42 protein-coding genes and 6 pseudogenes are annotated in these 48,528 nt (G+C 68.1%); 31 read left to right on the top strand and 17 right to left on the bottom strand.

The window, feature by feature from the left end; genetic code table 11:
• Positions 1-281 (bottom strand): twin-arginine translocation signal domain-containing protein (locus tag ACWD5O_RS30985; RefSeq protein ID WP_450087512.1); only part of this gene is annotated, 281 nt, incomplete at its 3' end.
• A 526-nt stretch (positions 282-807) separates the two neighbouring features.
• On the opposite strand from ACWD5O_RS30985, the gene ACWD5O_RS30980 reads away from it, so the two are divergent.
• The 4 genes from ACWD5O_RS30980 to ACWD5O_RS30965 all read left to right on the top strand — a co-directional run bounded on the left by ACWD5O_RS30980 (position 808) and on the right by ACWD5O_RS30965 (position 4,362).
• The gene (locus tag ACWD5O_RS30980) at positions 808-2,169 is read left to right on the top strand and encodes a cytochrome P450 family protein (RefSeq protein ID WP_450087511.1); all 1,362 of its coding nucleotides are present in this window, start codon (positions 808-810) and stop codon (positions 2,167-2,169) included.
• Between the two features lie 99 nt (positions 2,170-2,268).
• Positions 2,269-2,577: a hypothetical protein gene (locus ACWD5O_RS30975; protein ID WP_449940775.1), complete on the top strand. Its 309-nt coding sequence runs from the start codon at positions 2,269-2,271 to the stop codon at positions 2,575-2,577.
• Between the two features lie 71 nt (positions 2,578-2,648).
• A complete protein-coding gene (locus ACWD5O_RS30970; RefSeq protein WP_450087510.1) occupies positions 2,649-4,013 on the top strand; it encodes an NAD(P)/FAD-dependent oxidoreductase in 1,365 nt (454 codons plus the stop codon).
• Positions 3,997-4,362 (top strand): sigma-70 family RNA polymerase sigma factor family protein, encoded by a 366-nt coding sequence (locus tag ACWD5O_RS30965; protein ID WP_354968374.1) that lies wholly within the window; start codon positions 3,997-3,999, stop codon positions 4,360-4,362. Before ACWD5O_RS30970 ends, ACWD5O_RS30965 begins: the two co-directional genes overlap by 17 nt.
• Here ACWD5O_RS30965 and ACWD5O_RS30960 read toward each other — a convergent pair.
• Positions 4,325-4,900: a hypothetical protein gene (locus ACWD5O_RS30960; protein ID WP_450087509.1), complete on the bottom strand. Its 576-nt coding sequence runs from the start codon at positions 4,898-4,900 to the stop codon at positions 4,325-4,327. The genes ACWD5O_RS30965 and ACWD5O_RS30960 overlap by 38 nt on opposite strands.
• 887 nt (positions 4,901-5,787) lie before the next feature.
• Between ACWD5O_RS30960 and ACWD5O_RS30955 the strand changes: the two genes are divergently transcribed.
• On the top strand, positions 5,788-6,222 hold the full coding sequence (locus tag ACWD5O_RS30955) for a ChaB family protein (RefSeq protein ID WP_354968372.1): 435 nt from the start codon (positions 5,788-5,790) through the stop codon (positions 6,220-6,222).
• Between the two features lie 17 nt (positions 6,223-6,239).
• Here the strand turns inward: ACWD5O_RS30955 and ACWD5O_RS30950 are convergent, their stop codons facing one another.
• Positions 6,240-6,437, bottom strand: a complete 198-nt coding sequence (locus ACWD5O_RS30950) for a hypothetical protein (RefSeq protein ID WP_354968371.1) — start codon at positions 6,435-6,437, stop codon at positions 6,240-6,242.
• A gap of 401 nt (positions 6,438-6,838) precedes the next feature.
• Here ACWD5O_RS30950 and ACWD5O_RS30945 point away from each other — a divergent pair, with 401 nt between their 5' ends.
• Both ACWD5O_RS30945 and msrA read left to right on the top strand, forming a co-directional pair.
• Positions 6,839-7,519, top strand: a complete 681-nt coding sequence (locus ACWD5O_RS30945) for a DUF1223 domain-containing protein (protein ID WP_387330556.1) — start codon at positions 6,839-6,841, stop codon at positions 7,517-7,519.
• A 36-nt stretch (positions 7,520-7,555) separates the two neighbouring features.
• Entirely contained in the window at positions 7,556-8,074 is a 519-nt protein-coding gene (gene msrA, locus ACWD5O_RS30940; protein ID WP_450006670.1) for a peptide-methionine (S)-S-oxide reductase MsrA, read from the top strand.
• A 22-nt stretch (positions 8,075-8,096) separates the two neighbouring features.
• Here msrA and ACWD5O_RS30935 read toward each other — a convergent pair whose 3' ends face one another.
• Positions 8,097-8,327, bottom strand: a complete 231-nt coding sequence (locus ACWD5O_RS30935; RefSeq protein ID WP_354968369.1) for a hypothetical protein — start codon at positions 8,325-8,327, stop codon at positions 8,097-8,099.
• A 42-nt stretch (positions 8,328-8,369) separates the two neighbouring features.
• Positions 8,370-9,134 (bottom strand): DUF427 domain-containing protein, encoded by a 765-nt coding sequence (locus tag ACWD5O_RS30930; protein WP_450087508.1) that lies wholly within the window; start codon positions 9,132-9,134, stop codon positions 8,370-8,372.
• Positions 9,135-9,894: 760 nt separating this feature from the next.
• Here ACWD5O_RS30930 and ACWD5O_RS30925 point away from each other — a divergent pair.
• The 4 genes from ACWD5O_RS30925 to ACWD5O_RS30910 all read left to right on the top strand — a co-directional run bounded on the left by ACWD5O_RS30925 (position 9,895) and on the right by ACWD5O_RS30910 (position 11,419).
• Positions 9,895-10,362: a hypothetical protein gene (locus ACWD5O_RS30925; protein WP_450087514.1), complete on the top strand. Its 468-nt coding sequence runs from the start codon at positions 9,895-9,897 to the stop codon at positions 10,360-10,362.
• Positions 10,325-10,435 (top strand): DUF6745 domain-containing protein, encoded by a 111-nt coding sequence (locus tag ACWD5O_RS30920; protein WP_354968383.1) that lies wholly within the window; start codon positions 10,325-10,327, stop codon positions 10,433-10,435. The genes ACWD5O_RS30925 and ACWD5O_RS30920 overlap by 38 nt, the downstream gene beginning before the upstream one ends.
• Positions 10,436-10,798: 363 nt before the next feature.
• Entirely contained in the window at positions 10,799-11,059 is a 261-nt protein-coding gene (locus ACWD5O_RS30915) for a hypothetical protein (RefSeq protein WP_450087507.1), read from the top strand.
• A gap of 102 nt (positions 11,060-11,161) precedes the next feature.
• A complete protein-coding gene (locus ACWD5O_RS30910; protein ID WP_450087506.1) occupies positions 11,162-11,419 on the top strand; it encodes a hypothetical protein in 258 nt (85 codons plus the stop codon).
• A 52-nt stretch (positions 11,420-11,471) separates the two neighbouring features.
• Here the strand turns inward: ACWD5O_RS30910 and ACWD5O_RS30905 are convergent, their stop codons facing one another.
• Complete coding sequence (locus tag ACWD5O_RS30905) at positions 11,472-12,143, bottom strand: GmrSD restriction endonuclease domain-containing protein (protein ID WP_450087505.1); 672 nt, start codon at positions 12,141-12,143, stop codon at positions 11,472-11,474.
• Positions 12,144-12,422: 279 nt separating this feature from the next.
• Here ACWD5O_RS30905 and ACWD5O_RS30900 point away from each other — a divergent pair, with 279 nt between their 5' ends.
• The 3 genes and pseudogenes from ACWD5O_RS30900 to ACWD5O_RS30890 all read left to right on the top strand — a co-directional run bounded on the left by ACWD5O_RS30900 (position 12,423) and on the right by ACWD5O_RS30890 (position 16,439).
• Positions 12,423-13,433, top strand: a complete 1,011-nt coding sequence (locus ACWD5O_RS30900; RefSeq protein ID WP_450087504.1) for an ATP-dependent DNA ligase — start codon at positions 12,423-12,425, stop codon at positions 13,431-13,433.
• 119 nt (positions 13,434-13,552) lie between these two features.
• A pseudogene (locus ACWD5O_RS30895) lies at positions 13,553-13,874 on the top strand (hypothetical protein); the annotation flags it as partial.
• A gap of 123 nt (positions 13,875-13,997) precedes the next feature.
• Positions 13,998-16,439 carry a low temperature requirement protein A gene (locus ACWD5O_RS30890; protein ID WP_354968363.1) on the top strand — a complete coding sequence of 814 codons (2,442 nt, stop codon included), beginning with the start codon at positions 13,998-14,000 and terminating at the stop codon, positions 16,437-16,439.
• A gap of 134 nt (positions 16,440-16,573) precedes the next feature.
• Here ACWD5O_RS30890 and ACWD5O_RS30885 read toward each other — a convergent pair whose 3' ends face one another.
• The 8 genes and pseudogenes from ACWD5O_RS30885 to ACWD5O_RS30850 form a co-directional block, all read right to left on the bottom strand.
• Entirely contained in the window at positions 16,574-16,846 is a 273-nt protein-coding gene (locus ACWD5O_RS30885) for a GlsB/YeaQ/YmgE family stress response membrane protein (protein ID WP_354968362.1), read from the bottom strand.
• Between the two features lie 107 nt (positions 16,847-16,953).
• A pseudogene (locus ACWD5O_RS30880) lies at positions 16,954-17,106 on the bottom strand (kinase); the annotation flags it as partial.
• Between the two features lie 13 nt (positions 17,107-17,119).
• A complete protein-coding gene (locus ACWD5O_RS30875; RefSeq protein WP_450087503.1) occupies positions 17,120-17,782 on the bottom strand; it encodes a pentapeptide repeat-containing protein in 663 nt (220 codons plus the stop codon).
• Positions 17,783-17,853: 71 nt separating this feature from the next.
• On the bottom strand, positions 17,854-18,036 hold the full coding sequence (amcA, locus tag ACWD5O_RS30870; RefSeq protein ID WP_450087502.1) for a multiple cyclophane-containing RiPP AmcA: 183 nt from the start codon (positions 18,034-18,036) through the stop codon (positions 17,854-17,856).
• Positions 18,033-18,701: pseudogene (locus tag ACWD5O_RS30865) on the bottom strand (cyclophane-forming radical SAM peptide maturase AmcB); the annotation flags it as partial. The pseudogene ACWD5O_RS30865 and the gene amcA, both read right to left, overlap by 4 nt.
• A gap of 72 nt (positions 18,702-18,773) precedes the next feature.
• A pseudogene (locus tag ACWD5O_RS30860) lies at positions 18,774-19,665 on the bottom strand (IS3 family transposase).
• 97 nt (positions 19,666-19,762) lie between these two features.
• Complete coding sequence (locus ACWD5O_RS30855; RefSeq protein ID WP_354968733.1) at positions 19,763-20,077, bottom strand: YciI family protein; 315 nt, start codon at positions 20,075-20,077, stop codon at positions 19,763-19,765.
• A 1,058-nt stretch (positions 20,078-21,135) separates the two neighbouring features.
• Positions 21,136-21,255: pseudogene (locus tag ACWD5O_RS30850) on the bottom strand (transposase family protein); the annotation flags it as partial.
• A 284-nt stretch (positions 21,256-21,539) separates the two neighbouring features.
• On the opposite strand from ACWD5O_RS30850, the gene ACWD5O_RS30845 reads away from it, so the two are divergent.
• The 5 genes and pseudogenes from ACWD5O_RS30845 to ACWD5O_RS30825 all read left to right on the top strand — a co-directional run bounded on the left by ACWD5O_RS30845 (position 21,540) and on the right by ACWD5O_RS30825 (position 25,603).
• On the top strand, positions 21,540-22,553 hold the full coding sequence (locus ACWD5O_RS30845; RefSeq protein WP_354968732.1) for an ArsR/SmtB family transcription factor: 1,014 nt from the start codon (positions 21,540-21,542) through the stop codon (positions 22,551-22,553).
• A 43-nt stretch (positions 22,554-22,596) separates the two neighbouring features.
• Positions 22,597-24,030 carry an epoxide hydrolase family protein gene (locus ACWD5O_RS30840; protein WP_387330922.1) on the top strand — a complete coding sequence of 478 codons (1,434 nt, stop codon included), beginning with the start codon at positions 22,597-22,599 and terminating at the stop codon, positions 24,028-24,030.
• Between the two features lie 161 nt (positions 24,031-24,191).
• Positions 24,192-24,518 (top strand): annotated as a pseudogene (locus ACWD5O_RS30835) (transposase family protein); the annotation flags it as partial.
• A 213-nt stretch (positions 24,519-24,731) separates the two neighbouring features.
• On the top strand, positions 24,732-25,211 hold the full coding sequence (locus ACWD5O_RS30830; RefSeq protein ID WP_354968737.1) for an integrase core domain-containing protein: 480 nt from the start codon (positions 24,732-24,734) through the stop codon (positions 25,209-25,211).
• 41 nt (positions 25,212-25,252) lie between these two features.
• Positions 25,253-25,603, top strand: coding sequence for a DDE-type integrase/transposase/recombinase (locus ACWD5O_RS30825; RefSeq protein ID WP_450087501.1), 351 nt, complete (start codon positions 25,253-25,255; stop codon positions 25,601-25,603).
• Positions 25,604-25,670: 67 nt separating this feature from the next.
• On the opposite strand, the gene ACWD5O_RS30820 is transcribed toward ACWD5O_RS30825, so the two are convergent.
• On the bottom strand, positions 25,671-26,363 hold the full coding sequence (locus ACWD5O_RS30820; protein WP_354968729.1) for a winged helix-turn-helix transcriptional regulator: 693 nt from the start codon (positions 26,361-26,363) through the stop codon (positions 25,671-25,673).
• Positions 26,364-26,479: 116 nt separating this feature from the next.
• Between ACWD5O_RS30820 and ACWD5O_RS30815 the strand changes: the two genes are divergently transcribed.
• Positions 26,480-26,842, top strand: coding sequence for a DsrE family protein (locus ACWD5O_RS30815; RefSeq protein ID WP_354968728.1), 363 nt, complete (start codon positions 26,480-26,482; stop codon positions 26,840-26,842).
• 230 nt (positions 26,843-27,072) lie between these two features.
• Here the strand turns inward: ACWD5O_RS30815 and ACWD5O_RS30810 are convergent, their stop codons facing one another.
• Positions 27,073-27,762, bottom strand: coding sequence for an IS6 family transposase (locus ACWD5O_RS30810; RefSeq protein WP_354968736.1), 690 nt, complete (start codon positions 27,760-27,762; stop codon positions 27,073-27,075).
• A 287-nt stretch (positions 27,763-28,049) separates the two neighbouring features.
• Between ACWD5O_RS30810 and ACWD5O_RS30805 the strand changes: the two genes are divergently transcribed.
• The 11 genes from ACWD5O_RS30805 to ACWD5O_RS30755 all read left to right on the top strand — a co-directional run bounded on the left by ACWD5O_RS30805 (position 28,050) and on the right by ACWD5O_RS30755 (position 45,520).
• Positions 28,050-29,072 carry a LacI family DNA-binding transcriptional regulator gene (locus ACWD5O_RS30805; RefSeq protein WP_450087500.1) on the top strand — a complete coding sequence of 341 codons (1,023 nt, stop codon included), beginning with the start codon at positions 28,050-28,052 and terminating at the stop codon, positions 29,070-29,072.
• A gap of 167 nt (positions 29,073-29,239) precedes the next feature.
• Positions 29,240-31,360 carry a glycoside hydrolase family 36 protein gene (locus ACWD5O_RS30800; RefSeq protein WP_450087499.1) on the top strand — a complete coding sequence of 707 codons (2,121 nt, stop codon included), beginning with the start codon at positions 29,240-29,242 and terminating at the stop codon, positions 31,358-31,360.
• Between the two features lie 27 nt (positions 31,361-31,387).
• Positions 31,388-32,749, top strand: coding sequence for an ABC transporter substrate-binding protein (locus ACWD5O_RS30795; RefSeq protein ID WP_450087498.1), 1,362 nt, complete (start codon positions 31,388-31,390; stop codon positions 32,747-32,749).
• A 61-nt stretch (positions 32,750-32,810) separates the two neighbouring features.
• Positions 32,811-33,755, top strand: coding sequence for a carbohydrate ABC transporter permease (locus ACWD5O_RS30790; RefSeq protein WP_450087497.1), 945 nt, complete (start codon positions 32,811-32,813; stop codon positions 33,753-33,755).
• A complete protein-coding gene (locus ACWD5O_RS30785) occupies positions 33,752-34,633 on the top strand; it encodes a carbohydrate ABC transporter permease (RefSeq protein ID WP_450087496.1) in 882 nt (293 codons plus the stop codon). The genes ACWD5O_RS30790 and ACWD5O_RS30785 overlap by 4 nt, the downstream gene beginning before the upstream one ends.
• Positions 34,634-34,814: 181 nt before the next feature.
• Complete coding sequence (locus ACWD5O_RS30780; RefSeq protein WP_450087495.1) at positions 34,815-37,937, top strand: hypothetical protein; 3,123 nt, start codon at positions 34,815-34,817, stop codon at positions 37,935-37,937.
• A 583-nt stretch (positions 37,938-38,520) separates the two neighbouring features.
• A complete protein-coding gene (locus ACWD5O_RS30775; RefSeq protein ID WP_450087494.1) occupies positions 38,521-39,135 on the top strand; it encodes an SDR family NAD(P)-dependent oxidoreductase in 615 nt (204 codons plus the stop codon).
• 83 nt (positions 39,136-39,218) lie between these two features.
• Complete coding sequence (locus ACWD5O_RS30770) at positions 39,219-40,316, top strand: integrase core domain-containing protein (protein ID WP_450087493.1); 1,098 nt, start codon at positions 39,219-39,221, stop codon at positions 40,314-40,316.
• A gap of 81 nt (positions 40,317-40,397) precedes the next feature.
• Positions 40,398-42,548 carry a type IV secretory system conjugative DNA transfer family protein gene (locus ACWD5O_RS30765; protein WP_450087492.1) on the top strand — a complete coding sequence of 717 codons (2,151 nt, stop codon included), beginning with the start codon at positions 40,398-40,400 and terminating at the stop codon, positions 42,546-42,548.
• 364 nt (positions 42,549-42,912) lie between these two features.
• Entirely contained in the window at positions 42,913-43,755 is an 843-nt protein-coding gene (locus ACWD5O_RS30760) for a replication-relaxation family protein (RefSeq protein WP_450087513.1), read from the top strand.
• Positions 43,756-44,311: 556 nt separating this feature from the next.
• Positions 44,312-45,520, top strand: a complete 1,209-nt coding sequence (locus ACWD5O_RS30755; RefSeq protein ID WP_450087491.1) for a low temperature requirement protein A — start codon at positions 44,312-44,314, stop codon at positions 45,518-45,520.
• A 192-nt stretch (positions 45,521-45,712) separates the two neighbouring features.
• On the opposite strand, the gene ACWD5O_RS30750 is transcribed toward ACWD5O_RS30755, so the two are convergent.
• Positions 45,713-47,770, bottom strand: a complete 2,058-nt coding sequence (locus ACWD5O_RS30750) for an amylo-alpha-1,6-glucosidase (protein WP_450087490.1) — start codon at positions 47,768-47,770, stop codon at positions 45,713-45,715.
• Positions 47,771-48,528: the final 758 nt, after the last annotated feature.

Raw genomic sequence — 48,528 nt, 5'->3', positions numbered from 1 at the left:
TGCCGGAGCCAGGCCTTCATGCGGTCGCGCTTCTCCTGGAGCAGTCCGTCGCCCAGCTTCACCTCCCGCAGCTGGAACGGCCTGACCGGGGCGGTAGCGCCGGGGCCGAGATCGGCCGGGGTCGCGGCGAGCGCGCTCAGGCCTGCTGCCGCCTCGACGGCTGGTGCCGCCTCGGCGGCTGTCGCTGGCAACGCGCCTGCGGTGGCCGCCGCGGCCACACCGATGGCTGATGCCTGAAGAACTTTGCGCCGACTGATGGGGCGCTTGTCGGGTTGGGTCACTTGGAATCGTCCTCACATGTCGGTCGGTACTGACCGCTCGGCCAGCCTCTTGCTCGCGGTCGATCCGCTTGATGGATTGGCCTCGGCCGGGGTGGTCAGCTGTCATGCCGGACGGAGGTAGCGATGACCGAGCGAATGATGGGCCCGGATGACAGCGGTCGGCCAGTAGCGGGCGGGATGCCGCTGGGCGTGTTGGGGTAGTCGCTCAGGGAGTTGTCGACGGTTGGCCCCCGTGGCGGTCCGTCTCGTGTGCAGGTGTCATGCGTGCGGCGCGAGCCCGGCGACTGCAAGGAGGGACGCCGCGGTGCTCGGCGCGTTCCGCCCTCCAAGCCGTGACAAGGCTCGTCGATGGGTTGGCGCTATCTCATCGAAGCTCCTCCACAAACCGTTGTGCTGGCCCACAGACGCCGGTGCCCGCGGCGGCCCACGGAAGGCGCTGAGTCAGCGGCGGGGGGCCTTGATCACCAACCAATGTGAGCGCTAACTCTAAGGTCGACAGTGCCGTCGGGCAAGCAAAAACTCTCGATTGACACGTGCCGGAAACATCTTTATGTTAGCGCTCAACAGGCCTGGCTGGTCGGCCGTCAGCCGTCCGCTCCGAAGCCAGACACACGACGTGGTGACCAAACGTGCGCCATCCGACAGGATGCGCAAGGCGACCGGAGCACACAGTGCACTTCCCGCTGATGGAGGCGACGTGGCCACCGAGTTCGGCGTCTCGGAGTTGTGGGATCCGGTGGTGCGCCGTGACCCGCACAGGTTCTACGACCGGGTGCGAGCCACTGGCAAGCCGGTCCTTCAGATCGATCCCGCAGGCAACCGGTTCTGGATGATCGCCGGACATGCCGATGTGCTGGAAGGGCTGCGTCACCCGGCGATCGGACACGAGGTTCACCGGCGTTGCCCCGGCGGTAGGCAACCCGCCCGGCACGAACTGTCGGAGGTAGCGAGGATCGAGGCCCGCCAGCTCATCAGCCTTGATCCGCCCGACCACACCCGCCTGCGAGGGCTGGTCAGCGGCGGCTTCACGGCACGGGCAGTGGCCCGGTTGGAGCCGTGGATCAGCCAACTCGCCGACCGGCTGGTCGCGCGGGCGCGCCAGCAGGGACGGATCGACGGGATCGCCGACCTTGCCGACCCGGTGCCGGTCAACGTCATCGCCGAGCTGGTCGGCATTCCGGAACCGGACCGGCCACAGTTCCGCGCCTGGTCGGCGGCGATCGTGTCGGCCAGCATCGACAGCTCGGCCGCCACGCTGGCATTCGCGGCATACCTCGACGAGCTGGCGGCCCGGCGGCGGGCCGTCCCCGCCGATGACCTGATATCGCAACTGGTGGCCCACGAGGAACAGGGCGACCGACTCGACCGGGACGAACTGGTGGCGCTGGTGCAGCTGCTGCTCATCGCCGGCCAGGAGACAACCGTCGACCTGATCAGCAACGGCATTCGACTCCTGCTCACCCATCCCGACCAATGGCAGGCACTGCGGGACGATCCGCTGCTGGCGGCAGCGGTGGTCGAGGAGACACTCCGGTTCCGGGGCCCGGTCGAGATCGTGCCACCGCGATTTGCCCTCGAGGACGTCGAGATAGCTGGTGGGCGGATCCCTGCGTTCGACCGCGTGGGACTGTCGTTGTGGGGAGCCAACCGTGACCCCACAGTGTTCGACCGGCCGCACGTGTTCGACATCCACCGCACCGACGTTCGCAAGCACATCGCCTTCGGGCACGGGATCCACTTCTGCCTCGGCGCCCACCTGGCCCGGCTGGAGAGCCGGATCATGTTCGAACGAATCGCGCAACAGCTTCCTAACCTGCGTCTCGCGGTCGATCCCGCTGTTCTTGACGGCTTTCGTCTACATCACGACGGACTGCCGCTGCAGGTTTGAAGCGGGACGCTCGGTCACGCCGTCCCGCGCACACCAGCGAACACCACCGCACAACGGGAGCTGCTGACCACGTTCATCGCGGCCGCCCGCTCGGGCGACATGACAGCGCTGGAGCGGCTCTTCGCGGGGAACGTGACCAGCCTGTCCGACGGCAACGGCGCGTTGGGCGTCGCCCGCCGGCCGCTGGTGGGAGTGGTGCGCGTGGCCAAGTTCCTGAACGCGATCACCTGGTTCTGGGACGGCCTCGACGTGGGGTGGGCGAACACGAACGGCCAGACCTCCGCCGTGCTGCGGCGCGACGGCACCTTGGCCGCCGTGCTCACGGTCAGCGCCTCGACCGAGGGCCTCGATCACGTACTGTGGATGATGAACCCCGAGGAGACCGCAGCGGTGTCCGGACTGGCCTGATCCGCCGACGTCACAAACCAGCGCGCTACCTGGTCATATAGGTGTCGACTGCGAGAGAAACAGAGGACACCGTGCGAACGATTCTGGTGGCCGGCGGCGGCTACGCCGGCTTCTACACGGCCTGGAAGCTGGAGAAGAAGCTTCGGCGGGACGAGGCACGGGTCGTCGTGGTCGATCCGCGCCCGTACATGACGTATCAGCCGTTTCTCCCCGAGGTGCTGGCCGGATCGGTCGAGGCGCGACACGCCGCGGTGTCGCTGCGCCGGCACCTACGCCGGGCCACGCTCATTTCGGGTACGGTCGTCGCGGTCGACCATGCACACCGGACGGCTACTGTGCAGCCGGCCGAGGGTCCGGAGTTCGCGCTCGGCTACGACATCATCGTCGTCACCGCCGGCGCGGTGACCCGCAAGCTGGCCATTCCCGGCGTAGCGGAGCAGGCGATCGGCATGAAGCACGTCGAGGAAGCGGTGGCGATCCGGGATCGGCTGCTGACCGCCTTCGACCGGGCCTCGACGCTCGAGCCGGGGCCGCTGCGCCGGCGGCTGCTCACCGTGACGTTCGTGGGCGGTGGGTTCTCCGGCGTCGAGGGCTTCGGTGAGCTGCTGTCCCTGGCGACATCGCTGATGCGGGCGTACCCCGAGCTGAACCCTGCCGAGCTGCAGTTCCACCTGGTGGAGGCCCGGGACCGGATCCTTCCCGAGGTCTCCGACGGACCCGGGCAATGGGTAGTGCGGTCGCTGGAGAAGCGCGGCGCACGCATACACCTCAATGCCCAATTGATCTCCGCGCGCGACGGTCACGTGGTGCTGTCGACCGGAGAGGAGTTCGACTCCGATCTGATCGTGTGGACCGTCGGCAACGCCGCCAATCCGATGGTGCGCAGCCACACCGATCTGCCCATCGACGGGCGCGGGATGCTGATCGTACGAGCCGACCTGCGGGTCGGCACCGAGAGCGAACCGGTGCCGGACGCCTGGGGTGCCGGCGACGACGCGGCGATTCCGGACCTTGCCGTGAGCCGGCCCGGCGACGTGACGGTGCCGAACGCCCAGCACGCCGTGCGGCAGGGAAAGCTTCTGGCGAGGAACATCGTGGCCACCCTCCGCGGGCGAAAGCCGAAGCAGTACGTGCATCACAGCCTCGGCACCGTCGCCACGCTGGGCCTCGGTCGGGGCATCTTCCAGTACCGGGGCATCGTTATCAAGGGGCTGCCGGCCTGGCTGATGCACCGGGGGTACCACGTCCTCGCCGTACCGAGCTGGGAACGGAAGACCCGGGTGCTGGCGGTTTGGCTGACCGCCGTGGTGTTCGGCCGCGACATCGTCTCGCTGGCCTCGGTGCAGGATCCCCGCCGCGCGTTCGTCACCGGCGACGACCCGGTGGAGCCACCCGCGCACCCGCCTATCCGGTCCCAGCATGTTCAATCGGCATGACGATGTCGTGCGCAGGTTCGCCGAGGCCTGCCGGCTAGGAGACATCGCCGCGCTCGGGGCGGCCCTGGACGCTGACGCGATCGCGGTGTGCGACGGCGGCGGGCTGCTGCCCGCCGCAATGAGCCCCATTCACGGCGCGGAAGACGTTGCCCAGATGGCCGCGGTCCTGCTGTCCGGGCAACCGGACGCCGAGCTGACCATCGAGGCCGTCAACGGCCGTGCCGGGCTGGCCCTGCGCCGCTCCGGCCAGGCTATCGCGGTGGTCGGCATCAAGACGGCCGACGCCAGGGTCGCCGTCCTCTGGATTGTGCTCAACCCGGCCAAGCTGAGCGGCTGGCACCGCCGTTGATCGTGGTCAGGGTCGCACCGTGCAGGGCCTTCCCGTACGTCGGGTAGGAGCCGGTGACGACTAGGAGTTGCCCGGCGGCAAGGATGATCGCCACGGTGACCACGGCGAGCCAGGCCAGCCGGTCGGGCAGCAGCCGGCCCGCCGATCGGGAGCCGCGGACGGCGGCGGCGACCACGCCGGTGCCGGGCGCGGCCCGCAGCGCGTTGGCGGCGCGGGCGAACCGCAGGAAGGGTACGGCGAGGAAGATCGCCTGCCACCAGTTGCGCTTCCAGAACTCGCGGGCGCGGCGGCGGGCCAGCCAGGCACGCAGCGCGAACTCGGCGACGAAGGCCGCCCACAGCGCCCAGCTGGCGGCGGTCAGCACGCCGGTGAGTGGCTGGTCGCGGGTGACGGCTTGGCCGAGCACCAGCAGCAAGAACAGGATGCCGAGTACGCCCATCGGCTTGTCCAGCCGACGGGCGAGACCGTTGAGCCGGTCGTCCTCCTTCTCCTGCCGTGCCAGGCGCGCCCCCTCCTCGCGAGGCGCTTGGTCGGTCATGGTTCTGCCCCGGGGGTCACGCCGGTCCGAGTGCTTCGGATCGACTCGGCATGTGCAACCGGTACCCGCTGCCGTCCCCGTCATACCGCCGTGTCCGGCGGTGTGTGTCGGTGCCTTCGGGTAGGGATCGGGGAACCATGAGAGAGGATTCCCTGATGCCGAGCACCAGATGCTGATGCGGTAGATGTACCCGAAGTCGATCAACATGGACCGCGCGAAGCTGGCGGCGGCGATCGACGCCCTCAACGACTGCGCCCAGGCCTGCACCGCGTGCGCGGACGCCTGCCTCTCAGCGAGGACATGGTCGCCGAGCTGACCAAATGCGTACGGACGAACCTGGACTGCGCACCCGTCAGGGTGCCGGCACCGCTCGTGCGCTTACCGCTTGGTCTCGTGCTTGGCCATCTGGGGCCGCTCGCCCTTGCCGACCTTGCGCAGCGCGTCGCGCAGCTGCTCCTCAGTCATCTTGGAGTTGCCCTCGATGCCCGCGTCGTGGGCCTGCTGGCGAAGATCGTGCAGCCGTTCCCGGTCACTATGTCGGCCTCCCCGTGTGTGCGATGGCGCGGGCGGCTCCGCGCGCCACTGGTCCCCCGTCGCCTTCCCGGCGACGGGGGGCGCAAACGGCGTCAGCTAGCACCTCGTCCCGGGAGCTTGCCGGCGTCGCGGGTGATGACGCTGAAGTGGCCCTCGGACTCCATCCGGACCTCCTTGACGTCGTCCAGACGCTCGACGCCCTGCTCGGGCCGCCGCCTTTCGATCGGGTGTTTCCCTCTACACGAGGCGGGCATGCACCTTGTTGCCCACCTGGGGAGGGCATGAGTTCCTGCGGGGCGGCTGCCGCGCCGGGCGTTCCGTTCCGCCGGCATCACCAGGAGAGAGGCGTTGTCATGCCCGACAAGCACGAGCAGGCCGAGCAGATGCGCGACGACGTGCCGTCGACCATCGCCCGCTCCGACGACAAGGCGGTACGGACCTACAAGAAGACGCTTGAGTCGGCGGAGGAGTCCTACGGCGACGGCGAGCGCGCCCACCGCACCGCGTTCGCCTCCCTGAAGCACACCCATGAAAAGGTCGGGGACCACTGGGAGCCCAAGGAGCACAAGGGCCCATCGGACCCGCAGGCCGAGCAGGGGACGCCAGAGTCGGCGCGTGGACGGCGGGACACCGCCCAGGGGGTCGACGCGAACGCCAGCAAGGAACACCTCGACGACGTCGCACACCGGGTCGGCATCGACGACCCGGAGAACCTGAACAAGGGCGACGAGGTCGGCGCGATCGAGAAGGCCAACGCCCGGGCCACCGCGCGGGCCCGGAAGCGGTAGCGCCGAAAGATGCCGGATCAGGTGACGGTGGTTGCGGCACGGGCGACGAGCTCGGCGAAGACCGACGGGTCGTCAACGTCCACGACGGGGAAGCCGGCACCGGGCTCGCCTTCCCAGTGCATCGTGATGCCCGGGTTGTGAACCTGGTGTCCGCCGGCGAAGAACAGGTGGGGACTGCCCCGCACGTCGTCGCGGTGCCGCTGGTAGTCCCGCATCATCGTGCCCCGGGCCTGCCCGGTGTCGAGGGCGTCGGCGAGGCGACTGCTGTCGACGCTGCGGCAGCGTCGGCGATGTCAAGAATCTCGTGGCGGAGGGAGATGCACCGGCTGTCGCGGAAGAACGCCATCCGTAGCGCGAGATCGATCTCCATGACGATGCTGCCGAGGGCGACGTCCGCTTTGACCGATGAGCGCGGCGGCCACACGTGAGAACGGTGCCGCTTTTTAAGAGTTTGAGGAGGGTCTTGATCCTCGTGCCTCCGCATGGTGGTCGCCGGAACGGGAAGGTCAGGGCCGCCAGCGGGACTGACCGAGGAGGATGCGCCATGACGGACACACGGGGCACCGGGTCTGGTAGCGCCGGGCCGCCGGGCCGCGGCGGCTTCGCAGTCGTGGAGATGTTCACCTCCCAGGGCTGCAACAGTTGCCCTCCGGCCGAGGACGTGTTGTCCGAGATCGACCGCGACGCCCGGGATCGGGGCGAGCCTGTCTACGCGCTCGGGTTCCACGTCGACTACTGGGACCACCTGGGCTGGGCCGACCCGTTCGGCGCCGAGGCGCACACCCTGCGTCAGGAGGCGTACGCGCGGGCGCTCGGCTCCCGGGGGCTGTACACCCCCCAGATGATCGTCAACGGCGTCGTTGAGTTCGTCGGATCCGACCGCCGGCAGGCTTCGTCTGCGATCAGCTCCGCCCTTTCGGAGGCGGCGGATACCACGCCGCTCGCGCTGTCCTTGCAGGATGCTCCCGAGGGCACGAGCGATGGACGCCGGGTCGTGGTGGAGTACCAGGCCGGGCGACTGCCACAGCCGGCGGCGTTCAACGTGGCGGTCGTGGAACGTGGCTTGGAGAACGAGGTACCCCGAGGCGAGAACGCCGGGCGGCGGCTTCGGCAGGACGGCGTGGTGCGCGCCTTCACGTCGATTCCAATGAACGTGGAGCGCGGGCGGGTCGACCTCGAGATGCCGCCAACTCTCGATCCTCGAAAGGCCTCGGTGGTCGGCTATGTCCAGAACGACGGCGACAAGGCCATTGTCGGGGCTGCGTCCGTCGATGTGGCGGCGCGACGACGGAGGTGACCTTGCTTTCGAGAGCCCGGATGGGAGGGCGAAGCGATGGCTGACACGACTGAGATGGCGGTTCTGGCCGGCGGTTGTTTTTGGGGGATGCAGGACCTTATCCGGAAACGCCCTGGCGTGCTCGCCACCAGGGTGGGATATACGGGCGGGGATGTGCCGAACGCGACGTACTACAACCATGGTTCCCATGCCGAGGCGATCGAGATCGCCTTCGACCCTGCCGAGGTGTCCTACCGGGACATCCTTGAGTTCTTCTTCCAGGTTCACGACCCGACCACGAAGGATCGCCAGGGCAACGACGTGGGAGTCAGCTACCGGTCAGCCATCTTCTACAAGGACGACCAGCAGCGGCAGGTCGCGGAGGACACGATTGCCGACGTCGACGCGTCGGGCCTGTGGCCGGGCAAGGTGGTCACCGAAGTTAGTCCTGCCGGCCCGTTTTGGGAGGCCGAGCCGGAACACCAGGACTACCTGGAGCGGAACCCCGGCGGATACACCTGCCACTTCGTTCGGCCGGACTGGAAGCTGCCCCGCCGAGGGGGGAACGCCGCGTAGTGGCCCCGGTCGTGCGGCCGGCTTACTCCCAGGTACCAGGAGCGATGTACGTATCGGTCTTCCTCAAGTAGGGCACGGCTCGCGTCCACTCGCTGAGGATCTTGGCGAACTCGTCATCGTCAGTAGCCCAGACCACGCCCGGCTCGACGGGGCTGGAGTCCCAGAGCGACTCGACCGCCACCAAGCTGAGCTGCTCGCGGACGTCGACGTTGAGACCGCTACTACCGACCCGCACGAGGGGGTCAATTTTCACCCGTCGCGTCGCCTGGGGTTCAAGTTCAGCCGCCGTTGACGATCAGGAGAAGTGCGTCTTCGGCCGGGTGAATCGCTCCCCGTCGATGATCAGGTCGACCTTCTCGTTGTAGAAGGCGATCAGCCCGGCGATCGGCAGGAGCGCGCTTGTGGGGAAGCTGTACGACCAGGCCAGGTCCGGGTGGACCGTGCCGTCGACGCGCACGGACCAGTAGCGGCTGGTCCGGCCCTTGTACGGGCAGGAGGTCGTCGTCTCTGACGGCACGAGGTGCCCGAAGGCCACCTCGGTCCGGTTGAGGTAGTAGCGGGTCGGCAGACCGGTCTCGAAGACCAGCACCGGCGACGCCGATTCGGCCAGTACGACCCCGTCGAGTTCCACCCGTACGCGTCGGGTGGACCGCATTGCGTCCACCCGGGCATACGGATTCCGGGGGTGCACGAAGACCTCCTCGTCCTCCTCGAACCAGCTGTCCATGGCGGCCCACTCGAACCGGACGGTGTCGGCCAACCCGGGCAGCGCGTCGTCTCCGTACCACCGAGCGGACGAAGGACGAGTCGTCTCGCCGACCCGCAGCCCATGCACCCGCCCGGTCCCACACCGGACCCGCTCCGTGCGGTGCTCGTCGACCAGGAGGCTCCGGTTCACGTCGGCGGCCGGGATGTAGTACTGGGGGTAGAAGGGCCTCTCCCACACGTACTGCGCCCGCTTGGTGTCCAGCACCAGTTCGCCGGCGAGGTAGGCGCGGATCCGGCGGGGCACCGGCTCAACGCCGTCGTCCGGGCCGATCGCCTTCGGATAGTCCGGCACCCTGTCCTCCAGTTCAGCAACAGCCCGGTTCGGGGGGGTATTGGCTCAACGATCGGGAGGGCTTGGGTGTCTCGCCGATTCGGTGAGGCGCCAACCTGCACGAGTTCGTACAGCGTCAGCGTCTACCCATATGGCAACGCTCGGCCGGAGGCTCACGGTCAGCGTTCACGGCCTGGGCTATCGACGCAATGCCGCTCGGGTGCCCGGGTCGTGTCCGGCTGAGTCGAATGAGCCTTCATGATGAGAGTGCGGCCTACACCTCATCGTCCTAGCCGTGGGACAGGCGCGGAGACGCACCTACAAAGGTGGCCTGGGGTTACTCCGATCGGTTCGATGGTGGTGCGGAATCGATCGACGCTCCACTTGGGGAGTTGGGCAAGTCGCGGCTACGCCGGTGGGCGAGAGCCTCGGCGGGTGGGGCGCCGGCCTGTTGGAGGTTCAGCGGCGCTGGCGACGATGGCAGCCAGGGCGGCGGCGGAAAGCGCAGGTGCTTGCCGAGGAAGATGCAGGGGTTTTGGCGGCCGGCGCGCCGGCGCAGCCACGATTCCGGGATCCGCAGCCGGCGGTGACCAGGACTCCCCGGGCGGCGGCGAGTGCCGCCCGGTCCGGTGAACCCGATGGCACCGCGTGGCGGCCCCCACCCTGCCGGCACCACCATCCGCACATCGGGCACGCTCGCGCCCACAGTCCGCTGCGCTTCATCGGCCACCCGACCTTCTTCGAGTGGGAGGGGTAGTACGGCGAGCAGCGCTATGACGGCATGGATGAGCGCTATGACCTGATGGAGCATGCCTACCGATGCCCGCCCGTTCTGCCGTCCGAGCGATCGGCGCTGCAGCCGGTGCTCGGCGCCGTTTATCAGACGTACCAGCACGCCCTGAGCCCGATGCGGGCGGCGCTCGACCGCTCGATCACCGCCCGCTACGCGATCCAGCTGGCGTGGTGCTGGGACGACGACCACGGAGTCGTCCGCCAAGACGACGAGGCCCGCGCTGTCGTCCGCTACAGCACGCCCAACCTCGACGATCGATTCTCCGACGCCGCCTCGTGCTACTACCCCGACCTCATCGTCCTTGCCGCGATCGACACCTATCGCACCGCCCTCGGGGCCGCCCCCGATCCCGCCTGGCAAGGGATGCCGCGATGTCGCGCTCACTTCCGGACCCTGGTGGCCCTTCCCAAACACCGCTCTGATGAGCGAACGACCATACCTGCTCAAACTCGATGACCGGGGCCGCCTGCACGCCGACGACGGACCAGCCATCCAATGGCCCGACGGTCACCAAAGTGCGGGCGCGTAAAGGGACCCTCACCGGCACACCACGCCGCGAATCGGCACCAACGGACGCATGACCCAGAAACCCGCCATGATCGTTCCTTCATCCACGAGCACCTGAGTTATCCACAGATGACGCCGCGACGCTTGATGCCGCCAGCCGCGCCCTGCTGAAGTAACCCGGAGGGACGACGCCACGTCCCATCGATCCGTTGAAGGGCTAGAGAGCAGCCATGACCAGGGGCGGGCACGGCCGAACGCGCCGCACGGATACGCCGGCGCCACTCGATTACCTCGCCGCCGTCACTGGCCTCGTCGGCGCGGCGGCCGCTGTCATCGCGGCAGTCGCCGGGCTGCTGGCGGCCGCTGGGCCGATGGTGAAGCACTGATGCCCGCGGTGGAGGCCTGGCTGCTCGGCGGGCCCGCCGATGGCCGCATCACCCCCATCGAGGTCGACGAGGACGGGTCCCTTCCGCAGGCCATTCTCCTGCTGCAGGCCGGCGCCTACCTCGGCGCACGTGAGCATCCCAGTCCGCCTGTGCAGCACCGCTATCTCCGTTGCGACCGCGAGGGCCAGGGGGACCCGCCGACATTCCGGTACGACGGGCCCCTCCCCACGGCCAGTGACCTCATCGAGGGCGGGCAATAAGGTGAAGGGCGGCCTTCGAACGCCTACCGCCGCACGAAGGCTCAGCTTGGCGAACTCGCCACCCCACACCCACCGATGATCGAACACTTGTACGATGCGCTGGTGGAGGACGTGGCGGGACGCTGGTGGAACGGCATCTGGGGGCGCTTGGGCCGCCGGGATGTGTGGCTGACCCGTGAGGTCCGGTGGAAGGTCGTCGCTCGCGCTGGCGACAGCGAGAACGGTCGGGTGCTGCGCTGGGAGTTCGACACGGAGGCGGATGCTCTGGCGATGGTCAAGCGCCTCCTGGCCGTCGACGCGGGCGGCCAGTGGCGCAAGCAGGCTGGCGACGGCGCACCGTCTTCGCCACAGCAGGCATAGTCCGGCCGGCGGGGCGTCCCGCAGAGGACGCCCCGGCGGTCGAGGGGCTGTGTCAGGAGCTGCAGGTGTTGAGCATGCTCTGCAGGGCTGACTTCTCCGATGACTGCAGGGTGAGGCTCCAGTTGTATTTCACGGTGATCCACATCTTGCTGTAGGTGCACCGGTATGACGACAGGGACGGCTGCCAGGTGGAGGGGTCCTGGTCGCCCTTGGACTGGTTGACGTTGTCCGTCACCGCGATCAGTTGCGGGCGGGTGAGGTCGTTGGCGAAGCTCTGCCGGCGGCTGGTCGTCCAGGAGTTGGCGCCGGAGCGCCACGCCTCCGCGAGGGGCACGACGTGGTCGATGTCGACGTCGGAGGCGGCTGTCCAGGTTGCGCCGTCGTAGGGGCTGTTCCAGCGGCCGGAGGTGGCCGCGCAGGAGCTATTGACGACGACGGAGGTGCCGTCGCGCTTGAGGACCTGCTCGCGGGTGTTGCAGCTGCCACTGATGGTGATCCAGTGCGGGAACAGGTCCCGTGAGTAGCCGCTGGTGGAGCCCTGCGCTGCCACGGTCAGGGCGTTGAGCTGCGACTGGGCCGTGGCCTTCGACGGGATCCCGGGAGGTGTGGCCGACGCGGGTTGCGCGCTGACGCCGGCCAGACCGGCGCCGGCGAGGGTGGCGAGGACGACTGCGGCGGCGTGGCGCGTGACGCGAAAACGGGCTGAGACTTGGGTTACACGCATGGGGGCCTCCTGGGCGCTGGGTGGACGGCAACCGTCTCTGACGATCATGTCCATCGAAAGGCATGTTTGGAAAGGGGTGAGGAAGCGGCGACAAAACTTCGAAGCACTTCACTGGCGTGCGGACACGAGCTGGGGGGACCCAGCGGGACCTCGTCCGCCTTTCATTCCGCATACCGCCATCGACCGTTCGGCATCTTCCAGCGCCACCCCCGTACGCCCCTCAACCATGAGAGAGGAGGTGGGCGAAATTCGAGTTCGATGTCGTCGGTCGGTCCTGCGGTGACTCCGGCCCGCCGGCGTGTCGGCACCACCGAGGGGCTGCGTCCGCCGCTCACGCCGATGCTGGCGAATGCCGTCGACGCTGTCCCTGAGGCATCGGATCTGGCCTACGAGCCGAAGTGGGACGGCTGGCGGGCGCTGGCCTTCCGCCGGCCCGACGGCGTGTACCTGCAGTCCAGAGCCGGCCGGGACGTCACCACCTACTTTCCCGACATCACCCGAGCTGTCACCGAAGCCGTCGAGCCGGGTGCCGTCCTCGACGGCGAACTGGTGGTGTGGGAAGGCGAACGAACCAACTTCGCCCACCTGCAGCGACGAGTCACCGCCGGCGGCCAGCTTCCGGACATCGCCCGACGCCACCCCGCGCACTATGTCGTCTTCGACCTGCTCAGCGCCCCACCGGGCCGACCACTATTGGACCGGCCCCTGCACGAGCGACGTGCCCTGCTCACACAGCTACTCGCCGACGCACCCGCCCAACTCACCCTGTCACCACAGACCACCGACCTCGACCAGGCCGCCGAATGGTTGACCACCTGGACAGCCGCGGGCATCGAGGGCGTCGTGATCAAACGCCTCGACGGGCGCTACGAGCCGGGCCGCCGTGGCTGGCAGAAAGTCCGGGCCTACCGCACCACCGAAGCGATCATCGGCGGCGTCACCCCCAGCACCGACAACCCCGAGACCCTCCTGCTCGGCCGCTGCGACCAGCACGGACGACTGCGCTACACCGGCCGCACCAACCCCCTACGACCGGCACAACGCGCCGAACTGGCCGCCCTGCTCACGCCCCTCGACCCGACGGGGGCACACCCCTGGCCGCAACCCCTCCCCGCCGCGTGGACCGGACAACTCGACCGACCCCAACCACTCCCCTACAGGCCCGTTACACCCACCATCGTCGCGGAAATAGACGTCGACACCGCCTACGAACACCACCGGTGGCGACACCACGTCCGCTACCTACGCCCCCGACTCGATCTCACCGCCGCCGACGTACCGCCCGGCTGATTGCCAGCTTTGACGGTGCCCGCACCCCGTCCGGGGCGGGACGTCAGCTGTAGCAGTCGGACCCTCCCAAGCCTGGCGTGTCTGATGATCGCGGCGCTCCGCTCGGTCATCTGACCGGGGTTGTGATGCCGGTGCTGATGGGCAAAACGCCGCACCGGCCGCGCCCTCGGCTCGGCCACCGTGATTGGCGACTCCTCCCAAACCCTGCTGTGCACGTACCTGTCGGCGATCGTGCTCGTCCGCCTCGTCCTCAACGCCTGGCTCGACTGGTCCTGGGCGAACCCGGTCGGATCATCGCGGGGATCGCGATCCGAAGGCTGTGAGGCGTGGCGCGGTGAGCAGTGCGCGGACTGCGTCGTACTTGCCGGCAGCGGCGAGGCCGACGGCAGCTGCGGGTGCGAGGCGGGCTGCACTGACGCGTGTTGCGAAGGGGGACGGTGACGCGATGCCGCATGACTGACGGCTCTATCTTGTCTGAAGGGGTGCGCGGTCAGGACCTACTGGAACATCCTGTGGCTCATCGATTTATGTGCCCCTGATGTCAATCGTTGACACAGTAGTCGGGTGGGTGGCGGCGATGGGGAAGTGGCGTCGCGCGGCGCATTCCCGTCGGCTGGGCGGATCAAGGCCGCGACGCATGGCGGGGTGACGCGCCCGGAGCTCTTTCTGGATCTGGTATTCGTCTACGCCTTCATCAACGTCACCCAGCTCATGTCGGAACGCCCAGCTCTGGACGCGCTGCTTCAGGGAGGGTTGGTGGTGCTGCTGCTCTGGCGCAGTTGGATCGGCTACGCCTGGGTGGGAAACCTGGTGAGGCTTGACCGGGGCAGCCTGCCGGTCACCATATTCGCGGCGGCCACCGCGATTTTGCTCGCCGCCGTCGCCATCCCGGAGGTCTTCGTTGACCAGCCGGGCGGGCTATCCGGACCCCTCGTTTTCGTCGTCGGCTTCTTGGCGGCTCGCGTCGGGTCCCTATTGATCATCTCTCGCGAGCAACGAGGCTCGGCAAAGTCGTCCGCTCCAGCCAGGCGCGCGTGGCTCCCGCTGGCCGGCAGCGCCCCACTGCTGCTGTGCGCGGTCCTGCTGCCCCACCACCTACCACCGGGCCGGAATGCGGAAGCGCTTCAACTTCTGCTCTTCGCGGTCGCGATCGTCATCGACTACGCGGGCCTGCGCGCGCCAGGTACCGGTAGTTGGCAGCTGACATCGGTGCGACACTGGGCGGAGCGACACAACCTGATCATGCTCATCGCCTTAGGCGAGACGATCATCTCGATCGGCACGAGTCGCGGCCTCACCGGCAACCATCCGATCACCTGGTCCGTGCTCGGCGGGTCGGTGCTCGGTCTTGTCGTCGTGGCGTTCCTGTGGTGGGCCTACTTCGACATCGCAGCACCCAGCGGTGAGCAGGTATTGCAGTCCACCTCACATCACGCGCGGTCCCGCCTCGCCCGCGACGCCTACTCACTTTTGCACCTGCCGATGATCGGTGGGCTCATCCTGGTCGCGTTCGGGCTCAAGAAGGCGCTGAGCGCAGGCCCGGTCGGCCACCTCGAACGGTGGGATGTGACCGACCTGGCATCTCTTTACGGTGGTGTGGTCCTGTACCTACTAGGGCTGGTGGCGTTCGAATGGCGCATCGTCCGACGGGTCGGCCGCGGTCCGGTACTCGGCCTTGTCCTCGTCGCGCTGCTGGTCGCGCCTGCCCGTCACCTGACAGCTCCGGGATCCCTCGCGCTCCTCGCCGGCGCCCTAGTCTGCGTGGTGCTCGCCCATGTGACGCTGCTGCGACGGCGCCACCGCCAACTACACCGCGCTATCGCGGTAACGGCCGGTCAGGAGGTCGATGCCACCCCGGAGGAACTATTCCTGGATCTGGTCTTCGTGTATGCGTTCATCCAAGTCACCGTGCTGATGACCCGGCACCCTTCGATGATCGGAGTGCTTCAGGGACTAGCTGTCCTGGCGCTGCTGTGGTGGTCCTGGGTCAACTACACCTGGTTCACCACGACGATCCGCAGCGCGGGAAACCTGCTGCGGCTGGTCGTCCTCGCCGCCGTGGCCCTAATCCTGATGCTGGGTATCGCCACGCCACAGACGTTCAGCTATGTATCCGCAGGGCTGCCCGGGCCGCTGATCGTCGTCACCTCGTATGCGGCGGTGCGCCTCCTGCATCTGGTGTCGTTCTGGCTGGCGGTCCGGCGCGACACCACCCTTCGCGCCCCCGTTGTCAGGGCGGCCGGACCGACCGGGGTGGGAATAGTCCTGCTGCTCTGCGCGGTGGTGCCCGCCCAGGCCACTGGTGATCCGCTCACCCCGTTCACCACATTCTGCTGGGCCGCCGCCATTCTCATTGACGTGGGCGGCGGCTACCTCATCCGATCCCGAAACTGGTGGTTGCATTCCGTCAGTCGATGGATGGGTCGCTACAACCTGATAATCCTCATCGCGCTCGGCCAAGCGGTCATCTCCACCGGAACAGCCATCGGCGATCCGCCCATCTCGATTGGCAGCCTCGGCGCCGTCGCACTCACCGCCGGACTGCTCTTCGCGTTGTGGTGGACCTACGTGGGCACCGACGTCGTCATCGGCCAACGATTCGCCGAACTCGCCACCAGCCGCCAACGCGGCGCCCTGGCCCGAGATGCCTACGCGTACCTTCACCTGTTCCTCGTCGTCGGCCTCGTGCTGGTCGCCTTCGGGCTGCGCACGACCTTGCCGCATCCGACGCAGCATTCAGGTGCCGCGGTGATGATGGGGCAGGCCACACTGGTGTGCGGAATCATTGTCTACCTACTCGCCGATCACCTCATATGGCGACGCGCCCGCCGCCCAGTGGGTCGCCGGCGGGCACTGAGTCTGGTAGTCGCCGCGCTGTCGCCGGTGACGATACTAATGCCAATATTGTGGGCGTTGGTCGCGCTCACATTGGCGCTGCTCGCCGCTCACGTGCTCGGGCGTTCGGCCACCCCGCCACTGGACACGGTACTCAGCGACAGGCCATGACGTGGCATGTGAGACAGGCCCTGTCCCTGTTGCCCTGGTCGTCCCCCCGCGCACGGTGCGAACGCGGCTGGCGGTACGCGCACACCATGGTGCCGACCCTCCCCAGCGGACGAGCCGGCGCGGTGATGTGAAGGTCAGCGGACGCGCCGACGGCCGTAGGCGCCAGCGGCGATCGCGACGCCGATGGCGGCGAAGGCGACCTGGAGGTTCAGCTCGATCCAGTCGATACCGCAGGTGTCGTCGACGCAGAGGACTCCGGCGACGAGGGTGCCCAGGATCGCGGTGACCACGCCGATGAGCAAAGTCAGCCAGATCGGGATGTTCTGCATGCCCGGTACGACCAGCCGGCCCAGCGCGCAGATGAAAGGACCGGTGATGATGGCCCTGAAGAAGCCCGTGGCTTCCACGAGGGTCGTGTCTCCAGAGGGGTCGTCGTCGGCCCGATCATTGCCCAGCCCACGTGGAGCAAAACCTTCGGAGGTCTGCAGCGCGCTCCGACAGAGGCACGGGCGGCGCGCCGCTGGTAGTCCTGCCCGACCAGCGCACAGCCCCGACCATGTCGACGTCGCACCACACGGGCGATGCTGCTCTTACCCGAGCCTGAGTTGCCTCGAATGCAGACGAGAATCGTTTCCGGGATGCCGGTCGGGACGGCGTCAGCGGCCATGCTGCCCCTGAAGTCAGTCGTTGCGTACGGTCAGGCCCAAGGCGGCGACGGCCAACTCGGTGAGGTCAGGAAGCTGACCCTCGGCGAGGGTGACGCCGGACAGGTTGTCGAGTGGCGTCTTGAGCCCGCGGAGCCGGCTGCCTCGCAGGTCGGCGCCGTCGAGGTGGCAGGAGCCCAGCTCCAGACCGGCGAGGTCGCAGGATCGCAGCGCGATTCCCGGCAGACGGCAGGTGGACCAGGTGCCGTGGGTGAGGGTGCAATCGGTGAAGGCGACCGAGCCGACGGCGGTGACGCGCTGGAAGGTGGCGTAGTCGAAGCGGCAGCCGTCGAACAGAATGTCCTTGAGGCGTACGTCGGTGAGCCTGGCACCGGTGAACCGTGAGCCGATGATGGCGCACCGTTCGATGGTTACGCCGGTCAGGGCCGCGCCGGAGAAGTCGGTGCGGGTGATTTCGCAGCCGTAGAGGCTCCCTGCTTCCCAGGTGCTCTCGCTGAGGTCGCCACCGGTGATCAAGCTGCTGCGGATGCGGTGATCCTCCAGCTGCACACCGCGCCACGACGCGCCCTCGACGAAAGCCTCGGTGAGGCCATCGGCCAAGTCAGTCACGCGGTCGAGGTCCTCCGGGTCAAGGTCCGGTAGCAGGATCTTCACGTCGCCGACTGTCGTGGTGCGCATGTGTCCTCAACCTGTGTGGGCGCGGGGTGGGCACGCCACCCCGCGCATCCGGTCGTTCTCTCCTACAGCGGTTACTTCTTCTTGTTCCAGTTGTCCCAGCCGGGCCGGCTGTCGAATTTGCCCTTGTTGGCCCACGCAGGGCGGTTGTCGAACTTCGCTGCGTCGATCGACGCTACCGATCGCTCCGGGTCGACGCCGAGGCGGGCGAGCTGTTCCGGTGCGGCGTTGACGAGGGTGGCCAGTGCGCTGGTCATGGTCCTCCTTCAGGGGTGAGGTGGTCCGCAGTGGCGCGGACGAGGGCTTGTCGGGTGGTGCGGCAATAGGTGGTCTCGCGGGCGGTGAACGTCGCGTGCTCGAAGTAGCGGTTCCCGGCTTGGGCGCCACGGCAGAAGTCGTAGAAGGTGCAGTGGTCGGCGCAGCCGTTGAGGGCAGTGACGAATTCGGTGACGTAGCGCAGGTCGCCGGCGCGAGCGATCATGGCGGTGATCGGCTGACGGAGCACGTTGCCGGTGATGAAGTCGCCGTAGCGTGGCTCGGTGATGCCGAGCAGCTCCGGTGACAGCAGCACCACCTGGCCGACCCAGGAGACGGTGGGGATCGGCTCGTATGGGGCGTGATCGACCCGCCCGGCACGGGTGGCGGCGAGGTAGTCGGCCAGCCGGTCCAGGTCACGGATCCGTAAGGGGCTGCCGTTGACACGGCGTTGAACGAGGCGGAGCCAGAACCGGTACGCGGACACCTCGGTCACCGGGGCACGGTCGGCGCCTTCCTGTTCCTCGATGTTGAAGCCCACCGACTGACAGCCCGGCAGGTCAGTGAAGAAATCGACGAGAGTGTCGGCGTGCCCGATGGTCTCCGGCGTGACGACACAGATCACCGAATACTGCAGACCGGCCTCGGCCAAGGTCCGCGCAGCCCGGGCCACCATCACGGCCTGTGACACGAAGCTCGCGCAGTACCGGGCTGAACCGCCCCGGGTCTGGTGGAGTCCTCAGACTGTGACCAGTTCCGGCTGGTCGGGCTGGTGGTGAGCGTAGAACATCGATTCGTGTTCGGCGGGCGGGCGGTGTCCGATCGCGGAGTGCAGGCGGTGGTGGTTGTACCAGTCGACCCATTCGGCGGTGGCCAGCTCGACCTGGGCGAGGCTGCGCCAAGGCCGTCGCGGTTTCAGCGGTTCGGCGCCGCGGCGGTGAAGTCCCGAGCGACCAGGTCGCTGGCGCGTTCGTGACCGGGATCGGTGATCGTGGTACGGATCTTCTTCCCGCGTACGACCCCGCGCAAGCCCGCGTCGCGCATCAGCCGCTCGACGGTGCACCGGGCCACGTCAACGCCATCGCGGCGCAGCTGCCGCCATACCTTGCGGGCGCCGTAGACGCCGTAGTTGTCCGCGTGCACCCGGCGGATCCGCTCGAGCAGCCGTGCGTCGTCAACGGCCCGCGCCGACGGCGGTATCGCCTTGGCCTTGTAGTACGTGGAGGCCGCGATCTTCGTCCCATGCCCGGTCAGGGCACGGCAGATCGGCTCGACTCCGCCGAAGCGGGCCTTGTGCTCGTCGATGAAACTCACGAGCGTGTGTGTGGCCGGTCGAGCTCGGCCGCGAAGAAAGCCGACGCGGCCTTCAAGATCTCATTCGCCCGGCGCAGCTCGGCGTTCTCCCGCTTCAACCGGCGCAGCTCCGCCGACTCATCGCTGGTGACCCCGGCGCGCCGCCCGGCGTCGACCTCGGCCTGGCGCACCCACTTACGCAGCGTCTCGGCCGACCCGATCCCCAGCTTGGAGGCGATCGACCCGATCGCCTCCCACTCGGTTGCGTAGTCGCCCCGGTGCTCCAGCACCAGACGCACCGCCCGCTCCCGCAGGTCTCTCGGGTACTGCTTCGGCATGGTCAGATCCTCTCAAGCAAAGAGGTCTCTACCAGCCCCGGGGCGGTTCAGCCTCGCCCACGCGGTCGGCGTTTACGGGGCCGTGCGCGGTTCACGGCTACGAACCGATGTTCGACCGGTCAGCCCTGGTATGGCGGCCGTCCAGGCGGATCGTCCACGGGTCGATCCTGTCGATCCGCAGGTGGGTGCCGCTCCACGGATCCCGGCCGAGTACCGCCCGGACGGCCTCCTCGGACTCCGCCTCCATAGCCAGCACCACGCGTACGTCGTCGAGCGGACCGCCCAGAACGACGATCCCTTCGTCGACTAGCAGGTCCATGTACGACGCGTGCGCGAGCCAGCCGGTCTGTTCTTCCATCGGCCTCGCAAGATCCCAATGCGGGCCGGCGTGCGACAGGCGAACGAGATACATGGCCTCGTCCTACCACGCGGTCCCACACTTTTGTTGTCAGCTGGTCAGCGCAGCGGCCCGTCTGGCGCCACCACTCGCGGCAGTTGAGCATGTTCGAGCCTCGACCATCGACAGTAATTACGCGACCACCCCCACCCGGAGACTGCCACGATGATCAGCAAGCGCCGACTGCTCTGGGCCGGCATGCCAGCATCCGCAGGTGCGGCCGTCGAGGAGTTGATTGGTGCTCACGTCATCCGGGCCCAGAGCTGCCCTGGCGGCTTCTCGCCCGGATTCGCGTCCCGGCCTGACCCTGAGCAACGGGCGCCGCGTCTTTGTCAAGGCAATGAACGCCCAGAGGTGGCCCCTGGAGGCCGGCACATACCGGACTGAAGCCCTGGTGGCCGCGGCTCTGCCGGCGCAGGTCCCCGCGCCCCGGTTCCTCAAAACCCTCGATGACGGCCACTGGACGGTCCTCGCGTTCGAGGACATCGACGGTACGACGCCCTCGCAGCCGTAGGACCGCGCCAGCCTCGACCGCCTTGCCGCCGCCGTGGTGCAGCTGACCTAAGCGACGACACCCTCGCCCATCGCGGCGACCATCCACGACTCGGCGGATGGGCTGACCTCGCCCACAACCAGGATGCGCGACACGTCTGTCGGAGCACTCGGCGGCTGATCCGTCCCGGCGAACCATCTCGGCCCCGGGATGCTCTCGCAACCACGCGGCCAGGGTGGCGGCCCTGCAGCCGGGCAGTACGTCGACCCGGCGGTGGGTGACCGCATCGATTAGCAGGGTCGCGTAACGGTGCCCGCGCCGTAGCGCGAAGTCGTCCACGCTCAGCACCGCCGGAACCGGCTCCGAGGGGATCGGCAGTGCCATCAGCAACCGCAGCACCGTGGTGCGCGAGACGCTGACCCCCAACCGGGACAGCACCGCCTCGCCAGCGCGACCAGCCAGCACTACCGCGATGTCCGCGATCAACGCGGTCAACTGCCGGGTACGCCGCGACGCCATCTCGGGCCACTGTTCCCGGAAGGTCCGCCGCGGGCAGCCGTGGGTCTGACATACGCCGCACGCGCAGTTCGACGATCACGCCGCGGCCTGCGATCGGGAAATCGGCCAACCGCCGCAGATGGTAAGCGTGCACCCGCCGTGCTGGCTGCCCGCACTCCGGGCAGGCCGCCGCTTCCGCCATCGTCCGGGCCTGGATGCACACCACCTGACCCTGATCAACTACCTGATCAACCACTATGGAGGATAGGTCGGGACACACCGTCTTGATCAGGTCCGATACACACCGGCCCCATCCTACAGTATCACGACCCACCAACCCAAACCACCACGCCACGCTTCTTCGTGCCAGAGCCGAAAATTTGACACTCCCGACCATCGGGCCGGGGAGGGGCCCGTGGGCGGGTGTCGGCCTGACGCCGAGGGTCAAGGGCGAAGGTTCAGCGTCCGCGAACCTAGGATGGCGGGGTGATCCGGCTCCGGATGGGTCTGGCTGATGTGGCGAGGATGCGGTTTGCGTTCTCGCCTCTCGCCGAGGTGATTGAGAGCCTGTACCAGTTGTCGTCGGGGCGGGTGTCGCCGCTGCACCAGGGCTGGTTGGAGGCGACGCGGGACGGCCTGCGTGGTCTGGACATGGGGCTGCTGGGCGCGGTTGTGCCTGCGAGCGCGTACGTGGCGGATTTCCTGTTCGTGGCGGCCACCGACGCCGGCACCATCGACGACCAGCTGCGGTTGGTTGCCGAGTCGCCCGTGGCGGGAATCCGTGCCGACCTGGCGGCGGTGTGGGGTCGGGAGCCGATGCCCGCGCCGGCGCGGACGTTGGCTGCCGAAGGGGCGGCTGGTGCTCGGCGGTTAGCCGACGCGCTGTGGCGGTACTGGTCGGTGGCGATCGAGCCGCATTGGCGGGAGCTACGCGCGGTGCTGGAGGATGACGTCGCGTATCGGGCTGGCCGGCTGACCGGCGGTGGTGTCGATGCGCTGTTGTCGAGCTTGCACCCGGAGGTCAGCGTGCGGGGTGAGATCCTGCGGATCGACAAGCCCCGGCACTCGGTGGACCATGACCTGGCCGGTGACGGGCTCGTGCTGGTGCCGTCGGTGTTCGCGTGGCCGAACCTGATGGTGGACAAGGGCCCCGATCGACCCGCGAGCCTCATCTATGCCTGCCGAGGAGTCGGCACGTTGTGGGGAGGCGACTCCCGAGACGCCGACTACGCCGACGACGCGCTGGGTGCGCTGCTGGGTCACAGCCGCGCGGCGATCCTCAGCTGTCTGGCGCTGCCGAAGTCGACCACCGACCTCGCCCGTGAGCTCGGTCAAAGCGCGCCGTCGGTCAGCTTCCACCTGTCGGTGCTGCGCCGCAATGGCTTGGTGACGTCGTGGCGTTCCGGGCGCCGGGTGTTGTACCGGCACACGCCGCTGGCCAGCGGACTGCTCGGGGCTAGTGGTTCGGGGTTCGAGCGGGGCTGTCCGGATCCCGCGTGAGGTACCGACGGCGACGCTGGATTCCAGCGCCATCGAATCGTTGGTGACCTCCCAGGAGGCCTGCGACGGTGAGCGGACGCACGCATTCGACGCGCTACGGTGCCCGGTTGAATCGCAACCGGGCGTTCATCACGACCACCACCGCAAGCGTCGATTGTCGTCGATCATTCGGACCAGGAAGGCAGGAATCGTGCGGAACGAAGACACTTGTGGCCTGACTCGTCGCGGGGCCTTGCGGGCGGCCGTCACGGTCGGCGCCGTCGCAGGCCCGCTTGGGTTGGCGGTAACAAGGACATCGCCGGCGTTTGCCGAGCCCGGGGTGACGTTGCCGGCGGCCACAACGGACGTGACACCGTTCCGGCTGTCGGTGTCGGACGCCACGCTGCGCGATCTGCAGCGGCGGTTGGCGGCGGCCCGGTTGCCGGAGCGGGAAACCGTTCCCGACGGGTCCCAGGGCGTGCCGCTGGAGCGGGTACGCGACCTGGTCGAGCACTGGCGGACGCGGTATGACTGGCGTCAGGTCGAGGCGCGGCTGAACGGGTTCGGCCAGTTCCGCACCCAGATCGACGGGATGGGAATCCATTTTCTGCACGTACGTTCCCGGCACGCCAACGCCGTACCGGTGGTGTTGACCCATGGCTGGCCGGGTTCGGTGGTGGAGTTCCTCGACGTGATCGGGCCGTTGACCGATCCCACGGCGTTCGGCGGGAGCGCCGCGGACGCGTTCCATGTCGTGGTGCCGTCCCTACCGGGCTTCGGATTCTCCGACAAGCCGGCCACGTCCGGGTGGAACATCCAGCGCATCGCGGGAGCCTGGGCGGAGCTCATGTCCCGTCTCGGCTACCGTCGCTGGCTCGCTCAGGGCGGCGACCTGGGCGGCTCCGTGACGCACGAACTCGCCAAGCTCGGGCCCGCCGGACTCGCCGGGATCCACCTCAACTTCTTCCCCGTATTCCAGCCCCCGGTCAGCGACCCGCCCACGGCGCAGGAGCAGGAGGCGCTGGACAAGCTGCAGCGGTTCTTCAACGACGGCGCCGGCTTCATCTACGAGCAGTCCACGCGCCCCCAGACACTGGGGTATGCGTTGACCGACTCCCCGGTGGGGCAGGCGGCGTGGATCTACGAGAAGTTCATGGAGTGGACCGACAGCGACGGCAATCCCGAACGGGTCCTCGGCGTCGACCGGATGCTCGACGACATCATGCTGTACTGGCTGCCCGGCACCGCGGCCTCCTCGGCGCGAATCTATTGGGAGGACGCGCGGGCCGCTGGCACAGCCGACGACTTCAAGGTCCCGGTCGGATTCACGGTCTTTCCCCGCGAGATCATCCCAACTCCGAGAATCTGGGCCGAACGCGTCTACAAGTCCAAGCTCATCTACTTCAACACGGTCCCCCGTGGTGGCCATTTCGCCGCGTTTGAACAACCAGAAATTCTTACCGAGGAGCTGCGGAGGTTCGCTCGCTTGGTCCGTTGACCCTGTGCCGTGCCATAACTGGTCGCACGGGTTGTGAACTGCGGTTTTGTGGCTCTTCGCACCGATGTGTGGGCGGGTTGACCTGCTGAAACGCGCGCACGCCGTTCCCGGTCTAGGGTTTCGGGTCTCTGAGGTCCGAAGTCTGAAGATCGGGAAACGGCGTGCGTCCTGCAAGTCTATGGCAGGGTCTCCTCGGGGTGGGTAAGACCACCGTGGTAGAGCGGGTTGAGCAGGAGGAACACCTCGACGAGGACGGTGCCGAGGTGATGCTGGTCGTGGTGCACGCCAGGCCGTCGAAGGGGGCACGGCGTCGCTGCGGGCGGTGCGGGCGCCGCTGCGTCGGCTATGACGCCGGCCGGGGACGTCGGCGATGGCGGGCGCTGGATCTGGGTCCGGTGCGGGCGGTGATCGAGGCCGACGCGCCGCGGGTGGCCTGCCCCGAGCACGGCATCGTGGTCGCGGCGGTGCCGTGGGCGCGCCACGACGCCCGGCGCATCCAAGGCGAACTCGTCGGGCTCGGCCACCGCGTCGGCGCCGGCACCATCCGCCGCATCCTCGCCCGATCGAGGACCGGCCCTGCCCCGCGTGAGGTCGACACGAGTTGGCGGACGTTCCTGCGCGCTCAGGCGGCCGGGCTGCTGGCGACCGACTTCTTCCACGTCGACACCGTCACGCTGCGACGGCTGTACGTCGTGTTCGTCATGGAGGTTACGACCCGACGGATCCACATCCTCGGCGTCACCGCCCACCCGAGCGCAGCGTGGACCACCCAGCAAGCCCGCAACCTGGTGATGGACCTCGGGGACCGTGTGACACGGTTCCGGTTTCTGATCCACGACCGCGACGCGAAGTTCACCGCGTCTTTCGACGCCGTGTTCGCCGCCGAAGACATCGACGTGGTGAAGACCCCGCCACGCACGCCAAGGGCGAACGCGTTCGCGGAACGCTTCGTGCGCAGCGTCAGAGCGGAGTGCACCGACCGGGTATTGATCTACAACGAACAGCACGCCCGTACCGTGCTACGCGACTATGAGGACCACTTCGACCGGCACCGGCCGCACCAGAGCCTGGATCAGCATCCACCCGACTACGACCCCGGCGTGGTCATCGCGATCGACAAGCCGATCCGGCGACGCCGCGTCCTGGGCGGCGTGATCAACGAGTATCGCCGGGCCGCTTGATCCACCAGGCAAATCCCCAGCCCACAGCCTGAAACACAGTTTTGGCGCGGTACAGGTTCTTCCAACGGGCGCTGCGGGCGCTGAAGGTGACGCCCACCGAGGTGGTCACCGACGCCGCCCCGGTCTACCCCGCCGTCCTCGACGACCTCATCCCCTCAGCCTGGCACCACGTCGAGCGGCACGCCAACAATCCGAGTGAGCCCGACCACAGCCAACTGAAGCACCGGCTGAGACCGATGCGCGGGTTACGAACCGAGCAGACCGCACAAGTGATCATCGCCGGCCACGCCTTCATGCAGAACTTACGACGCGGCCACTACGAACTCACCGTCGAGGTCCCGCGAGCGAAGCGGGTCGCTGCCGCGTTTACCGAGCTGGCCCGCGTGATCTGACCGCAGACCCGAAACGGGCTTGGCATCTCCCTCGATTCCGTAACGCAACAGCACCCATCCGAGCACCTCACCGGGGCAATGGGACCGCCGCCCGCTCGACGGCGGCGAAGGGGCTGACATTGAGCCACCCCTGCAGCGCGCGGCAGGCCGCGGACTCCCCCTTCAGGCTTAGCGATCCGCCTCGCAGCGCCGCCGACCAGCTCATGTCACCCATCCAGATGCGGGTGAGAGTCTCCACCTCGGTCTCCAACCACACGCTGATCGGGAAGCCCGGATCGGTGTCGCAGGCGTCGGCGCCGCCGGACCGGGACAGGACGAGCCACCATCGCTGCTGACCTGCCGGCGCGTCGCGGAAGTAGAGCTGGACCGTCGTGGCCTTCTCCGGCATGCGGGCAGGCTGGGAATCCCTCCGGATGTCGATCATCAGCATCACCGGGTCGAACTCGTCCGGGCGCAGTTCGTGCATCCAGCGCACACCCCACGCGCCCATCTGCTCCAGAAGCGGCCGTAGCTCATCCCCGGCCGGCGTCAGCCGGTAGCGGGGCTCACCGTCGGCCACATGCCGCTGCACGAGACCCGCTCGCTGCAACTCGCGCAGACGCGCCGCGAGCAGCGACGGGGACATTCGAGGAACGCCCCGGGCGATGGTGCTGAACCGGTCCTCGCCCCAGAGCAGCTCGCGGATGACGAGCAGCGTCCAGCGTTCGGCGAGGATCTCGGCGGCCCGAGCCACCGGGCAGTACTGGCTATAGCGCTTCACCGCGCGCACCTTCCTCGCGGCGTGGAGGCCCTCGCCGCTACAGAAAACGTAGCGGGCGAGGGGTCGCCGGTCAGTCAACCTTATGACTGACAGCGACAGACCCGAGGAGGAGTGAGATGTCCGGAAAAGCGGTCATCAGCCTGACAACCGGCTTGGAGGACCCCGAGCGGGTCACCGTGGCGTTCCTGGTGGCGGTCGGTGCGGCCGAGGAGGGCCGGCCGACGCTGATGTTTTTGACCAAGGAGGCGGTTCGGCTCGCGCTAGGCGGCGTCGCCACCGGGGTGGCCTGCACCGGCTGCCCGCCGCTGCCTGACCTGGTGAAGCGGTACCAGGCGGCGGGTGGGAGGTTTTTGGTCTGCCCGATCTGCTTCACCGCGAAGGGGCTCGACGAGGCCCAGCTGATCGATTCGGCCGAGCTCGGCGGCACCGTCCCGATGTGGCGCTGGATCGGCGACGGGGCGACGACGTTCAGCTATTGACCATCAGCTCGCTGGGGTCTGTTGCGTTGCCCGTGTCCAGGGATCGAGGCAGGCTTGACGGGTGCAGCCGTCGAGTCCTCGTCGTCGCTGGTCGCCGCCGAAGGCGGCGTTCACCGGGTTCCGGTTTCCCGCGGAGGTGATCGTCGTCGCGGTCCGCTGGTACCTGCGCTACAACCGGCGCCGTTGCCTTATCGGATGGGCGGACGTGTTGAACCCGGTCGGGTCCGCGGTCAGATCGCTTGGGCGAGTTCGGTGAACGCAGCGGCGACCCGCGTGATCGGCGGGGTGTCGATGGCGAGTTCGTAGTGTCCGCGTCGGAGGTTCTGCATGAATGCGTGCCCGGCGATGATCACCTGCGCTGACTTGTCCGTCCGTAGCCCGCGCATCGATCTCAAACGGTGTTTCAACCGGCTGTGATCAGCCTCGATCGGATTGTTCGCATACCGTTCGACGTGGTGCCTCGCGGATGGGATCAGCTCATCCAGCACGCCGGGGTAGACCGCGGCGGCGTCGGTGACCACCTCTGCGGGTGTCACCTTCAACGTCGACAGCGCCCGGCGGAAGAACCGCCGGGCCGCGCCGGCGTCCCGGCGGTTAGAGACGAGCACGTCGATGACCTGCCCGTACTGGTCGACCGCCCGGTACACGTACCGCCACACACCGTTGACCCTGACGTACGTCTCGTCGACGAACCATCGGTCACCCGGCGAGTGGCGGCAGAATCGGGCGGCGTCGGCCAGCAGCGGCGTGAAGCGTTGCACCCAGCGGTAAACGGTCACGTGGTCGACCTCGATGCCGCGTTCAACCAGCAGTTCCTCGACATCCCGATAGGACAGGTTGAACCGCAGATACCAGCGCACCGCGGCCACGATCACCTCGGGCGGGAACCGGAACCCGGCGAACGCCGACTTCGGCGGCAGCCAGGGGCGAGGACGGGTTGATGGTTTCACCCGTCAAGCCTGCCTCGAACTTGCCAACGCTCAATGCAACGGAGCCGTTGAAGATCAGGCGGACGGTGGCTGCTTGTGCCTGGTCGATACGCCCGGACGTTGCTGGAAAGTACTCAAAACGGGCTCCCGACGCTCGCTGGAAGAGTTCGCCGCGCCGTTACCTACCGTGGCCGAACTCGACGTCTTCCGAGGGAGTTCGTGAAGGCGCTGATCGGGGCCGCGACCTCCTCTGCTGCATGGCCGCGTAACCTTCCAGTGTGAGCGCTTCTCGTCCGGTGAGACCGCCGATCATCGCGGACGTGGCACGGGTTGCTGGTGTATCCGTGCCGACGGTCTCGCGTGTACTCAACGGCTCCGTTCCGGTGAGTGCCGAGCGGCGTGCGCGCGTCATGGCCGCGGTCAAGGAACTGGGCTTTCGTCCGAACGGTGCCGCGCGCTCGCTGGCGCAGCGGACCGGGTCGATGATCGCCGTGTTCACGGGGAATACCACACGGTACGGATACGCCTCGACGATCCAGGGCATCGAGGAGGCGGCCCGCCAGGCGGGCTACATGGTCGTGATCTCCGTCGTCGAGACGCCCAACGTGCTCACTGTGGAGCGGGCGATCGACCATGCCCTGGGTCAGCCCTTGGCGGGCGCGGTGGTATTGGAGTTCGATCCACCCGGGGTGGCCGCGCTGGCGGCCATGCCTCCGTGGCTGCCGGCGGTGGCGGCCGCCTCCGGCGGTTCGTCGGGGGAGGCGATCTCCCACGCCTACATGGATGACCGGTACGCGGCGGCGCAGGCCACGCGGTACCTGCTCGACCTCGGCCACGAGACGGTCCATCACGTGGCGATCCCGTCGTTCGGCACCGAGAGCGCGCGCATGCTCGGCTGGCGTGACGCAGTGGTCGCCGCCGGGGTGCCGGTGCCGCCGGTGATCAGGGCGGACTGGAACCCGATGTCGGGGTACGACGCGGGAGTGGCCCTGGCCCGCGATCGGTCGGTGACGGCCGTGCTCGCCGGCAACGACGAGCTGGCGATCGGGGTGATCAAGGCGCTGAACGACCATGGGCGGCGCGTACCTGACGATGTGTCGGTCGTCGGGTTCGACGACCACCCGCTGAGCCAGCTGTGGTCGCCCCCGATCACGACCGTCCGTCAGGACTTCGTCGGCCTCGGCCAGCAGGTGTTCGCCCTGCTGGCCGGGCGGATGGAGACGGGCGAGGCGCGTCCGTCGGTGCGGATGATCCCGGATCTGATCGTGCGCGGCTCGACCGGGCGCGCCCCCAGCGCCTGACCGCACACCGCACGTCCTGCGCGCCGGCGCTCGAGGGTCACCTCTGAAAGCGCGTATCACAGTTCCGTATCTCGGTCCCGACTATACCTTGCGCTCCATCATGATTAACGCTTTCATGATGCTCGACGGACGACGTGCTGACGAGGGGCAAGGCAACGATGCCGATCATGAATGCCGGTCCCGCCGCCACACTCGCTCACTGGGGTGACGGTGGCGTGCAGCTCCGCCTGGCGCGCTGGGCAGACGGTCCGGTGACGGCGCGGGTCATCAGCGAGTCCATCGGGGCAGAGGGCGCGCCGGCGGACCAACCACTCGTCGAGATCCTCGCCGTCGGCCACGGCCACGCGAAAGGCAACCTGCGGAACACGGCGACAGCGATCGGTGCCCGGCTGCGCTATACGGGCCACGACTGGGCGGACGAAGGACGCTGGCGCACCGTGCGGGTGCGGCAGCGTGACGAGGCGGCGGGCATCGAGGTGCTGTCGACCTTACGAGGCGAACCCGGGGGGAGCTCCTTGCAGGCATGGACGACGGTGCGCAACACCTCGTCGGTGCCGCTGCACCTGCTGGCGGTCTCGTCGCTGATGCTGGCCGACCCCGTGGGTGCGGCACCGTTGGAGGAGGTCGCGACGATCGAGGGTGCCAGCGAGTGGGTCGGCGAGTGGCGATGGTCCACCCACGACCTGCGCGGGCAGGACGGCCTGCCGAACCTTGCGCTGGCCTCCCACCAGCACCAGGACGCACGAGGGGCACGAACCGTCGTTGGCCACGGCGCCTGGTCGTCGGGACAGCGCGTCCCGGCAGGCGTGCTGGTCGCACGCCGGAGCGGCGCGGCGCTGGCGTGGCAGATCGAGAACAACGGGCCCTGGCGTGCCGAGCTTGGTGAGCGGCTTTCGGGCGACGACCGCGAGTTCGTGTCGCTCGGTCTGCTCGGCCCCACCGACGCCGACCACGGCTGGCTGAGAACGCTGCAGCCGGGCGAGGAGTTTGAGTCGGTGCCGGCGTCGGTGGCGTGGTCCACCGCCGGGTGGCAGGGAGCGGTCCAAGAGATGACCCGTCATCGCCGTGCGATCCGTTACCCATCCCGCGCCGCCGGCGCCGTCGTGTTCAACGACTACATGAACACCCTGATGGGCGACCCGACGACCGACAAGCTCTTGCCGTTGATCCGAGCGGCGTCGCGGGTAGGGGCGCATTACTTCTGCATCGACGCAGGCTGGTACGACGACGGGGGGGACTGGTGGGACTCGGTAGGGGAGTGGAGCCCTTCGCACACCCGGTTCCCCGACGGCGGGCTCGGCCGCGTGCTCGATGCGGTCCGGGCCGAGGGGATGGTGCCGGGCCTGTGGCTGGAGCCCGAGGTGGTCGGCGTGCGCAGTCGGGTGGCCGCCCAGTTCCCGGACGAGGCCTTCCTGCAGCGCCGGGGGGTGCGGATCGTCGAACACGACAGGTACCTGCTCGACCTACGCCATGAGCAGGCGCGCAAGCACCTGGACGACGTGGTCGACCGGCTCGTCGACGACTTCGGGGTCGGCTACCTCAAGCTCGACTACAACGTCACGCCGGGGGTCGGGACCGATCGCGACGCGGACAGCCCGGGCGACGGCCTGCTGCGGCACACGCGCGCCTACCTCGGCTGGCTCGACGGCGTACGCGAGCGCCATCCCGGGCTGGTCCTGGAGAACTGCGCGTCCGGGTCCATGCGCGCCGACTACGCCCTGCTCGCCCGCACGGAGATCCAGTCGACATCCGACCAGCAGGAGCCGCTGCTGTATCCGCCCATCGCCGCCGGCGCCCTGATGGCGGTCCTGCCCGAGCAGGCCGGGAACTGGGCCTACCCGCAGCCCTCGATGACGGACGAGGAGATCGTCTTCACCATCGTCACGGGGCTGTCGGGGCGTCTGTACCTGTCGGGGGATCTGGCCGCGATGTCCGACCGGCAGCTCGACCTGGTGGCCAAGGGTGTGCAGCTGGCTCAACAGTGGGACGACGAGCTCGGCGGCGCCGTCCCACTCTGGCCGCTCGGGCTGCCGGCATGGGACGACGCCTGGGTCGCCGTGGGACGGTCGACTGCGACCGAGACCCGTGTTGCCGTCTGGTGGCGCGGCGGGGATGGCGACCCGCAGATCGTTCTGGACCTGCCTGCGGGCGACGTGCAGATCATCTACCCGGAGGCGACGGCCGGGGGGCTTGCCGTCGACTCAGCGCACGGCCGCACCAGCGTGCGTGCCACCGCCGGCTATCCCGCGGCCTGCGTGCTGCGTGTGGGCCACGACGTCGTGCTCTGAGGCGAGCACGACGCCCATATCGGACCGGTGTCGTCGGCGACACCAGAGGAACGAGGAGTCGATATGAAGAAGTATCTGATCACCGTGGCGACGGTCGCGGCCGTCGCGCTCGCGTTGAGCGCCTGCAGCGACCCCACGGCAGGCGGCGGAGCGCCGGACCAGGGCGACGCCGGTGCCGCCGTTTGGCCTCAGCAGACCGCCGACCTGGCTGGCACCACGTTGACGGTCTGGGCCGCCCAGAACTCCAACACCATGCCCACGGAGGTCGCCGCGGCGTTCGAGGCGGCCACGGGCGCGAGCGTCGAGATCATCACCATCCCCGACCCGTACGAGCAGGGCATCCAGACCAAGGTCGCCACCGGCGACAAGCCTGACCTCGCGTTCTGGCAGCCCACCGCCTCGATGCTCACGGCGCTGAACGCGCGGACGAACCTGCAGCCGCTCGACAATGCACCGTGGCTTGGCAGGTACTCTCCTGAGCTGCGCGACATCACTGGCATCCTCGACGACACCCGGTACGCGGCGCTGATCACGAGCCCGGCTGTCGAGGGTGTCTACTACAACAAGGAAGTCTTCGCCGCGCACGGCATCACCGAGACGCCGAAGACGTGGGACCAGTTCATCGAGCTCGGCCGCAAGCTCAAGGCCGAGGGACAGACCCCGTTTTTCGAGATGGCTGCCGATCGCTGGGGCACCCAGTGGTGGGTCCAGGTCCAGCTCGCCGACGCTGCCGCCGATGGGCTGTGGGATCGGGTGAACGCCGGTGAGGAGAAGTTCACCGATCCGACCATCCTCGAGGCGATCAAGACCTACAAGTCGCTGATCGACGAGGGCTTGTTCAACAAGGACATCAAGACCGCGACGTTCGAGGACCAGGGCGACGCACTGCTCGCCGGCGATGCCGCGATGGTCATCCAGGTGAATTCGTTCTTCGGCCAGCTGCAGGCCAAGGCCAAACCGGAGGAGCTGAACGCGAAGATCGGCTTCTTCCCGATCTCCCCGTCGGGCAACGTGGGCACTTTCATCCCCGACCAGGCCAACGCCCTCGTGGCGTTCAAGACCGGTGACGCCAAGCGCGAGTCTGCCGCCCGGCAACTGCTGTCGTTCTGGCTCGGCGAGGGCTACGCGGGTTTCGTCAAGGACCGTGACACCGTTTCGCTGCAGACCGGCGTGTCCAACCCTGGCACGGTGCCGCAGGCGCTGCTGGATGTGCACGCTTCGCTCGGTGATTCGGTGGGGTCGATGCAGGCCCTGGCCGTGGCGAACCCTGACCTGTATATCTATCTGGCCGACATGATCCAGGGCACCACCACGCCCGAGCAGGTCGCGCAGCAGACGCAGGACCAGTTCGGCCAGCTGGCCCGCGCCCAGGGCATCAAGGGCTTCTGATCGATTGGTGCGGGCCCGCGTGCAAGCGCGTCCCGCACCAGCCCAAAGGGGGCCGACAGAGATGACAGCGACCATCAACATGGCAACCCAGCGCACCGTCCCCGACGGCGGCGCACGGCGGACGCGGCGGCGGGACGACCGACGTCGCGGCACCTACCCGGCGCGATTCCTCGTCCCGGCGTTCGTCGTGCTCGGAGTCTTCTCCTTCTTGCCGTCGATTTTCAACTTCGTCTACGCGCTGACCGACTGGTCGAGCTTCAAGTCTCAGATCAACTTCGTCGGCCTGCGCAACTTCCAGGACCTGGTCTCCTCCGGAACCCTGGTCATGTCGCTGCGCATCACGATCGTCTACGCAGCGCTCGTCGCCATCTTCCAGAATCTGTTCGGGCTGCTGCTCGCTCTGCTCCTGGAGCGCGACACGCGCGTCAACCGGTTCGCCCGGGTGATGTTCGTGATCCCGGTCATCATGTCCGCGCTGGCCGTCGGGTACGTCTTCCAGGCCCTGCTCAAGCCGGACGGCGCCATCAACCAGATCCTCGGGTCGCTGCTCGGGCGGGACATCACGATCCCCTGGCTCGGCGACACGACCTGGACGCTACTCGTCGTGGCGATCATCCACTCCTGGAAATGGATGGGCCTTTCCATGCTCATCTACCTGGCCGGCCTGAAGACCATCAACGAGGACGTTCTGGAGGCCGCCCGCATCGACGGCGCTTCCCCGTGGCGAACGTTCTGGGACATACGGTTCCCACTGTTGGCACCCGCGGTCACCTTCAACGTCGCCACCGCGCTGCTCGGCTCGATGAACGGCTTCGACATCGTCCAGGCCACGACCGAAGGCGGCCCGGCCCGGACCACCGAGCTGCTCAACATCTTCATCTTCCGCACCTTCGGCCAAGGCCTGTTCGCCCAGGCGACCACGATGAGTCTCGTACTGTTCCTCGTCGTCGTCGCACTCGCATTTCCGGTCATTCGGACGCTGCGCAAGCGGGAGGAAGTGCTGTGACCACCTCAGCCGCCCAGACCGCGACAACGCCGCGAAGGACACAGTCACGCGGAGGGCGCACCGGCCCGCGGCGCGCGATGCAACCCATCGTCGCGATCCTGGCTGTCGTCCTGCTCATCGGTATGCCGCTGTGGATCATTGTCGTGACCGCCGGCAAGACGCAGGGCGAGGCACTGAACCCAAACCTCAACCTTCCCGGCGACTGGCAGCTCGCCGAGAACGTCTCCGCGGTCTGGCAGCAGGGCCGGGTTCCCGCAGCATTCTTCGGCTCGCTCCTGGTGATGGTCCCGGCCGTCATCGGCGTTCTCGTACTCGGTTCGCTCGCGTCCTGGGTGCTGGCGAGGCGGTCCACCCGGCTGTTCGCCGTCCTTTACGCGCTGGCGATCAGCGGGATCGTGCTGCCACCGAGCGTCGTCACGATCGTGTTGCTGCTGCGCCAGCTCGGCCTCGCTGGCACCGCCGTCGGCATGATCGGCGTGTACATGGGCATGTACATGTCCACCGTCATCTTCTTCGTGACCGGCTTCATCCGCACGATTCCGCTCGAGCTCGAAGAGGCGGCCCGCGTCGACGGCGCCGGCCCCTTTCGCGTGTTCGGCACGGTCATCCTGCCGCTGCTCATGCCCGTCCTGTCGACCGCGGCGATCCTGATCTGCCTATACGTCTGGAACGACGTGTTCTACGCCTTCTTCGTGGTCGGCGGACGTCTCGACACCCTGCCGCTCAATCTCTTCCAGGTGGCAAGCGCAGGCCTCTACCTGAACAACTGGCACCTGATCTTTGCCTACGTGATCCTCATGAGCTTGCCGCTACTGGTCGTGTTCATCGTCGCCCAGCGCAAGATCATCTCCGGCATCACCTCCGGCGCCGTCAAGTAGCCGGAACGACCAACTTTCTTGCCACCACGCGATCCCGCGACCTTTGGAGGTGAGACCAACCCACGCAAGCCCCAGTCAACACATCTTGGAGGTAATCGCAATGTCGCATTTGACAAAACGTCGATGGCCCCATCGCAGACCCCGGGGTAGGGCCATTGTGGCTGTCCTCGCCCTGACCGGCATGGCCCTCACAGTGCCGGGCGCAGGCCCGGCGTTCGCCGCCGGCGACGTCGTGACCGTCGACTTCGCACAGTCGACCGGCGAGGTCCACGGCGGCGCCTCAGGCACCCTCTACGGCTTCGGCTCGGCAGACGTGCCCACACGCGCCATCGCCAACGGCGCCCACATCACCAACTCCTCGTCCAAGCCCCCGTACGGTCTGCAGCACCCGACCGGCGACATGCTCTCGTACGAGAACGACTTCTTCGCCAAGCACGGCCAGTACCTCTCGCCCTACCTACAGGACTTCTACGCCGAGTGGTATTACAACGCCTCGAACCGCCCGCCGGACGTCCGCAGCTACGACCAGACCACCGGCCGATGGACCGGCACCACCGAGACGGGGCCGAACAACAGCACGGGCATCTGGTCACAGCCCACGGCCCCCAACGGCGTCTGGGACTACCTGGAGATCATCGAGTTCGTCACGACCCGCATCGCCGAGGAAGCCGACCACCCCGGAAAGTATCTGCTCATACCGTTCAACGAGGTTGAGGGCAACTGGTACAGCCGCTGGACCCAGGCCCCGCAGTACTGGCCGGGCGAGTCGAGTGACATGATCCGGCGCGGCAACAAGGACACCTTCTGCGCCGACTGGGTCGCGATCTACAACAAAATCAACGAGGTCTACGCGGCCCACGGCCTCGGCAAGCCCCAGCTCGGCGGCGGCGGCTGGTCCGCCTGGAGGGAAACGCAGACCCGCGACGCGCTGACCTGCATGAGAGACACTGGCACCCTGCCGGACGTCTTCGTCTGGCACGAACTCAGCGACTCCGGCCTGACCCAGTTCCCGGCGCACATGCGGGCCTACGAGGACATCCTCGACGAGCTCGACCTGCCACGGATCCCGGTCAACATCTCCGAATGGGGCAACCTGCACGACATGAGCGCACCCGGCCGGGTGATGCAGTGGCTGATCAACTTCGAGAACGAGAAGGTCGACGCCCAGACCGCGTACTGGAACGCCGCAGGCACACTGTCCGACAACGTGGCCGGCGTCAACGGCGCCAACGGCGGATGGTGGGCATTCAAGTGGTACGGCGACCTCGAGGGCTCCGAGACGGTCGCCACGACCACCCCGTCGAACGCCGCCAACCAGACCCACGCGCTGGGCGCCATCGACCACGCCAACAGGAAGGCCACGGTGCTGGCGGCCGGCACCTCGAACGGGCAGTTCACCCTGGAGATGACCGGGCTCGACCCCGCGGAATTCGGAGCCGCGGTCGACATCGAGATCCGGGAGATCGGACTGACCGGGGCAGAAGGCGTCCACGGCAACCCCCGGGTCGTCTACGCCAAGGACGGCGCGCAGCTGGCCGCGGACGGATCGCTGGCGGACATCACCGTCGACGTGCCGTACTTCGACCGCGCCTACCAGGTGCTCATCACACCGGACCAGAACCGTGACGTCGAGGCCGCCCAGCTCGCCCAGCCCTGGAGCTACGACATCGAAGCCGAGGACACCACCCTCGGCGGACCCGCCCAGACACGCAGCTGGACGACGTACGGCAGCAACCTCTGGCGTCCTTCCGGCGGCTACGACGTGGCCTGGTTCAACACCGCCGCCGCCACCGCCACATGGACGGTCGACGTCCCGCGGGACGGCACATACCGGCTGGAGATCATTCGATCCGGCGACGGCCAAGCGGGGCGACACGCACTCTACGTGGACGACCGGCTCGACCAGCTCGTCCAGTACGCGGCCAACCTCGCCAACGACGGGGCAACGCGTGCCCAGTGGAAGTACCGCGGCTCGGACACCGTGGACGTCCGGCTCACCGCCGGCACTCACGCGCTCTCGCTGAGGGCATCAGCAGACGGCGGAGCCACCACCCTTCCACACTCCGACGTGGCCCTTGACCGGTTCACCCTCACCGACGTCACCGACGGCGACCCGACGACATACCCAGCCAGCACGTGGCGCAACAACGGCGGCGCGCAGATGGCCTACGGCGATGCCGTCGCGCTCAACAACGGCACCGTCCGGCTCGCCGGCGCCGACGCGCGGTCGGACCTGTACGTGACCGCCTGGGACCCCGGCTACCACGACGTGTCCATCAACTGGGCGACCGAGACGGCATCATCGGTCAACCTGACCGTGAACGGCACCTCGGCAGCCACCCTCCAGGCACCGGCAGCAGGACAGTGGCAGTCGAAAGCGACCGCCTACCTCGCCGAAGGGATCAACGAGATCGAAGTCCGATCGCCGTCCGGTGCCAACATCGCCGACCTGACAACCGTACGAAACCGATCCGCTGACACCGACCATGCCTACACCCTCGAGGCGGAAGCGGCGACGCTTCACGGTGCTGCCAAGGCGGTCACGAATCCAACGAACACCGGCACCAACGCCTCCGGCGGCGGATACGTGACCGGCGCAGGCCAAGGCGCGGAAAACTACATTCTGGTGCCACGCGCCCCGAAGGTGGCCGGCGCAGGCGACTACACCGTCACCGTCAGCTACTCCAACCAGAACGTCTCCGGCCGCCACGCCTACAACCCCCAGGTCGTGGACGTCCGGCTATCCATCGCCGAGGAGTCCGGCGACGCGACCTACAACGAGGTCGGCTCAAGCGGCATGCGCTACACGAACCACTGGGAAAGCTTCTGGGACCGGACCCTATCTGTCCACCTCGGGTCAGCTGACGGTTCGCTGAAGCTCCAGTCCGCCGCGCTCATGGAACCGTGGTCCACCTGGACGGTGCCACCGCCATGGGGCACGGCCGCGCCAGCGTACCTCGACAAGATCACGATCGCACCGGTCCAGGCCGGCCAGTCGGAGACCGAAGCAGCTCCCAAGCCGGCAATCTCCGCGAAGGTGGCAGTCGCGGCGCGATGCACCGGATGGCACAACCAGCTGGGAGTCACCGCGACGAACACCGACGACGAACCGCTGTCGCTCTCGATCGAGACCGACTACGGGACGAAGACCTTCAACGCCATTCCACCAGGCCGCACCCAGTTCCACCCGTTCCGCACGGGGCTGGCGGACCTACCCGCAGGCTGGGTGAAGGTGACGATCACGTCCGGCGACGAAGGGACGCCGCTCGAGCAGGCAGTCGCCTACCGTAGCCACTCCTGCTGACACGACATGTGCCCTGTCCCGTCCAACAACGGACCGAGCCGCCGCCAACGGCGACACCACGTCGGTGCCATCAAGAAGGATAGGTAACGCGAAGCCAGGCGCGGCTGTGCACCGTCGCGAAGTGCGACGGTGCACAGCCACGTTGTTAAAAATCCGAGGTTCGATCCCGCCCGTATCGCAGATATCGGCGGGATCGAACCCGGTAGACCTCGCAAGGCTCGCCCTCGAAGCCGGCGTTCGGGCCAAAGGGTACTTGGGTCACGCTGCCGAAGGCGACGATGTCTTCGCTGCTGGCGCTCTTGGGTGTCTTGAGGGGCTCGGCGCCTGCTCCCGGCCGAGGCGTGGGGGTTCAACTCGATGGCGAGGCGTATGCTCCGAGCTGCGTTGGGTTTGAGTTCATATCGAGGGGCGACAGGAACCATTGCCCCACTGATCCTGACTACTGCAATCTCACTCCAGTAGCGATCAGGGGACGCCCCCGGACATTTCACCCGGTCCGCGTTCCCTTGGACGACGGCCGCCGCGGTTCGCTGAACGGTCTCCTTTGGTTTGTGTTTCTGACTCTGGCGGTCAGCATCGGGGCGTGACAGCCGTACTGATCACCGGTGGGACCAGTGGTATCGGGCTGGCCGTGGCGGCGGCGCTGGTGGCCCGGGGCCGACCGGTCGCTGTTCTCGGTCGAAGCCGCGAACGCTGCCAGGACGCCCGGCGTTACCTGACCGGTCTTTCCGGCGATGCGCAGATCCTGTTCGTGTCGGGCGACACGACCAACCCGGATGACCTCGCCGCAGTCGTAAGCGAGGCGGACCGGCGGTGGGATGCCGTCGATGGTCTGGTCACGGCCGCCGGACGGCTGGCTCGCGGCACATTCGGCGAGCTCTCCCCCGGCGAATTCCGTGCGGCGTTCGAGACCAACGTGCTCGGCACATGGCTGGCCATTCGCGCGGTGGCGCCGGCTATGGCCGCGCGGGGGTACGGCCGGGTAGTCACGATCGGGTCGGTGCTCGGCACGACCGGGGCGCCGGCCCGCGGGGGTTACGCGGCCACGAAGGGCGCAGTCGCGGCGCTCACCCGCTCACTGGCGCTGGAACTTGCCAGCAGCGGCGTGACCGTCAACTGCGTGGCGCCAGGCCCGGTGCGTACGCCGATGAACGCGGACGACCCTGCCCCTGCCGAAAACCCCATCCGCCCTGGTTAGGTCCGGCGTGGGGGTGTCGGAGATGTTGGTCCGGTTGCTGGGCATGGGCGTAGCTGGTGATCGATGCGGCATGATGGGCTGCCGTGCTGCTGCGACTGGCGTACCTGGGTGTGACGAACGCGTTCGCGATGCTGCGCCTGCTGCCGATGAGCAATCGGGACAAGGATGTGGAGATCCTTGCCCTGCGCCACCAGATCATGGTGCTGGAGCGCCAGCTGGGCAAGGAGAAGGTGCGGTTCGACGCGAGTGATCGGGCGTTCCTGGCGGCGTTGCTGCACCGGCTGCCGCGGGACGTGCTGCGCCGAGTGCGGCTGCTGGTGCGGCCCGACACGGTGCTGCGCTGGCACCGCGACCTGGTCGCCCGTCGTCACGCGGCCGTTTCCCGACCCAGGCGCCCGGGCCGGCCGCGCACTGTGCACTCCGTCCGCGCCCTGGTGCTGCGCCTGGTGCGGGAAAACCCTGCCTGGGGCTACCGGCGCCTGCATGGCGAACTGCTGGTGCTGGGGGTGAAGGTGGCCGCGTCCACGGTCTGGGAGATCTTGAACGAGGCAGGCATCGACCCGGCGCCCGAGCGGGCCTCCAACACCTGGGCCGACTTCCTGCGCTCCCAAGCCGACGCCCTGCTGGCATGCGACTTCCTCGAGACGGTCACCCTCACCGGAGCGCGGATGTACGTGCTCGCGGTGATCGAGCACGCCAGCCGCCGAATCCACATCCTGGGCGCCACCCCACACCCAACCACCGCATGGGTGGTACAGGCCGTGAAGAACCTTGTCATAGACCTCGAAGACAACGGCTCCCGGGCGCGGTTCATGATCCGTGACCGGGACGGCAAGTTCCCCGATTTGTTCGACGCCATCCTCGCCGACGCGGGCATCGACGTCGTGCTCAGCGGCATCCAGGTGCCGAGAATGAACTCGATCATGGAACGGTGGGTCCAGACCTGCCGCCGCGAACTACTGGACCGGACCTTGATCTGGAACCAGCGGCACCTGCTCCACGCCCTACGCGAGTTCGAACAGTTCTACAACGGACACCGCCCACACCAGGGCATCGGGAACGCGCGCCCGCTATACCCGTTGCCCAAACAGATCACCGACCCGGACAGGCTGGCCCGTCTCAACGTCCGAAGACGCGAGCGCCTCCGCGGCATTCTCCACGAGTACGAGCATGCCGCCTGACCTGCACGGACGAGGTTTTCGGCAAGAGCAACCCTCACCCCATCCCGACGCAGACGCCTGCTCCACGGCAACCCCCATGTCGTGTGGCAGTACACCTGGACCGGGCGGCGGCTACTCATCTCCGTCTGGGTGCCCGGCACCGTCCCACCCGGCGCCGTCGAAGCCGCCGTCCGCGCCGCCTGGCCGGGCGCCGCCTGCACCACCGACGACACACCCCCACCGCCGATGCCCATCGACGTGCCGGCGGCGGTGGGCGGGCACCTGCTGCCCACCGCCGCCGAATGGCTCCCACTCCACACCGACCACGACAACGACCCGCTGCGCGCCCTGATGTCCGCCGGCTCCCAACTGCGGGCCGACGAACACGCCTGCGTGCAGATCCTGGCCCGCCCCGCCGCACCCCGCCGCGTGACGCGCGCCCGACGAGCCGCCGTCAGGCTCCGCGACGGCAAGATCGCCCTACCGGCGATCAACCCCGCCGCACCGCTGCTCTGGCTCATCGAGGTCTTCCAGACCGGATCCTCCGCCCGCACCCGATCCAGCCCTGCCGCAGGCCGCCGGGACCCGGGGGTGGAACGCGACGTGCGGGCCATTGTCGACAAGACCGCCCACCCGCTGTGGGAAACCGCCGTGCGCTACGCCATCGGCAAGGACAACCACCGCGCCAACAGCGACCAGCGGCCCCGGCTGCGCGGCATCGCCGACACGGTCGCGTCGTCCTTCGCGGTCTACTCCGGCCGCAACCGCCTCACCCACCGCACCCGCATGCCGTCGCCCGCCGCCGTGCTGGCGTCACGCCGCCTCGGTGCGGGGTTCCTCACCAGCACTCCGGAGCTGGCCGCCCTGGCTGCGCTGCCGCGGGACCTGGCCGTGCCCGGCCTGGACCGGGCGCGGGCGAAGTCCATGCCCACCCCCGTCGCCGTGCCCACCGGCGGGCGCGGCACGAAGATGATCGGCGACGCGCAAGTCGGCGGCCACGGCGTCGCCCTGGCCGTCCCCGACGCCCGCTACCACCTGCACGTCGTCGGCTCCACCGGCAGCGGAAAGACCACCCTGCTGGTCAACATGGCCGTCGACGACATCAAAGCCGGCCGCGGCACCGTCGTCATCGACCCCCACGGCGACATGGTCCTGGACATCCTCGACCGGCTCCCCGCATCGGTCGCGGACCGGGTGGTGCTGTTCGACCCCGACCAACCCAACCCGCCCACGATCAACCCACTCTCCGGCGACGACCCCGACCTCGTCGTCGACAACCTCGTATCGATCTTCGGGAACATCTTCGCCAAGGCGTGGGGACCCCGCATGGACGACGTCATGCGGGTGGCCTGCCTGACCCTGCTCCGGCACGCCAACGTCACCCTGCAGCACATCCCACCCCTGCTCAACTCAGCGCAGTTCCGCTCGGCGATGACCGTCGACCTCGACGACCCGGCCGGCCTGTCCGGGTTCTGGCAGTGGTACGACGAGCTGAATCCCGCCCTGCGCTCCCAGGTCATCGGCCCCGTCCTCGCCCGACTGCGCGCGTTCCTGCTGCGCGACTTCGTCAAACGCACCATGCGCTACCCGACATCCAGCTTCGACATGGGCAAGGTCCTCGACGGCGGCGCGCTGCTCGTGCGGATCCCAAAAGGCCAGCTCGGAGAGGACACCAGCAAACTCCTCGGCTCCCTGATCCTCGCGCAGGTATGGCAAGCTGCCACCGCCCGCGCGAAGGTAGCCCCCGACAAGCGGCGGGACGCCACGCTGATCATCGACGAGGCGCAGAACTTCCTCACCCTGGCCAACAGCCTGGACACGATGCTCGCCGAAGCCCGCAAGTACCGGCTGTCCCTCGTCCTGTCACACCAGGACCTCGCCCAGTTCCCCAAAGACCTCCTCGCCGCCGCGTCAGCGAACGCCCGCAACAAGATCTACTTCTCGTGCGCTCCCGAGGACGCCCGCGTCCTCGCCCGCCACACCCTTCCCGAGCTCGACGAGCACGACCTCACGCACCTCGACGCCTACACCGCCGCGACCCGACTGGTTGTCGACGGCCGGCAGACACCGGCGTTCACGCTGCGCACCCGCCCACCCCAGCCGGTCGTGGGTGAAGCCACCGCGATCCGGGAGAGCGTCGCCCGGACCGTGCAGGCGCAGAACACCAGCGCCATCGACGCCCTCGTCGACCGGCTGTCCCAGCCCCGCGACGACAAAGGCGCAAGGCCCAGAGGCGGCAGAGGCCTCTCCTGACCGGGCGCAACAGCCCTGCAGGACCAGCGCTTCGGTGTCTGTCACCGCAGCCAGATCGAGGCCGCGATGCCCCTTCGGCCAGCGCATCACCACCCCTTCACCACCGTCAGCTCCGTGCCGCTGACAGAACGGCTCAGGTAGGCCTGTCAACGCTGCACACGCCCCGTGATCAGCCACAGCCGCAGGGTCCACCAATTCCAGACACCCCTCCCACAGAGGGGATCCTCCTTCCTGCCTGAAGGGAACCCCGCATGTCCGCCGAACACTCCGACCCGCAGCGTCCTGCCCCCCTCACCCCCACTCCCCCGAGCCTTCCTCGCCCGGCCGCTCCGCGTCCTCGCGCCGCCCGACCCGCCAGGACCGCCTGCAACTCCTGCGCCGGCTGACCCTGCGCGACCGTCAACTGCTCGACTGGCTCGCCGAGCACTACCTTCTATCCACCGACCAGATCGCCCAAGCGCTGTTCCCATCCCGGCGGGCGGCCCTGCTACGCCTCGCGGCGCTGCACACCATCGACGCGGTCACCCGATTCGTGGACGTCACCACCGGCACCAGCCAGTACCTCTACGCCCTCGGCCCGCTCGGCGCCGTGGTGCACCCCACCGCATACACCGACCCCGACCGGCCGTCGGCGCGACCGCCGCGCAGCAGCATCGAGCGCACCGAACGCATCGTCGGAAGCCACAAGCTGCGCCACCTCCTCGGCGTTAACCAGCTCTTCGTCGACCTGCACGCCTACACCCACACCGACCCCAACGCGCAGCTGGCGCGGTGGTGGTCCGAGCAGCACGCCACCGCCGCCTACGCCGCCGCCGACATCCGCCCCGACGCCCACGGCGTCTGGACCGTCGGCGAGCGCAGCGTCGGCTTCTTCCTCGAACACGACAACAACACCGAGAACCTAGGCAGGGTGCTGCGCAAGCTGCGCGCCTACGAACGCCTCGCCGAGTTCGGACCCCGCTACCCCGTCCTGCTGCGCGTGCGCAGCCGCCGCCGAGAGGCCAACCTCCTGCGCGCCCTGGCCGGCGTGCCCACCGCCATGCCGGTGGCCACCGGCATCCACGACGAACACCCCGCCGGCCCGGCCTGGACCCTCACCACCGACCCGAGCCTGCGCCGGTGGCTGCACGAGCTGCCCAGCGACCACGGCCCCGACAACCCCGCCACCAACCCGCACCGCTTCACCCACCCCGACACGAGCGACTAGCCCCAACGGCGGTGCCACCGACACCGGCGAGGGTGCCTCGCCCGAGACTCGCCGCCATGTTCGGGGTACGGAAGGCCATGAGACCCGCTTCCCGCCCGTTCGGCGCACAAACATGGTGCCGCGACCGGCCAATGATTGCCCGCCGATCCCGGCGAGGCCCGCACGGGGGTCCCGACCATGATAAGCCGACTTTGCGAAAGCCGGCCGGGGTCGCGGGCGGCGAGGTCCGCGTCCCGCTGCAGGCGAGAGCGGGTGTACGCAGAGCATGCTGGCTAACCTCATCCAGAAGGAAGGCAGCGCGGGCAAGCTCGAGCGGATCGGCCACGAAATAGGCGAACGAGTTCTCGCTACCGCATAGCGGCCTCGGAGGTCGGAGCAGCGAACGGGTAGCAGTCACCGTCGTCCCTTGGTTCGGTCTGGGGCGCCTCGCATGCGGCCGGTGGAGTCGACTTCCACGCACGTTCACGTGAACTTTGGTGAGCGTCGGTACGGGACGGGCCGCGGTCGGAATGATCAGCGGCAGGAATCGTCTTCGCGAGCCGTCCGAGGTGCTGCCATGTCCGACACAGTGACTCCTCCACGGCCTCCCGTCCGGGCCTGGTACCGGCCCATGGTCGCCCGCCCCACCGACGAGCCGTACCGGACCGTGACTCCGCTGGAACTGCTCTTCGACCTATGCTTCGTGGCCGCGGTGAGGCAGGTCGCCGACCGGCTGCACCACAACCTGGGCGAGGCCGACATCGGTCACGGGATTGGCCTCTATCCGGCGGTGTTCTTCGCGATCTGGTGGGCGTGGATGAACTTCACCACATTCGCCTCCGCGTACGACCCCGAGGACGACGTCTACCGCCTCACCACCCTGGTCCAGATCGCCGGGGCGCTGGTGATCGCCGGTGGCGTGCCTCGCGCTTTCGACCGCGGCGACTTCTCCGTCATCACCTACGGGTACGTGATCATGCGGCTGGCGATGGTCGCGCAATGGTTGCGCGTCGCCCGCAGCGATCCGGAGCGGCGGGCCACCGCACAGCGCTACGCCGTGGGCGTCATCGTGCTGCAGGCGGCCTGGATCGCCCGGCTGGCACTGCCCGGAGGGTGGCACTGGCTGTTGCCCGGCTTCCTGGCGATCGTCCTCGCCGAGCTGCTCTTACCCTTCTGGGCGAGACGCCCCGCTCCGATCATCTGGCACCCACGCCACATAACCGAGCGGTACGGCCTATTCACCATCATCGTCCTCGGCGAGTCGGTACTCGCGGCCAGCCTCGCCGTCCAGACCGCCTTTGACCGAGGGACCAAGGCAAGCACTCTTCTGTCGATCGCCGGTGCCGGCATCGTGATCGTCTTCGCGATGTGGTGGCTGTACTTCGATCGCCCAGTTCAGCACCTGGCGGCCTCGCCGCGCGTGGCGCTGCTGTGGGGATACGGTCAGTACCTGATCTTCGCATCGGCGGCTGCGCTCGGCGCGGGCCTCGCCGTCGACGTCGACTACCAAACCGGCACCGCGCACCTCGGGCCCGTCGCCGCAGGGTACGCGGTAGCCACGCCGGTCGCCGTCTACCTGCTCGCAGTCTGGACGCTGCACATCCGCCCGTATGAGCAGCTGAAGATGACCGTGCCGTACTGGGCCACGGCTGCGCTGGTGCTGCTCACACCGCTCACGCCGGCGCCGGCACGCCTGACCGCTCTGCTCCTCGCCACCCTCGTCGCCACCACCGTCGTCGCTACCCGGCGCAGGCAGGTCGCCGCCCGGCCCGCGACGGATCACTAGGCTCGTTCTGCCGGTAACGGTGAGGCGGGCGGGGACGTGTAGCAACCGGTGACGCGGTGTTGTGGAGGTGGGCGACGCGGGACGAGGTATCGGTCAATCTGCGGGGCGGCGCCGTCGTCGTCGCGCAGGATCTCCCAGCACAGTGTCCGGCCGCTGCCGTCCAACGGTGATCTCGACCGAATGGTGTGTTCTTCACTGAAGCTCCCGGGCGCCCGGTATCGGCTTCAACCGATCTAGGTCATGTGCAGCGGTGCCCGCGAGGGCCTCGACCCGGGCGCCGCGGAAGCGCACTCCATGCAGTGCCAGGCGGCGGAGATCCTCAGGTAGGTGTGGGCGCACGGCCAGAGTGTCGGACTCCGGATCGAGGCCGAGCATCATGCGGAGCAGCATCATCGGCGCACCGGCGGCCCACGCCTGCGGGGAGCAGGCGGTGGGGTAGAGCACGGGCACCAAAGTGTTCTTTCGTGGGTAGCCTGCGAGTGCCTCGGGCAGTCGATGGCGCAGATGATGGCCGGCCTGCAACAGCCCCATCGCGAGTTGGTTGGCCTCGTCGCGGTGTCCGTACCGGGCAAGCCCGGCTGCGGCGATCGCGGTGTCGTGCGGCCAAACGGTGCCGTTGTGGTACTCAAGCGGGTTGTAGGCTGGCTGCTCGTCAGCGAGGGTGCGCACGCCCCATCCCGTAAACATCCGGGGCCCGCAGAGCAGCGCGGCGAGCGCGTCAACGCGTTCGGGCGGCACGATCCCGCTCCACAGCAGGTGTCCGATGTTGGAGGTCAACGTGGTCACCGGCTTCTTGTCCCCGTCCAACGCGAGTGCGTAATAGCCGAGGTCGGGTAGCCAAAAGTCGGTGTTGAACCGGCGATAGAGTTCCTCGGCGTCGCGTTCCAGACGCTCGGCGAGGCCGGGGTCGTTCCAAATCTCCCGCGCGAGCCGCGCCGTTCGGCGGCGCGCGTCGTAGGCATAGCCCTGAATTTCGCAGGTGGCCCGGGGAAGCTTGGCGAGGCTGCCGTCGGGGTGGACCACCGAGTTCCAGGAGTCCTTCCAGCATTGGTTGACCAGACCGCTGCGCGGGTTGCGAGTTTGGTATTCGATGTAGCCGTCGCCGTCGGGATCGCCGTACGTCTCCAGCCACCGCAACGCGGCGCGGGCCGCAGGCTGGAGGTCCTGTACGGTCTGCGTGTCACCGGTCCACCGTTCGTACTCGTCTAGGACGATCAGGAACAGCGGCGTGGTGTCAGCGGCCCCGAAGTACGGGGACTGCGGACGCTCGCCGAAATGGGCAAGCTCCCCGTGGCGCAGTTCGTGCAGGATCTTCCCCGGTTCGGCATCGCGGTGGTCGTCCTCATGGATCGCCTGCCGCTCGGCGAGGGCCCGCAAAGTCGTATAGGCAAGTTCGGGGTGGAACGGCAGCATCTGATAGCTGACTAGGAGGCTATCGCGGCCGAACACCGCCATGAACCAGGGCAGCCCGGCTGCGGGCAGAGAGGCTCTATCTCCGACGAAGGGGTAGAACCTCAACGCGGCGAGGTCGAGCAGACTGCGGTGGTAGATGTGCAGCAAGTCGTCCCAATCCGTGTCCAAGATGGGTGACGCGTCCAGCCATTCTCGGATGCTGTAAGGCATGTCCGGGTGGTGGTGGCGGCGCTGTAGCGCCGCGTCCACTTCGACCCCAACCCGGATCTGGATGTCGATGCCCCACTCTTGTCCAGGTGGTAGCTCGTGTCGGAAGGTGAGCGACTCCTCGGTAACGAAGGCACCGGGGGCGTCGATGTGGGTTTCGCGGCAGAAGTCGGCGCGGCTGTAGCCCAACGTGATCCCGCCGTCGCGCCGACGGCGGTACAGATGGCCGGTTTTCGACATCTGATCCTTGACGTCGAAGATGTCGGCGAAGTCGGCGTCGAATATCATCGTGAGTTCGAACGCGACCGGCGTCTTGCCGAAGTTGTGGACCGTGATGCGCTCCTGCATGCCAGTCGCCACTTCGCGGCGGCGGGTGACCGACAGCGACGGGTTCCGGTAGATCGTTCCGGTCGGCTCGATCAGAAAGAAAGCAACTTCGTCGTACTCGAGGTTGTCCGCGCTTAGCGCCTCCATTTGGTGGCCGTTGAGGCGCAGCTGCCACCGCGATAAGTGCCGCATGTCGCGATAGAACAGCCCGTCGGGAACGTTGGCAGCCGGGTTGATGTCACCCTGCCGGTCGCTTACAACGAAGGCGTCTCCCTGCAGGATATTGATCTGGTCGACCCGCACGCTGCCCCTCCGCTCTGGCCACACGAGCCGCCGCCGCTGGCCAATCCGGTGCCTAGTGGAGTGGTGGTTACCCTTCTAGGTGTGGTTACACCACGGCTTCCGAATCGGAGTGTTAGCCGGATACGGGACAATCTGCCCCCCGCCAGCCTCGGCCCTTCCGAAGGGGCGGCAAGTGAGGGTGGCGAGGTCGTCGGCCACCATGGTCGCTTCGACCTGCGCGCACAGCACGCCGAGCTTGACCTGTGCATACGCGGGGCTTGACGCGGCGATCGGCGCCGGGGCGCTATCGCTGGAGCATCACCGCCACATCGGTCGCGACCCGGCCCGGATCGTGGCCGGCCTGCCCGCGGCGCAGCGGAGCCAGCGCCTCGGCGTAGCCGGCGGGCAGCGCAGTCACTTCGACCCTGGCGTGCTCCAGCGCGGTGCCTCCCGGTCACCGGCCACCCGGTCAACGACCGGCGGCCAAGGAGACTCTCCGGGCCCGGTTCGACCACGCCGTGCACCCGGATCTCCGTCGTCCCCACTCCGTACCACCAATTTTCTCGTCGCTGGACGGGCGCGGATACCCGCCGACCGGGCCGGTACGCCCCCACCGCGGCCCCTACCGCTGCAGAGGAAGCTGGGCACGACGCGGACCAGCGCTGGTCCGCTTGGCGGACTAGCTGTGCTGTCCAGGGACGTTGGTCAACCTGGTGATGGGTGGTAGGCCGCCGGTGGCGGTGTGGGGTCGGTGGTGATTGTAGTGATGCAGGAAGGCC

It is taken from the genome of Micromonospora sp. NPDC005161 (assembly GCF_053599855.1).
Note: the sequence above shows the minus strand (reverse complement) of the source record. Positions and strands in the feature narration are given on the sequence as shown.

Coding starts and splice junctions, on each gene's coding strand:
- ACWD5O_RS30965 (WP_354968374.1), top strand. CDS start 3,997: ATGTTCAATCGGCATGACGATGTCGTGCGCAGGTTCGCCGAGGCCTGC.
- ACWD5O_RS30855 (WP_354968733.1), bottom strand. CDS start 20,077: ATGTATCTCGTTCGCCTGTCGCACGCCGGCCCGCATTGGGATCTTGCG.
- ACWD5O_RS30780 (WP_450087495.1), top strand. CDS start 34,815: ATGGCCCTCACAGTGCCGGGCGCAGGCCCGGCGTTCGCCGCCGGCGAC.
- ACWD5O_RS30755 (WP_450087491.1), top strand. CDS start 44,312: ATGTCCGACACAGTGACTCCTCCACGGCCTCCCGTCCGGGCCTGGTAC.
- msrA (WP_450006670.1), top strand. CDS start 7,556: ATGGCTGACACGACTGAGATGGCGGTTCTGGCCGGCGGTTGTTTTTGG.
- ACWD5O_RS30960 (WP_450087509.1), bottom strand. CDS start 4,900: ATGACCGACCAAGCGCCTCGCGAGGAGGGGGCGCGCCTGGCACGGCAG.
- ACWD5O_RS30955 (WP_354968372.1), top strand. CDS start 5,788: ATGCCCGACAAGCACGAGCAGGCCGAGCAGATGCGCGACGACGTGCCG.
- ACWD5O_RS30815 (WP_354968728.1), top strand. CDS start 26,480: ATGTCCGGAAAAGCGGTCATCAGCCTGACAACCGGCTTGGAGGACCCC.
- ACWD5O_RS30945 (WP_387330556.1), top strand. CDS start 6,839: ATGTTCACCTCCCAGGGCTGCAACAGTTGCCCTCCGGCCGAGGACGTG.
- ACWD5O_RS30875 (WP_450087503.1), bottom strand. CDS start 17,782: ATGCGCACCACGACAGTCGGCGACGTGAAGATCCTGCTACCGGACCTT.
- ACWD5O_RS30925 (WP_450087514.1), top strand. CDS start 9,895: ATGGATGAGCGCTATGACCTGATGGAGCATGCCTACCGATGCCCGCCC.
- ACWD5O_RS30915 (WP_450087507.1), top strand. CDS start 10,799: ATGCCCGCGGTGGAGGCCTGGCTGCTCGGCGGGCCCGCCGATGGCCGC.
- ACWD5O_RS30905 (WP_450087505.1), bottom strand. CDS start 12,143: ATGCGTGTAACCCAAGTCTCAGCCCGTTTTCGCGTCACGCGCCACGCC.
- ACWD5O_RS30975 (WP_449940775.1), top strand. CDS start 2,269: ATGACAGCGCTGGAGCGGCTCTTCGCGGGGAACGTGACCAGCCTGTCC.
- amcA (WP_450087502.1), bottom strand. CDS start 18,036: ATGACCAGCGCACTGGCCACCCTCGTCAACGCCGCACCGGAACAGCTC.
- ACWD5O_RS30790 (WP_450087497.1), top strand. CDS start 32,811: ATGACAGCGACCATCAACATGGCAACCCAGCGCACCGTCCCCGACGGC.
- ACWD5O_RS30830 (WP_354968737.1), top strand. CDS start 24,732: ATGGAGGTTACGACCCGACGGATCCACATCCTCGGCGTCACCGCCCAC.
- ACWD5O_RS30950 (WP_354968371.1), bottom strand. CDS start 6,437: ATGCGGGACTACCAGCGGCACCGCGACGACGTGCGGGGCAGTCCCCAC.
- ACWD5O_RS30800 (WP_450087499.1), top strand. CDS start 29,240: ATGAATGCCGGTCCCGCCGCCACACTCGCTCACTGGGGTGACGGTGGC.